This window comes from Microbacterium sp. p3-SID336, from assembly GCF_025143365.1.
Taxonomy (GTDB): Bacteria; Actinomycetota; Actinomycetes; order Actinomycetales; family Microbacteriaceae; genus Microbacterium.
Window position 1 is genome coordinate 1 of the sequence record NZ_JALXPE010000004.1, and the last position, 54,011, is coordinate 54,011.

At 72.3% G+C, this 54,011-nt stretch carries 59 protein-coding genes (1 of these 59 running past the window's edge); 34 read left to right on the forward strand and 25 right to left on the reverse strand.

Annotated elements, in window-relative coordinates; translation table 11 throughout:
* Positions 1-30: 30 nt before the first annotated feature.
* Genes M3C17_RS01750 through M3C17_RS01770 form a run of 5 tightly spaced genes read left to right on the forward strand, consistent with a single transcriptional unit; the run spans position 31 to position 5,097 of the window.
* Positions 31-888 (forward strand): branched-chain amino acid ABC transporter permease, encoded by an 858-nt coding sequence (locus M3C17_RS01750; RefSeq protein WP_259975927.1) that lies wholly within the window; start codon positions 31-33, stop codon positions 886-888.
* A 2-nt stretch (positions 889-890) separates the two neighbouring features.
* Positions 891-2,708 carry a branched-chain amino acid ABC transporter ATP-binding protein/permease gene (locus M3C17_RS01755; protein ID WP_259975928.1) on the forward strand — a complete coding sequence of 606 codons (1,818 nt, stop codon included), beginning with the start codon at positions 891-893 and terminating at the stop codon, positions 2,706-2,708.
* On the forward strand, positions 2,701-3,420 hold the full coding sequence (locus M3C17_RS01760) for an ABC transporter ATP-binding protein (protein WP_259975929.1): 720 nt from the start codon (positions 2,701-2,703) through the stop codon (positions 3,418-3,420). The genes M3C17_RS01755 and M3C17_RS01760 overlap by 8 nt, the downstream gene beginning before the upstream one ends.
* A gap of 23 nt (positions 3,421-3,443) precedes the next feature.
* Positions 3,444-3,920 carry an ASCH domain-containing protein gene (locus M3C17_RS01765; protein WP_259975930.1) on the forward strand — a complete coding sequence of 159 codons (477 nt, stop codon included), beginning with the start codon at positions 3,444-3,446 and terminating at the stop codon, positions 3,918-3,920.
* A 1-nt stretch (position 3,921) separates the two neighbouring features.
* Complete coding sequence (locus M3C17_RS01770) at positions 3,922-5,097, forward strand: MFS transporter (RefSeq protein WP_259975931.1); 1,176 nt, start codon at positions 3,922-3,924, stop codon at positions 5,095-5,097.
* A 72-nt stretch (positions 5,098-5,169) separates the two neighbouring features.
* On the opposite strand, the gene M3C17_RS01775 is transcribed toward M3C17_RS01770, so the two are convergent.
* The 3 genes from M3C17_RS01775 to M3C17_RS01785 are packed head-to-tail and all read right to left on the reverse strand — an operon-like array spanning position 5,170 to position 7,012.
* On the reverse strand, positions 5,170-5,652 hold the full coding sequence (locus M3C17_RS01775) for a nuclear transport factor 2 family protein (RefSeq protein ID WP_259975932.1): 483 nt from the start codon (positions 5,650-5,652) through the stop codon (positions 5,170-5,172).
* Entirely contained in the window at positions 5,649-6,185 is a 537-nt protein-coding gene (locus M3C17_RS01780) for a nuclear transport factor 2 family protein (protein WP_259975933.1), read from the reverse strand. The genes M3C17_RS01775 and M3C17_RS01780 overlap by 4 nt, the downstream gene beginning before the upstream one ends.
* A complete protein-coding gene (locus M3C17_RS01785) occupies positions 6,182-7,012 on the reverse strand; it encodes an SDR family NAD(P)-dependent oxidoreductase (RefSeq protein WP_259975934.1) in 831 nt (276 codons plus the stop codon). The genes M3C17_RS01780 and M3C17_RS01785 overlap by 4 nt, the downstream gene beginning before the upstream one ends.
* Positions 7,013-7,084: 72 nt before the next feature.
* On the opposite strand from M3C17_RS01785, the gene M3C17_RS01790 reads away from it, so the two are divergent.
* A complete protein-coding gene (locus M3C17_RS01790) occupies positions 7,085-7,903 on the forward strand; it encodes an SDR family oxidoreductase (RefSeq protein ID WP_259975935.1) in 819 nt (272 codons plus the stop codon).
* Positions 7,900-9,120: an acetyl-CoA C-acetyltransferase gene (locus M3C17_RS01795; protein ID WP_259975936.1), complete on the forward strand. Its 1,221-nt coding sequence runs from the start codon at positions 7,900-7,902 to the stop codon at positions 9,118-9,120. The genes M3C17_RS01790 and M3C17_RS01795 overlap by 4 nt, the downstream gene beginning before the upstream one ends.
* A gap of 15 nt (positions 9,121-9,135) precedes the next feature.
* Here the strand turns inward: M3C17_RS01795 and M3C17_RS01800 are convergent, their stop codons facing one another.
* The 3 genes from M3C17_RS01800 to M3C17_RS01810 form a co-directional block, all read right to left on the reverse strand.
* A complete protein-coding gene (locus M3C17_RS01800) occupies positions 9,136-9,627 on the reverse strand; it encodes a hypothetical protein (RefSeq protein ID WP_259975937.1) in 492 nt (163 codons plus the stop codon).
* Between the two features lie 105 nt (positions 9,628-9,732).
* Complete coding sequence (locus M3C17_RS01805; protein WP_259975938.1) at positions 9,733-10,650, reverse strand: CPBP family intramembrane glutamic endopeptidase; 918 nt, start codon at positions 10,648-10,650, stop codon at positions 9,733-9,735.
* A gap of 125 nt (positions 10,651-10,775) precedes the next feature.
* Positions 10,776-12,377 (reverse strand): AMP-binding protein, encoded by a 1,602-nt coding sequence (locus M3C17_RS01810; protein WP_259975939.1) that lies wholly within the window; start codon positions 12,375-12,377, stop codon positions 10,776-10,778.
* 110 nt (positions 12,378-12,487) lie between these two features.
* On the opposite strand from M3C17_RS01810, the gene M3C17_RS01815 reads away from it, so the two are divergent.
* Positions 12,488-13,099, forward strand: a complete 612-nt coding sequence (locus M3C17_RS01815) for a TetR/AcrR family transcriptional regulator (RefSeq protein ID WP_259975940.1) — start codon at positions 12,488-12,490, stop codon at positions 13,097-13,099.
* Positions 13,100-13,111: 12 nt separating this feature from the next.
* On the opposite strand, the gene M3C17_RS01820 is transcribed toward M3C17_RS01815, so the two are convergent.
* Both M3C17_RS01820 and M3C17_RS01825 read right to left on the reverse strand, forming a co-directional pair.
* On the reverse strand, positions 13,112-13,885 hold the full coding sequence (locus M3C17_RS01820; RefSeq protein ID WP_259975941.1) for a CoA-transferase subunit beta: 774 nt from the start codon (positions 13,883-13,885) through the stop codon (positions 13,112-13,114).
* Entirely contained in the window at positions 13,882-14,748 is an 867-nt protein-coding gene (locus M3C17_RS01825) for a CoA transferase subunit A (protein ID WP_259975942.1), read from the reverse strand. Before M3C17_RS01825 ends, M3C17_RS01820 begins: the two co-directional genes overlap by 4 nt.
* 92 nt (positions 14,749-14,840) lie before the next feature.
* Between M3C17_RS01825 and M3C17_RS01830 the strand changes: the two genes are divergently transcribed.
* On the forward strand, positions 14,841-15,572 hold the full coding sequence (locus M3C17_RS01830; RefSeq protein WP_259975943.1) for an SDR family NAD(P)-dependent oxidoreductase: 732 nt from the start codon (positions 14,841-14,843) through the stop codon (positions 15,570-15,572).
* A complete protein-coding gene (locus M3C17_RS01835; RefSeq protein WP_259975944.1) occupies positions 15,569-16,444 on the forward strand; it encodes an aldo/keto reductase in 876 nt (291 codons plus the stop codon). Before M3C17_RS01830 ends, M3C17_RS01835 begins: the two co-directional genes overlap by 4 nt.
* Here the strand turns inward: M3C17_RS01835 and M3C17_RS01840 are convergent.
* A complete protein-coding gene (locus tag M3C17_RS01840; RefSeq protein ID WP_259975945.1) occupies positions 16,429-16,875 on the reverse strand; it encodes a VOC family protein in 447 nt (148 codons plus the stop codon). The genes M3C17_RS01835 and M3C17_RS01840 overlap by 16 nt on opposite strands.
* Before the next feature lie 56 nt (positions 16,876-16,931).
* On the opposite strand from M3C17_RS01840, the gene M3C17_RS01845 reads away from it, so the two are divergent.
* Genes M3C17_RS01845 through M3C17_RS01855 form a run of 3 tightly spaced genes read left to right on the forward strand, consistent with a single transcriptional unit; the run spans position 16,932 to position 18,729 of the window.
* Complete coding sequence (locus M3C17_RS01845) at positions 16,932-17,672, forward strand: SDR family NAD(P)-dependent oxidoreductase (RefSeq protein ID WP_259975946.1); 741 nt, start codon at positions 16,932-16,934, stop codon at positions 17,670-17,672.
* Positions 17,672-18,289, forward strand: coding sequence for a gamma carbonic anhydrase family protein (locus tag M3C17_RS01850; RefSeq protein ID WP_259975947.1), 618 nt, complete (start codon positions 17,672-17,674; stop codon positions 18,287-18,289). Before M3C17_RS01845 ends, M3C17_RS01850 begins: the two co-directional genes overlap by 1 nt.
* Entirely contained in the window at positions 18,286-18,729 is a 444-nt protein-coding gene (locus tag M3C17_RS01855; RefSeq protein WP_259975948.1) for a nuclear transport factor 2 family protein, read from the forward strand. Before M3C17_RS01850 ends, M3C17_RS01855 begins: the two co-directional genes overlap by 4 nt.
* A 66-nt stretch (positions 18,730-18,795) precedes the next feature.
* Here M3C17_RS01855 and M3C17_RS01860 read toward each other — a convergent pair whose 3' ends face one another.
* Genes M3C17_RS01860 through M3C17_RS01875 form a run of 4 tightly spaced genes read right to left on the reverse strand, consistent with a single transcriptional unit; the run spans position 18,796 to position 22,902 of the window.
* Entirely contained in the window at positions 18,796-19,908 is a 1,113-nt protein-coding gene (locus tag M3C17_RS01860) for an acyl-CoA dehydrogenase family protein (protein ID WP_259975949.1), read from the reverse strand.
* Positions 19,908-20,873 (reverse strand): acyl-CoA dehydrogenase family protein, encoded by a 966-nt coding sequence (locus M3C17_RS01865; RefSeq protein WP_259975950.1) that lies wholly within the window; start codon positions 20,871-20,873, stop codon positions 19,908-19,910. The genes M3C17_RS01860 and M3C17_RS01865 overlap by 1 nt, the downstream gene beginning before the upstream one ends.
* A complete protein-coding gene (locus M3C17_RS01870; RefSeq protein ID WP_259975951.1) occupies positions 20,873-22,042 on the reverse strand; it encodes an acyl-CoA dehydrogenase family protein in 1,170 nt (389 codons plus the stop codon). The genes M3C17_RS01865 and M3C17_RS01870 overlap by 1 nt, the downstream gene beginning before the upstream one ends.
* Positions 22,039-22,902 (reverse strand): enoyl-CoA hydratase, encoded by an 864-nt coding sequence (locus M3C17_RS01875; protein WP_259975952.1) that lies wholly within the window; start codon positions 22,900-22,902, stop codon positions 22,039-22,041. Before M3C17_RS01875 ends, M3C17_RS01870 begins: the two co-directional genes overlap by 4 nt.
* Positions 22,903-23,011: 109 nt before the next feature.
* Between M3C17_RS01875 and M3C17_RS01880 the strand changes: the two genes are divergently transcribed.
* The 4 genes from M3C17_RS01880 to M3C17_RS01895 all read left to right on the forward strand — a co-directional run bounded on the left by M3C17_RS01880 (position 23,012) and on the right by M3C17_RS01895 (position 26,940).
* The gene (locus M3C17_RS01880) at positions 23,012-24,178 is read left to right on the forward strand and encodes an acyl-CoA dehydrogenase family protein (RefSeq protein ID WP_259975953.1); all 1,167 of its coding nucleotides are present in this window, start codon (positions 23,012-23,014) and stop codon (positions 24,176-24,178) included.
* Positions 24,175-24,963 (forward strand): SDR family oxidoreductase, encoded by a 789-nt coding sequence (locus M3C17_RS01885; protein WP_259975954.1) that lies wholly within the window; start codon positions 24,175-24,177, stop codon positions 24,961-24,963. Before M3C17_RS01880 ends, M3C17_RS01885 begins: the two co-directional genes overlap by 4 nt.
* 20 nt (positions 24,964-24,983) lie before the next feature.
* Positions 24,984-26,135 (forward strand): acetyl-CoA C-acetyltransferase, encoded by a 1,152-nt coding sequence (locus M3C17_RS01890; RefSeq protein ID WP_259975955.1) that lies wholly within the window; start codon positions 24,984-24,986, stop codon positions 26,133-26,135.
* 70 nt (positions 26,136-26,205) lie between these two features.
* Entirely contained in the window at positions 26,206-26,940 is a 735-nt protein-coding gene (locus M3C17_RS01895) for an NYN domain-containing protein (protein ID WP_259975956.1), read from the forward strand.
* Between the two features lie 91 nt (positions 26,941-27,031).
* On the opposite strand, the gene M3C17_RS01900 is transcribed toward M3C17_RS01895, so the two are convergent.
* Genes M3C17_RS01900 through M3C17_RS01915 form a run of 4 tightly spaced genes read right to left on the reverse strand, consistent with a single transcriptional unit; the run spans position 27,032 to position 30,436 of the window.
* Positions 27,032-28,105 (reverse strand): nitronate monooxygenase family protein, encoded by a 1,074-nt coding sequence (locus M3C17_RS01900; protein WP_259975957.1) that lies wholly within the window; start codon positions 28,103-28,105, stop codon positions 27,032-27,034.
* The gene (locus M3C17_RS01905) at positions 28,102-28,851 is read right to left on the reverse strand and encodes a CoA-transferase (protein ID WP_259975958.1); all 750 of its coding nucleotides are present in this window, start codon (positions 28,849-28,851) and stop codon (positions 28,102-28,104) included. The genes M3C17_RS01900 and M3C17_RS01905 overlap by 4 nt, the downstream gene beginning before the upstream one ends.
* Positions 28,848-29,681, reverse strand: coding sequence for a CoA transferase subunit A (locus tag M3C17_RS01910; RefSeq protein ID WP_259975959.1), 834 nt, complete (start codon positions 29,679-29,681; stop codon positions 28,848-28,850). Before M3C17_RS01910 ends, M3C17_RS01905 begins: the two co-directional genes overlap by 4 nt.
* Complete coding sequence (locus M3C17_RS01915) at positions 29,678-30,436, reverse strand: enoyl-CoA hydratase family protein (RefSeq protein ID WP_259975960.1); 759 nt, start codon at positions 30,434-30,436, stop codon at positions 29,678-29,680. Before M3C17_RS01915 ends, M3C17_RS01910 begins: the two co-directional genes overlap by 4 nt.
* A gap of 156 nt (positions 30,437-30,592) precedes the next feature.
* Between M3C17_RS01915 and M3C17_RS01920 the strand changes: the two genes are divergently transcribed.
* From M3C17_RS01920 to M3C17_RS01930, 3 genes are read left to right on the forward strand one after another with little or no spacing between them, the layout of a single operon-like run.
* Positions 30,593-31,495 carry an SDR family oxidoreductase gene (locus M3C17_RS01920; RefSeq protein ID WP_259975961.1) on the forward strand — a complete coding sequence of 301 codons (903 nt, stop codon included), beginning with the start codon at positions 30,593-30,595 and terminating at the stop codon, positions 31,493-31,495.
* Positions 31,492-32,274: a MaoC/PaaZ C-terminal domain-containing protein gene (locus M3C17_RS01925; RefSeq protein WP_259975962.1), complete on the forward strand. Its 783-nt coding sequence runs from the start codon at positions 31,492-31,494 to the stop codon at positions 32,272-32,274. Before M3C17_RS01920 ends, M3C17_RS01925 begins: the two co-directional genes overlap by 4 nt.
* Positions 32,271-33,188 carry an NAD(P)-dependent oxidoreductase gene (locus M3C17_RS01930; RefSeq protein WP_259975963.1) on the forward strand — a complete coding sequence of 306 codons (918 nt, stop codon included), beginning with the start codon at positions 32,271-32,273 and terminating at the stop codon, positions 33,186-33,188. The genes M3C17_RS01925 and M3C17_RS01930 overlap by 4 nt, the downstream gene beginning before the upstream one ends.
* Here the strand turns inward: M3C17_RS01930 and coaE are convergent.
* Complete coding sequence (gene coaE / locus M3C17_RS01935) at positions 33,163-33,795, reverse strand: dephospho-CoA kinase (RefSeq protein ID WP_259975964.1); 633 nt, start codon at positions 33,793-33,795, stop codon at positions 33,163-33,165. The genes M3C17_RS01930 and coaE overlap by 26 nt on opposite strands.
* A 31-nt stretch (positions 33,796-33,826) precedes the next feature.
* On the reverse strand, positions 33,827-34,336 hold the full coding sequence (locus M3C17_RS01940) for a GNAT family N-acetyltransferase (protein WP_259975965.1): 510 nt from the start codon (positions 34,334-34,336) through the stop codon (positions 33,827-33,829).
* Between the two features lie 131 nt (positions 34,337-34,467).
* Between M3C17_RS01940 and M3C17_RS01945 the strand changes: the two genes are divergently transcribed.
* Entirely contained in the window at positions 34,468-35,028 is a 561-nt protein-coding gene (locus tag M3C17_RS01945) for an acyl-CoA thioesterase (RefSeq protein ID WP_259975966.1), read from the forward strand.
* Between the two features lie 56 nt (positions 35,029-35,084).
* On the forward strand, positions 35,085-36,485 hold the full coding sequence (locus M3C17_RS01950) for a hypothetical protein (protein WP_259975967.1): 1,401 nt from the start codon (positions 35,085-35,087) through the stop codon (positions 36,483-36,485).
* Here the strand turns inward: M3C17_RS01950 and M3C17_RS01955 are convergent.
* From M3C17_RS01955 to M3C17_RS01965, 3 genes are read right to left on the reverse strand one after another with little or no spacing between them, the layout of a single operon-like run.
* Positions 36,440-37,045 carry a hypothetical protein gene (locus tag M3C17_RS01955; protein ID WP_259975968.1) on the reverse strand — a complete coding sequence of 202 codons (606 nt, stop codon included), beginning with the start codon at positions 37,043-37,045 and terminating at the stop codon, positions 36,440-36,442. The two genes, M3C17_RS01950 and M3C17_RS01955, sit on opposite strands and share 46 nt — an antisense overlap.
* Positions 37,042-37,602 (reverse strand): DUF4352 domain-containing protein, encoded by a 561-nt coding sequence (locus M3C17_RS01960; RefSeq protein ID WP_259975969.1) that lies wholly within the window; start codon positions 37,600-37,602, stop codon positions 37,042-37,044. The genes M3C17_RS01955 and M3C17_RS01960 overlap by 4 nt, the downstream gene beginning before the upstream one ends.
* Positions 37,599-38,294 (reverse strand): hypothetical protein, encoded by a 696-nt coding sequence (locus M3C17_RS01965; RefSeq protein WP_259975970.1) that lies wholly within the window; start codon positions 38,292-38,294, stop codon positions 37,599-37,601. Before M3C17_RS01965 ends, M3C17_RS01960 begins: the two co-directional genes overlap by 4 nt.
* A 178-nt stretch (positions 38,295-38,472) precedes the next feature.
* On the opposite strand from M3C17_RS01965, the gene M3C17_RS01970 reads away from it, so the two are divergent.
* The 8 genes from M3C17_RS01970 to rocD all read left to right on the forward strand — a co-directional run bounded on the left by M3C17_RS01970 (position 38,473) and on the right by rocD (position 49,185).
* Positions 38,473-40,014: a Re/Si-specific NAD(P)(+) transhydrogenase subunit alpha gene (locus M3C17_RS01970; protein ID WP_259975971.1), complete on the forward strand. Its 1,542-nt coding sequence runs from the start codon at positions 38,473-38,475 to the stop codon at positions 40,012-40,014.
* Positions 40,011-41,408, forward strand: coding sequence for a Re/Si-specific NAD(P)(+) transhydrogenase subunit beta (gene pntB, locus M3C17_RS01975; RefSeq protein ID WP_259975972.1), 1,398 nt, complete (start codon positions 40,011-40,013; stop codon positions 41,406-41,408). Before M3C17_RS01970 ends, pntB begins: the two co-directional genes overlap by 4 nt.
* Positions 41,409-41,509: 101 nt before the next feature.
* The gene (locus M3C17_RS01980) at positions 41,510-45,139 is read left to right on the forward strand and encodes a proline dehydrogenase family protein (protein ID WP_259975973.1); all 3,630 of its coding nucleotides are present in this window, start codon (positions 41,510-41,512) and stop codon (positions 45,137-45,139) included.
* A gap of 90 nt (positions 45,140-45,229) precedes the next feature.
* Complete coding sequence (locus tag M3C17_RS01985) at positions 45,230-45,697, forward strand: hypothetical protein (protein ID WP_259975974.1); 468 nt, start codon at positions 45,230-45,232, stop codon at positions 45,695-45,697.
* A complete protein-coding gene (locus M3C17_RS01990; RefSeq protein ID WP_259975975.1) occupies positions 45,697-45,927 on the forward strand; it encodes a helix-turn-helix transcriptional regulator in 231 nt (76 codons plus the stop codon). Before M3C17_RS01985 ends, M3C17_RS01990 begins: the two co-directional genes overlap by 1 nt.
* Entirely contained in the window at positions 45,924-46,916 is a 993-nt protein-coding gene (locus tag M3C17_RS01995) for an NAD(P)-dependent alcohol dehydrogenase (protein ID WP_259975976.1), read from the forward strand. Before M3C17_RS01990 ends, M3C17_RS01995 begins: the two co-directional genes overlap by 4 nt.
* Positions 46,917-47,086: 170 nt before the next feature.
* Entirely contained in the window at positions 47,087-47,965 is an 879-nt protein-coding gene (gene ddaH, locus M3C17_RS02000; protein WP_259975977.1) for a dimethylargininase, read from the forward strand.
* Positions 47,962-49,185: an ornithine--oxo-acid transaminase gene (gene rocD, locus M3C17_RS02005; protein WP_311198417.1), complete on the forward strand. Its 1,224-nt coding sequence runs from the start codon at positions 47,962-47,964 to the stop codon at positions 49,183-49,185. The genes ddaH and rocD overlap by 4 nt, the downstream gene beginning before the upstream one ends.
* A 90-nt stretch (positions 49,186-49,275) precedes the next feature.
* On the opposite strand, the gene M3C17_RS02010 is transcribed toward rocD, so the two are convergent.
* The 3 genes from M3C17_RS02010 to M3C17_RS02020 are packed head-to-tail and all read right to left on the reverse strand — an operon-like array spanning position 49,276 to position 51,401.
* A complete protein-coding gene (locus M3C17_RS02010) occupies positions 49,276-49,560 on the reverse strand; it encodes a hypothetical protein (protein WP_259975978.1) in 285 nt (94 codons plus the stop codon).
* 60 nt (positions 49,561-49,620) lie between these two features.
* A complete protein-coding gene (locus M3C17_RS02015) occupies positions 49,621-50,955 on the reverse strand; it encodes an MFS transporter (protein WP_259976020.1) in 1,335 nt (444 codons plus the stop codon).
* 5 nt (positions 50,956-50,960) lie between these two features.
* Positions 50,961-51,401, reverse strand: coding sequence for a MarR family winged helix-turn-helix transcriptional regulator (locus tag M3C17_RS02020; RefSeq protein WP_259975979.1), 441 nt, complete (start codon positions 51,399-51,401; stop codon positions 50,961-50,963).
* Between the two features lie 71 nt (positions 51,402-51,472).
* Between M3C17_RS02020 and M3C17_RS02025 the strand changes: the two genes are divergently transcribed.
* From M3C17_RS02025 to M3C17_RS02040, 4 genes are all read left to right on the forward strand, one after another.
* Positions 51,473-52,219, forward strand: a complete 747-nt coding sequence (locus tag M3C17_RS02025; RefSeq protein WP_259975980.1) for a copper homeostasis protein CutC — start codon at positions 51,473-51,475, stop codon at positions 52,217-52,219.
* A 9-nt stretch (positions 52,220-52,228) separates the two neighbouring features.
* Positions 52,229-53,089: an alpha/beta fold hydrolase gene (locus M3C17_RS02030; RefSeq protein ID WP_259975981.1), complete on the forward strand. Its 861-nt coding sequence runs from the start codon at positions 52,229-52,231 to the stop codon at positions 53,087-53,089.
* 142 nt (positions 53,090-53,231) lie between these two features.
* Complete coding sequence (locus tag M3C17_RS02035) at positions 53,232-53,969, forward strand: DUF1684 domain-containing protein (RefSeq protein WP_259975982.1); 738 nt, start codon at positions 53,232-53,234, stop codon at positions 53,967-53,969.
* Between the two features lie 33 nt (positions 53,970-54,002).
* Positions 54,003-54,011, forward strand: the beginning of a protein-coding gene (locus tag M3C17_RS02040) for a biotin/lipoate A/B protein ligase family protein (protein ID WP_259975983.1). It continues 1,041 nt past the right edge of the window; only the first 9 of its 1,050 coding nucleotides appear in the window; the start codon lies at positions 54,003-54,005; its stop codon lies off the right edge, out of view.

Here is a 54,011-nt window from a genome sequence, read left to right on the forward strand (position 1 = left end):
GCCCCCAATGATGGAAGGAACCCGACCGCGATGACCATCATCTGGTCCGGCCTGGCGCTCGGTGCGATCTACGCACTGGTGGCGATCGGCTACAACATCGTCTTCCTCTCGCAGAAGACCTTCAACTTCGCCCAGGCGGCGCTCATGATGCTCGGCGCGTTCCTCGCGTACGTCGGCATCGTCGTCTGGGGACTGCCCTGGTGGCTCGTCGCGATCGGCGCCGCCGTGATCGTCGGGGCCATCGCCGCGCTCGAGGAGCGCGTCGCCATCCGCCCCGTGAAGGACCCGCACAACCTGCTCGTCACGACCCTCGGCGCCTCGATCATCATGGAAGGCGTCGCCCAGGTCATCTGGGGCGGAGAGCCCAAGCGCGTCCCGTTCTTTATGGGCGACCAGGTCCTCGAGTTCCTCGGCGGCCGGGTGTACCCCGTCGAGATCGCCCTGATCGTGCTCGTCATCGTGCTCGTGATCGTGCTCACCCAGTACGCCAAGCGGAGCATGACCGGCATCGCCCTGCTCGGCATGAGCGAGAACCGCGAGGCCGCGCAACTGCGCGGGGTGAACGTGCGGCGCTTCGCCCTCATGGCCTTCATCTTCACCGGCGTGCTGGCCGGGTTCCTCGGCGTGTTCGTCGGTCCCAAGACCTACGCGGTCGCGACCCTCGGCGCCTCCCTCGCGCTCAAGGGCTTCGTCGTCCTCGCCATCGGCGGATTCGGCTCGCTCGGCGGCGTGCTCGTGGGCGGCCTCATCGTCGGTCTCGCGGAAGCCCTCGCCACGCGCTACATCGGCGCGGACTACGCGGGGCTGACGGTGTTCTTCATCCTCATCGTGATCCTGATGGTCAAACCGACGGGCCTGTTCACCCGTCGCGTGGAACGGACGGTGTGACCATGGCTGCTCTCTGGTTGAAGCTCAGGGCCGTCCCCGGGTGGGTCTGGCCCCTCGCGATCGGCGCCGTGCTGCTCGTGCTGCCCTTCATCGGGCTGAACTACGGCGCCACGCGGCAGATCGAGCTCACGCTCATCCTCGCCCTCATCGTGCTCGGCCTGAACCTGTCGCTCGGCTACGCCGGCGAACTCGCGATGGGTCAGGTCGCCATGTACGCGGCCGGCGCCTACGCGGCGGGTCTCGCCAATAAGGCCGGCGTCACCGACATCTGGCTGCAGCTGCTGATCGGTGGAGGCGCCGCCCTCGTCGTCGGCCTCATCTCCGGCATCCCCGGGCTGCGGCTCGGCAGCTGGTCGCTCGCGATGACGTCGTTCTTCCTGATCCTGATCGTCCCCGACGTGCTGTCGATCTTCAAGGAGGAGACCGGAGGCCGCAACGGCCTCGCGGGCATCATGCCGGCCACTGCGTTCGGGCAGATGATCGACAGCCGCACCTACTACGTGCTCATCGTCGCGATCGCGATCGTCGTGTTCGCGCTGATCCGCAACCTCGTGGTGTCGGACCACGGCACCGCGCTGCGGGTGCTCAAGCAGAGCCCCGTGCTCGCGTCGTCCATGGGCATCTCGGTGTTCCGCGCCAAGCTCACGGCGTACGCGATCGGCGCCGTCCCCGCAGGCATCGCCGGTGTGCTGTTCGCCAACCTCGACCTGTTCATCTCGCCGGAGGCGTTCGCGTTCTCCTTCGCCATGACCGTTCTCGCCGCGTCCATCTTCGGCGGGTCCGCCAGCATCTACGGCGCGCTCATCGGTGCCGCCGTGCTGCAGTTCGGCATGAACCAGTCGACCAACTTCAGCAAGTTCGGGCTCATCATCTCGGGCGCCTTCCTGCTGATCGGCGGCGTCGCGTTCACGGGCGGGCTCTCCGGACTGGTGCGGAGCCTCGTGCGCAAGGCCGACCTCGCGGCGAAGCGGAAGGTGGGCATCGAGCCCGTCGAGGCCGCGCCCGCCGAGGTCGAGAAGCTCGACGGCGCGCTGCTGCGCACGGACGGCGTGTCCAAGGCGTTCGGCGGCAACCAGGCGCTGTCGCAGGTGTCGATCGAAGCGGCACCCGGCGCGGTCACCGCGATCATCGGGCCCAACGGCTCCGGCAAGACCACCCTGCTGAACATGATCTCCGGCTTCTACAAGACCGACGCCGGCACGATCGAGCTCGACGGGGAGGCCATCCAGGGGCTGTCCTCCTACCGGGTCGCCCGTGCCGGTGTGTCCCGCACGTTCCAGACGCCGAACATCCCCGAGAAGCTCACCGTGTTCGAGGCCGTGGAGGCGGGACGCTACGCCACCGAACGCGCCAGCGTGTTCGCCTCGGTGCTGCGCCTGCCCTCGTTCTGGCGGGCGCGCAGGGAGAACCACGCGGCCGCCGAGCGCGCCCTGGCCCTGGTCGGCCTCAGCGCACAGCGCGACGAGCCGGCCGACTCGCTGCCGCTGGGCAACCGGCGACTGCTGGAGGTCGCCCGGAGCCTGGCGGCCTCGCCCAAGGTCGTGCTGCTCGACGAGGTCGCTTCCGGCCTCGACGAGGACGAGCTGGAGGTGCTGGAGAGCCTCGTGATGCGGCTGCGCGACGCGGGCATGACCGTGATCCTCGTGGAGCACAACTTCCAGCTGGTGCTGCGCCTCGCGGACGACATCTACGTGCTGGCGCAGGGGGCCGTCATGGCGCACGGCACGCCCGAGCAGATCGAGAGCAACCCGCGCGTGATGGAGGAGTACCTCGGCGTCACGGCGGAGACCAACGCGGCGGGAGGCGGCGACCATGAGTGACGTGCTGCTGGAGGTGTCTGCGCTGCAGACCGGCTACGGCGACCTGACCGTGGTGCGCGACGTGTCGCTCACGGTGCGCTCGGGGGAGATCACGGTGCTGCTCGGGCGCAACGGCGCGGGCAAGACCACCACGCTGCGCGCCATCACGGGACTCAACCGCGTCACCGGCGGCACGGTCTCCTACCTGGGTGAGACGCTCACCGACGCCCCGCACAAACGGGTCGCGCGCGGCATCTCCTATGTGCAGGAGGGCAAGAAGGTCTTCCGCGAGCTCACGATCGAGCAGAACCTGATCCTCGGCGGGTTCTCCCGCGGCCTCGGCAAGCGCGCACTGACGTCGTCGGTCGACGAGATCTACCAGCTGTTCCCGATCCTCGGCAGCAAGCGGGCGCTTCCCGCCGCGAGCATGTCGGGCGGTCAGCAGCAGATGCTCGCGATCGGCCAGGCGCTGATGGCGAAGCCGAAGCTGCTGATCCTCGACGAGCCCAGCCAGGGCCTCGCCCCCGTGATCGTCAAGGAGGTCATGGAGCGGGTGCACGAGCTGAAGGCCACCGGCATCGGCATCCTCCTGGTGGAGCAGGCGGTGCAGGAGTCCGTGGCGATCGCCGACGAGGTGACCGTGATCGAGATGGGTCGCACGACCCTCGCCGGCGCGGCCTCTGACGTGTCGCTGGAGGATCTGCAGAAGGCCTACTTCGGCGCGGTCGCCTGACTCCGGCGCACTAGTCTGAGCGGGTGGACGACAGCACCCGACCCGATCCCGCCCGCATCGAGCAGTTCTGGCGCGACGCGCGGACGACGCTGCCCGAGCTGCCGGAGACCCCGCCGGAAGCCTGGCCGTTCGGCGCCACCCCGGAGCACGCCGACGAGCTGCTCGACCTCGTGCTCGCGGGCGTGAAGGTGGGGACGGCCTCGTCGATGTGGGACTACGAGGAGACCGGGGACCCGCTGCCGGTCGTGGGCGAGCTCAGCATCATCCTCGACGGAGCCGGCGCGCCGCGAGCGGTCATCCAGACCACGGCGCTCGAGATCGTGCCGTTCGACCGGGTCGATGCGGATCACGCGTTCGCCGAGGGGGAGGGCGACCGCACCCTCGCGCACTGGCGGGAGGTGCACGAGCGCTACTGGCGCACGCACTCCGAGAGCCCGCGCGGCTTCGCGCCGGACATGCCCGTGCTCTGCGAGCGCTTCCGCCTCCTCCTCCCCGCCTGACGTGGACGGGCGCACGGCAGTGGTGCGCGGGGTCGCGCCGCTGTACCTGGCCGGATTCGTCACGGCGTTCGGCGCACATGGTGTTGCGAGCGTGCTCGGGGCCGAGAGCGACGACATCGGGCTCTCGCTGCTCGGGCTCGGCGCGGCGCTGGCGCTGTACGACGTCGCCGAGGTGATCCTCAAGCCGCTGTTCGGCGCGCTCAGCGACCGCATCGGCGCGAAGCCCGTGATCGTCGGCGGCCTGATCGCCTTCGCCGTCGCCTCGGCGCTGGCACTGCTCTCGCCGACACCGCTCGTGCTCGCTCTCGCACGGCTCGGGCAGGGCGCGGCGGCCTCCGCGTTCTCGCCGGCGTCGTCGGCCGCCGTGGCGCGGATCGCCGGGCGCGAGCGACTCGGGCGGTACTTCGGCCGCTACGGCGCCTGGAAGAGCCTGGGCTACGTGGCGGGACCCCTCCTCGGTGTCGCGCTCGTGAGCCTGTGGGGCATCCAGGCCCTGTACATCGCGCTGGGGCTGCTGGCCGCCGGCGCCGCGGTGTGGGTGGCCGTCGCGCTCCCCAGGCTCCCGGTGGTGCCGCGGCCCCGCTACACGCTCGCGGACCTGGTGCGCCAGACCACGGAGCGCGGCTTCCTGGTGCCGACGCTCCTGCTCGCGACGACGACCGCCGCGCTCGGCGTCGCCGTCGGCTTCCTTCCTCTGCTGGCCACTCGACTGGGACTGCCGCCGATCGTGGGCGCCGCGGCCGTCGCGGTGCTCGCGCTCGTCTCGATGGCCATGCAGCCGGTTGTCGGGCGCCTTCGCGACCGCGAGCGGATCACGACCCGTGTCGGCGGGTTCGTCGGTCTCACGGTCGCCGCGGCAGCCCTCGGTGTGCTCGCACTCGGCCCGCATGCGGTGACGCTGTTCGCCGCCGCGCTCGCGATCGGGTTCATGACGGGCACCGTGACTCCGCTGGCGTTCGCACACCTGGCCGCGGTGACACCGGAGGAGCGGATGGGGCGGACCATGGGCAACGCGGAGCTCGGGCGCGAGCTCGGTGATGCGGGCGGGCCGCTGCTCGTGGGCGGCGTCGCCACCGCAGCCACGCTGCCGATCGCGCTCGGGCTGCTCGCCGTGCTGAGCCTGGTCGCAGGCGCCACCGGGTGGCGGGTGCTGCGGCCGACGGACGAGCGGCTGTAGTCCCCGCGCCTTTGTGCAACGGGTCGTTGCACAAACGCGCCGGACGCGCCCCGGGCGGGCCGGCGCTGCGGTTCAGCCGGGGAGCTCCGCGGGGCCGGGGTAGCCGAGCACCGTGGACTGCTCGCGCCCGAAGGCCGAGGTGATGCGGTGCGCGATGAGCCAGCGGCCGTCCACGCGGCGGTAGGCCACGTCGTAGAACCCGCGCATCGCGACCCGCGGGGCTCCGGGATCCCCCGGGTGGTCGCCGTGGAACTCGAGGTGCACGCGGGCGGTCGCCCGGTCTCCGTCGAAGCGCAGCTGCGGCAGGTGCAGGAAGTGGATGCCGTGGAACGGGGCGTCGCGGCAGAAGGCCGCCAGCGCCGCACGCCCCTGCACGAACGTGACCGGCGGTGCGTCGCCCACGGGCCGCGATTGGTACACGCCGTCGTCCGTGAACAGACCGCTCCACGTCTCGCCGTCGTGCTCGTCGAAGGCGCGCGCATACGTCGCCTCCAGGTCGATCAGCTCCAGGCGGTCCTCCAGCTGCCGCACCCGCTGCTCGATGTCGGTGGTCATGTCGTCCTCCTGTCGTCGGCTGCGGCGTACTGCACGCGCTCTCGGAACGCTGCCGCGGGGTCTCCGGGCCCGCGGTGGCCGCGGGGTCCGTCTCCTTCGGGTTCGCGCAGCCGCCCGGCATCCGTCCTGGTCCATTCCCGCACCGCCAGACGTTCCACGATGCGCCAGCCCTCGGGGTCGCGGCGGACGTGGTCGAGGTAGCGGAAGCCGCTGGTGAAGTTGCGGGACTCGTCGTCGCCTGGCGTCCCCCAGTGCACAGCGGTGCCGGAGGTCTCCGCGTAGGCGTGGTCGCCGTACAGCTCGGCGCGATGCGTGCCGGCGAGGTGCAGGGTGCCGTCGAACACGGCGGTCCGCTCCTGCAGCCACGCCACGTAGGCGTCGGCGTCGCCCGAGAAGCCGGTGTGGTGGTCGACGCCGTCGTGCGCGTACACCGCGCGGACAGCCGTCCAGTCGGCGCGATCCACGGCCAGGCAGTACCGCAGCACCAGGTCGTGGATCTCGTGGCGGTCGCTCAGCTCCGCGAGCGTGATCATGCCCGGTCCGGCATGTTCGTCCAGCCGCGGCCCTCGGCGCGCCCGTACCAGCCGGAGGCCGCGAGCGTGCCGCCGTCGACCGGGACGGTGTGACCGGTGACGAAGGCGGCGTCGTCCGAGGCGAGGAAGGCCACGACCCCGGCGAAGTCCTCCGGCCGACCGAAGCGTCCGGCGGGCAGCCAGGAGCGCAGCAGGGCGGGGTCGCGTCCGGCGAGCATCAGTGCGGCGGGCGTCTGCGGGGTGTCGGCGAGGTCGGGCGCGATCGCGTTCACCCGGATGCCGGACGGGCCGAGTTCGACGGCGAGGCTCTTGGTGAACGCGGAGACCCCGGCGTTGTAGGCGGAGTAGACCGCGTTGCCGGGGATGCCGCGGAAGGCCTCGACGGTGGAGACGTTCACGATGCTGCCGCGGCCGGCGTCGATCATGCCTGGGAGCAGCGCGTGGGTCACGGCGAACACGTGCCACAGGTTCAGCTCGTGCAGACGCTGCCACTGGGCGGGCGGACTCTTGGCGAAGAACGATTTGGCCGGGCGGAAGTCGCCCACGTTGTTCACGAGCACGTCCGCGTGACCGTGGTGCTCCTGCACGTGCGCGGCGAGGCGCGCGACCGTGTCGTCGTGCGTGATGTCGCCGACCAGCACCGTGCAGCTGCCGCCCGCGGCCGTGATCTCGGCGGCGGTGGCGTGTGCCGCGTCGGCGTCGATGTCGAGGAGCACCACCTGGTCGCCGTCGGCGGCGAAGCGTCGGCTGATGCCCCCGCCGATGCCGAGGGCGCCGCCGGTGACGACGACGGTGCGAGGAGCGGGAGGTACGTCTTCGTGACCCATGGAACAAACCTAGCATTTGGTTGGTAGCATGGACACGCCGCCGCATCGGAGCGCGGCACGGAGGAGTGCGCAGTGAGTCTGGTCATCGATTTCGCGGGGAAGGTCGTCGCGGTCACCGGCGGCGGTCGCGGGGTCGGCCGCGGCGTGGTCGAGGCGTTCCTCGACGCCGGCGCCACGGTCGAGTTCTGTGGACGCAGCGAGCCGGAGGATCTCCCCGAGCGCGACGGTCGCGCCGCTGCGTTCCGACCGGTCGACGTGCGCGACGCCGCACAGAACGAAGCGTGGATCGACGGCATCGTCGCGCGGCACGGGCGGCTCGACGTGCTCGTGAACAACGTCGGCGGCTCGCCGTTCGGCCGATTCGAAGCCGGTTCCCCGCGCTACTTCCAGGCCATCACCGAGATCAACTTCCTCTCCGCCGCCGTCGCCACCAGGGCGGCGTTCGAACCGCTCAGGGCCGCACGCGGCAGCGTCGTCAACATCACCTCGATCAGCGCCCGCCGCCCGAGCCCCGGCACCGCCGTGTACGGCGCCGCCAAAGCCGCGCTGGAGAGCCTGACCCGCAGCCTCGCGGTGGAGTGGGCGCCCGAGATCCGCGTGAACGCGGTCAGCAGCGGGCTCGTGCACACCGAGAGCGCCGCCGACCACTACGGCACGCCCGAGCAGTACGCCGACATCGCGCGCACCATCCCGCGCGGGCGGCTGGCCGCACCCGCCGAGCTCGGCGCCGTGTGCGTCATGCTCGCCTCGCCCCTGGCCGCCCACGTCACGGGCGCCGTGCTGCCCGTGGACGGCGGCGGCGAATGGCCCGCCTTCCTGAGCCACACCCCGAACGCCGACATCGTGCAGCAGGCCGATCGCCTCGACAACACTGGAGGAACCCCATCATGACCGAAGCCGTCATCGTCTCCGCGGTGCGCTCGCCCATCGGCCGCGCGTTCAAGGGCAGCCTGAAGGACATGCGCGGCGACGATCTCGCCACGCAGATGGTGCGTGCCGCCGTCGACGCGGTGCCGGGCCTGCACCACGACGAGATCGCCGACCTCATGATGGGCTGCGCGCAGCCCGCCGGGCAGCAGGGGTACAACATCGGCCGGATGGTGGCGCTGCAGCTGGGCTGGGACTCCGTGCCAGGCACCACGGTCAACCGCTACTGCGCGTCCTCGCTGCAGACCACCCGGATGGCGTTCCATGCGATCAAGGCCGGCGAGGGCGACGTGTTCGTCTCCGCCGGGGTCGAGGCCGTGTCGCAGTTCGGCTCCGGCAAGGCCGACGGCATGCCGGACACCAGGAACCCGCGCTGGGCGGACGCCGCCGCCCGCACGGCGCGCGACGCCCAGGACCCGGACTTCGTGTGGTCGGACCCGCGGGAGCGCGGCGAGCTGGCCGACATCTACATCGCCATGGGGGAGACCGCGGAGAACGTGGCCTCCTTCCGCGGGGTGTCCCGGCGCGAGCAGGACGAGTGGGCCGTGCTCAGCCAGAACAGGGCGGAGGCGGCGGCCGCCCGCGGATTCTGGGAGAAGGACATCACGCCCGTGCGCCTCACCGACGGCACCCTCGTGTCGACGGACGACGGTCCCCGCGCCGGCGTGACCCTGGAGGGCATCAGCGGCATGCAGCCGGTGTTCCGCCCCCACGGCACCGTGACGGCCGCGAACTGCTGCGCCCTGAACGACGGCGCCGCCGCGCTCGTCGTGATGAGCGACACCAGAGCCGCGGAGCTCGGCCTCAACCCGCTCGCCCGCATCGTCTCGACCGGGGTGTCGGCGCTGTCGGCCGAGATCATGGGCCTCGGTCCCGTGCAGGCGGTCGAGCGCGCGCTCGCCCACGCCCGGATGAGCATCGGGGACATCGACCTGCTGGAGATCAACGAGGCCTTCGCCGCGCAGGTGGTGCCCTCGATCGCGGACATCGGCATCGACCCCGAACGCGTCAACGTGAACGGCGGGGCGATCGCGCTGGGCCACCCCTACGGCATGACCGGCGCCCGCATCACCACCACGGCGATCAACGCACTGCGTGAGCGCGACGAGCAGTTCGCGGTCGAGACCATGTGCACGGCCGGCGGCCAGGGCATGGCCATGGTGCTCGAGCGCCTCAGCTGACGCAGCCCGGCACCGTTACTCCGCGGTGCACGTCCCGTCGGTGTTGATGACGCTGCCGTTGTAGGTCGCGGTCGTGCTGTCGTACCCGGCCGGCAGTGTCGTGGCGCCCGTCAGCTGGTAGTCGGTCGCCGGGGAAAGGTCGGCGCGCATGGACAGCGAGGCGCCGGCGGCAAGCGGTGCCGTGAGGGTGATCACGCGCGTCGTCGGGGCGGATTCGTCGACGGAGACGGCGCCGCCCGCGATGCTGAGGCTGCCGAGGTTCGCCATGCCCGTTCCGGTGATGGTGATGACCGTCCCGGCGGGGAGGTCGACGGGCCCGGCGACGAGGGTGAAGCCGGGGCCACCGGGTGGGATGTCGCACGCGGCGACGAGGTTGAACGCCCCGACATCGGTGACCGTGGAGGCCGCCGCGAGCGGCGTGGCGACCGCCAGTGCGATGAGCGGAACGGACCAGGCCGCTCCCTGGATGGCGTGTCGACGAGTGATGCCTTCTGCGTGCTCGGTCATGGGGGGATCTCCGGTCGCGGTCGATGACGAGGGGCACTGCGAGTCCGCCCACCGTAACAACCGCGCCGCCCCGCGTCGAGGGTGGGGTCCCCGAAGCTGCCGTGTTCAGGCCGACGCGTCGGCCGGTGCCAGGCGGATCGAGACCGCGGAGCGACGCCAGCCGACGAAGGCCACGACGGTCGCGAGGAGGAGGGCGATCGCGGCCGGTAGACCGCCCTCCGTGCCGAAGTCGCCGCCGGTGAGCAGGTCGCTCGATCCGTCGCTCGGCGCGAGGAACAGCAGGGAGGTGCTGTGCGGGTCGAGTCCGCTGACGGGGATGCCGTAGACGTTGCCCATGCCGAAGTTCCATCCGGCGTGGATGCCGCAGATCAGCCAGAGTGAGCGCTGCCACAGCACGACGAAGGTGGCGAACACGGCGTACAGGAAGATCGTCGCGAAGGCCACCGGGTGGGTGCCGACGCCGTGCACGAGAGCGAACAGCAGCGCGGGGAGCAGCACTGCGAGCCAGGTCGGGAACCGCTGTCCGACGCTCTGCAGCAGGAAGCCGCGCGTGAGGATCTCCTCATTGCTTCCCTGCACGATGACGGTGACGGCCAGCGCGAGGACGAGCGGCAGGGCGGGAAGGCCGCTGCTCGCCTCGGCCGGTCCGCCGACGCTCTCGTACTGCCCGGTCATCCAGAGGAAGAGGATCGGCAGGGAGATCAGGGCGAGCCCGACCACGACGCCGAGAAGCAGGGTGAGAACGCCGCGCCCCGGGTTGCGGAAACCGAGCGTGCGCAGGTGGCGGCGCTCGTAGAGGCCCACCCAGGCGAGCACCAGTGCGATGACGATGACGTTCGCGACGGCTTCCTGCCACTGAGCGGCCGGAGAGCCGGCAGGCACGGGCAGCGCGATCGTGAGCGCGGCCATCAGCGCGATCTGGATGATCCAGACCGCGAAGAAGACGATGAGGCCGAGCCACCACGGTGTCACCCGCTTCCCCGACCGTGCGTCCGCGATGAAGGGGTTGCTGCGAAGGGACATGGGCGCTCCTCGGCGTCGGTTCCCGTGCAGAATATCGGTCACGCGTCGCCGCCCCGGTCCTCGCCCCGCACGCTGCGCCCGAGCGCCGATCTCCCGAGCGGGTCGCGAGCGGGAGCCCGGGCGGGTCAGACGCGGTCGCGCAGCTCGGACTTCAGGATCTTGCCGGTGGCGTTGCGGGGGAAGTCCTCCACGAACACGAACTCCCGCGGCACCTTGAAGTTCGCCAGGTGCGTGCGGCAGAACGCCTCCAGCTCGGCCGCGTCGGGTCTCGGCTGCGCGTTGTGCAGCAGCAGCACGTAGGCGCGGCCGACCGTGCCGAGGCGGTCGTCGTCGACGCCGATCACGGCGGACTCGTTCACCGCGGGATGCTTGCGGAGCGCGTTCTCCACCTCGGCCGGGTACACGTTGAAGCCGCCGACGATGAACATGTCCTTCAGGCGGTCGGTGATCTTGAGGCAGCCGTGCTCGTCGAGGCGCCCGACGTCGCCCGTGTGGAACCAGCCGTCCGCGTCGAGCACCGCGTCGGTCGCCGCCTGGTCCTCGAAGTAGCCGAGCATCACGTTGGGGCCGCGCAGCAGGATCTCGCCGTCGACGTCGACCCCCGCGTCGTTCCCGTGCTCGTCCACCACGCGGATCTCCACGCCCTCGACGGCGGGCCCTGTCGTCTGCGCGGTGTGCTCGAGGGATTCCCCCGGCCGCGACAGTGTGGCGACCACGCACTCGGTGAGCCCGTACGCCTGGGCGACGGTCTCGAACCCGAGCACGTTCACCATGTCGTGGAACAGGGTCGCCGGGGCCGCGGTGGCTCCGGCGATCGCGAACCGCAGCGACGACAGGTCGTAGTCGCCGAGGCGCGGGTGGTCGAGCAGCGAGGTGAAGATGGTGGGAACGCCGGGCAGCACGCTGATGCGGGCGGACTGCACGAGCTCCAGCAGCCGGTCGGCGTCGAACACGGCGAGCGGGTAGATCGTGGTCCCGGCCATGAGCGAGGTGATCATGCCCGCCTTGTACCCGAAGCCGTGGAAGAACGGGTTGACGACGGCGTAGCGGTCCTCCGGGGCCAGCCGGGCGCCGAGGCCCCAGGCCCTCGCCACGGACAGGGTCTGCCGGTGCGCGCTGAGCACCCCCTTCGGCACGCCCGTGGTGCCGGAGGTGAACAGCACGTCCATGATGTCGTCCGGGCCGACGGCCGCTGCGGCCTCGTCGACCCGCGCCGGGTCGACCGTGTCGCCGGCGGCGAGGAACGCGTCCCACGAGAGCAGCCCGCCGGTGCCGTCGCCGTCGAGGCACACGGCCGTCCGCAGGTGCGGCAGCCCGGGGAACACGGGGCCGTCGGATCCGCGCTCGGCCGCAGCGGCCCGGAGCATGGCGCTGTAGGACTTGCCGAGGAACCCGTCGGCGAGCACGAGCGCGGTCGCGCGCGACCTGGCGAGGATCTCGGCGGCCTCATGCCCGGTGAACCGCGTGTTCAGCGGCACGACAGCGATCCCGACGAGCTGCGCGCCCAGCATGGCGAGGATGAACTCGTGCCGGTTGGGCGCCCAGAGCCCGATACGGTCGCCGGGCAGCACGCCCTGCGCGAGGTAGGCGCGGGCGACGGCGTGCACGCGGTCCTGCAGCTCGGCGTAGCCGATCACGACGTCGCCGTCGACGATGGCGGGGTGATCGCCGAGGGCCGCCATCTCCGCGAGGAGGGCCGGGACCGTGGTGGCTTCCGAGACTGTCATGGACGTCCTTTCCAAGATCATGCGTACACTCCGAGTGGATGTTTCGGGAAACCGCTCGCATGCGGCACACTTGAGCAAGCGCTTGTGAGATTTTCTGTGAAGGAGCAGCAATGGCAACGACCAAAAGCGGAGGCCGCCAGGAGCAGAGCTCCGAGCGGCGCGATCAGATCCTCTCGATCGCCGCGCGCCTGATCGCCAAGCGCGGGTACTCCGCGACCACGGTCCGCGACATCGCCGACGAGGCCGGCATCCTGTCCGGCAGCCTCTACCACCACTTCTCCTCCAAGGAGGCGATCCTCCAGGAGATCCTGGGCAGCTTCATGACCGGACTGCTCGGCCGCTTCGAGGAGATCGTGGCCGAGGGCGGCAGCCCCCGCGACATCCTCGACAAGCTCATCGCCCACGCCTTCACCACGATCGAGAGCCAGCCCGATGCGGTCGGCCTCTACCAGAACGAGCTGTCGTTCCTCGGCCGTCAGCCCGGCTTCGAGTTCCTGCGCGAGAACAGCGAGCGCATCGAGGAGCTCTGGCTCTCGCAGATCCGCGAAGGGCAGAAGGTCGGCGTGTTCCGCGACTCGATCGACGCGCCGATCGCCTACCGGTTCATCCGCGACGCCGTGTGGTCCACGGTGGCCTGGTACCGGCCGGGCCGCGGGCACACGGCCGCGAGCCTGACCGACAACTTCCTGGATCTGCTGCACAAGGGCCTCCTCGCCGACTGAGCGCGATCCGCGTCAGTCCGCGACCTCCCTGGTGCGGGTGCCGCGCGGGTCGAGGACCTCGCGGATCAGGCGCAGCTCCTCCGCGTCCGGCGTGCGCGTGAGCGGCGCGGACGTGGCGTCGAGTGGGAACCCGGTGCTGTCGGCCACGGTTTGCGGGTCCACGCCGGGGTGGATCGAGAGCACGGTGATCACACCCTCCGGGTCGAAGCCGAGCACGGCCAGGTTCGTGACGATCAGCCCGAGCCGGTGATGCTCGAGCCCGGCCTCGGCCGCGCGGTCGTTGCCGACGCCGGACACCATGTCGACCGACTCCACGAACACGCGGGGGCTGTGCCGCGCGACCCAGTAGTCCACGCGGTGGTTGGCGGTGTTGCCGGGCGCGCCCCGCACGCCGATGAGCTGCTTGGACGGACGGTCCCAGTCGCCGATCAGCGAGATGTTCTGATTGCCGTGGCGGTCGAGCTGGCTCGCGCCCATCATGCTCTGCCGGCGCCCGGTGGAGAGGATGTCGAAGATGCGGTGGAACGGCGCCCAGCCTTCGATCGTGGGGGCCGGGGCGTCCGGATCGCCGGGCTGCGGCGGGCCGCTGAGGAAGAACGCCTCGCCGTCGCTGAGGACGAGGTCGGGCGCGGTGGTGAGTTTCGCCAGCCGCGCACCGAGAGCGGGGATGATGCCGACCGCGTGGGCGAGGATCTCGCCGGAGTCGCGGTACGTGTCGGCGCAGGCCGCGATGCAGACCTCGGCGGTCGTGGCGACGGTCGCGGGGGTGGGGGCGACGGTGGTCATGAGTCTCCTCGCTCGGCGTGGAATCGGGCGACGGCCGCGTGGTATCCGGCCTCGTCGGTGTGCAGGAAGGTGCGCTCGAACGCGGCCCACGCCTCCGGGTCCTTGGCGGAGGTGGCGTAGTGCTTCTGGAAGGCCTCGTCGCGCTCGTAGTCGGGCGCGCACGTGGTGAAGTGCGCGCCCTGCGGGGCCTCGACCACCGCGGAGGCGTACATCCGGCTGAACAGCAGCGTGTGGAACGAGCCCTCGTCGAGCAGCGCGGACGTCGGCACGACCTTCTCGGCCGAGACGATCGTGCGGGTGGCGGCCATGGCGAAGAGGTCGTCGAAGTACGGGTCCGGGCCGAGGTACTGCGCGTTGCCCTGCGGGTCGGCGCGGTTCACGTGCACGAGGGCCACGTCGAGCGGGAGTGCCGGCATCGCCACGTACTCCGCGTCGGAGTAAGGGGAGCGCACGGTCCGCAGGCGCGGGTTGGCCGGGAGCACGTCCGAGCCGAGGCCGGCGCGCGTCGGCAGGAAGTCGAGCCGCGCCCCGGCGGCGCGGAGGCCGGCGACGAACATGCCCTCGTCGTACTCCTCGACCGCGATCGCGCCGAGCTCGCGGGCCTGCGTGAACAGCGGGTCGAGGGGGATGCTGTCCAGCGACACGAAGCCGTACACGAGGCGGCGGATGCGCCCCGCTGCGGCGAGCAGTCCCACGTCCGGCCCGCCGAAGGCGACCACCGTGAGGTCGGTGAGGTCGCGTCGCAGGATCTCCCGGACCAGGGCCATGGGCTTGCGCCGTGAGCCCCATCCGCCGATGCCGATCGTCATCCCGCTCTCGAGGGTGGCGACCGCCTCCTCGATGCTGACCTGCTTGTCCGTCATCCCCGCTCCTTCGCGCGACCGACGCTAAACCTAGCGCTTGTTTGGGAATCACAGTAGCATGCCCGGGAGGACGAACAGCGAGGGAGCTGGACATGCCAGAGCGGAAGGCCGAGCGGCCCGCGGACCACGTCGTCGTGACCGGAGGGGCGAGCGGGATCGGCGACGCGGTGGTGCGGCTGCTGCAGCAGCGCGGCATCGCCGTCACGGTCTTCGACCTCAGCCCCAGCGGCCGCGACGGCGTCGCGAGCGAGACCGTCGACCTGAGGGACGAGACCGCCGTCGAGGCCGCGATGGCCCGCGCGCAGGAGCGCGGGCCCGTCGGCGGAGTCGTCGTCTGCCACGGCATCCGCGGCGCGTACGTGCCCGCGCTGGAGATCGACCTCGACCGCCTGCGGCTGCTCTACGACGTGCACGTGGTCGGCGCGCTCGCCGTGTCCCGCGCGTTCGTCCGGCGGCTCGGCGGAGCCCCCGGGTCGATCGTGATGGTCTCCTCCACGACCGCCTACCGCGGATGGGCGAACCAGGCGGACTACGGGCCCGCGAAGGCCGCGGAACGACAGCTGATGGAGAACCTCGCCGTCGAGTGGGCGCCCCTGGGCGTGCGCGTCAACGCCGTGGCTCCCGGGCACACCCTCACCCCGATGGTGCAGGACATGGTGGCGGGCGGCTATGACCTCGCGGCCGTGGAGCGGCGCACCCCGCGCGGGCAGCTCGCCGCGCCGGACGAGATCGCCGCGGCCATCGTCTGGATGCTGTGCGACGCCACCCACGTGATCGGACAGTGCCTGCCCGTCGACGGCGGCTGGACGGTCGTGGGCCGATGATGCCGCAGCGCCCGGTCGGCGACCTCCGGGTGTCCAGCCTGGGCATGGGCGCGATGACGCTCACGCAGACCCCGGAGTCGGACGTCGCGCGGGGTGTCCGTGCCGTGCATACCGCCGTCGATGCGGGCATCACGCTCTTCGACACCGCGGACTCCTACGGCCCGACGAGCGAGATGGGCGTGAACGAGCGCGCGCTCGCCGCGGCCCTGCGCAGCCACCCCGATGCGTGGGAGCGGGTGATCGTCGCGACCAAGGGCGGGCACACGCGGGGCCCGGCCGCCACGTGGTGGGTGGACGGCTCACCCGCGCACCTCGCCGCAGCCGCCCGCGCCTCCGCGCAGCGGCTCGGACTCGACGCGCTCCCGCTGTACCAGCACCACCGGCCGGACGTGCGGGTGCCGTTCGCGGAGTCCCTGGGTGCGCTGCGGCAGCTCGTCGACGACGGCGTCGTGGTGCGCGTGGGCGTCTCGAACGTCGATGTCGCGCAGCTCGACGTGGCGGCGGCGATCCTCGGCGATGCGCTCGTGAGCGTGCAGAACGAGTACTCGCTCCTGGAGCGGTCGAGCACGCCCGTGCTGCGTCGCTGCGAGGAACTCGGGCTGGCGTTCCTCGCCTGGGGGCCGCTCGGCGGCATGCGCGCCGCTAAGGGTCTGGGCGGCGCGGCGGCTCCCGCGGCCGCGGTGGCGGAACGGTACGGAGTGAGCCCGCAGCGCGTCGTGCTGGCCTGGATGCTCGCCCGCTCTCCGGTGCTCATCCCGATCCCGGGCGCGAGCAGGCCGGAAAGCGTGCACGACTCCGTCGCCGCGGTCGAGCTCGTGCTGGACGAGGCCGATCTGCTGCTGCTCGACCGCGCCGGTCAGGCGGCGAGGTGAGGCTCCTGCAGCAGTTCCACCCGGACGTCGTCCGGTCCGAGCACGTAGACGTAGCGGTACCCCTCCAGGGGGCCGGCGGTCGCCGTCATGGGTGCGGAGAGCGGGCGGTGGCCGAGCTCGGCGAGCCGCGCCAGGCTGTGGTCGATGTCGGGCACGACGATCGCGGGGTGCGCGGCGCCGATGCGGCCGGTGTCGGGGTCGTTGCGCGGAGTGGGCACGCCGCGGTACTCCGCGAGCTCCAGGAACACGCCGTCGTCGAGGCGCACGAACGTCAGCAGGATCTCCGCCCCCGGATGGCCGACTGCGGCCTCCACTGCAGGGCCGCTCTTCGCCAGCGGACCGATCACCTCGCCGCCCGTGGCGGCCGCATAGAACGTGGTCGCCGTGTCGGTGTCGCTCACGGTGATCCCGATGTGGTGCAGGCGCGGCATCGAGTTCCCCTTAGCTCAAGCAAACGTTTGTTCAGTCACTATCGCGGAGGACACCCATGAGTGCAACACCCGTCATCGACCTGACCGGCCGCGTCGCGGTCATCACCGGAGCCGCGGGCGGCCAGGGCCGCTCACACGCGGAGCTGTTCCACCGGCTCGGCGCCGACCTCGTGCTGACCGACCTCGACGGCGCCGCGGTGGAGGAGGTCGCCGCCGCTTACGGCGACAGGGCCATCGGGCTCGCGCACGACGTCTCCTCCGCCGACGCCTGGTCCGCGGTCGCCGAGGCGGCGCGCGAGCGATTCGGGCGCGTGGACGTGCTCGTGAACAACGCCGGGTTCTGCCCCGAGGGACCGCTCGCGGAGACCGCGGAACGCGTGATCCGCCTCACCCTCGACGTCAACCTCATCGGCCCGATGCTCGGCGTGCAGGCGCTGCTGCCGCTCATGGGCGACGGCGGCTCGATCGTGAACATCGCGTCGACCGCCGGTGTCGCGGGCTACGCGAACAGGGTGCCGTACTCGGCCTCCAAGTGGGGGCTGCGCGGCGTCTCCCATGCGCTCGCCCGGGAGCTCGCCGGCAGCGGCATCCGCGTGAACACGGTCTGCCCCGGTGCGGTCGACACCCCCATGATCACCGAGGACACCAGGGCCGGGGTCGGCTTCATCTCACGGATCCCCATCCCTCGCGCCGGGCGGCCGGAGGAGATCTCGAACCTCGTGGCGTACCTGGCGAGCGACGCCAGCAGCTACTGCACCGGGCAGGACTTCATCATCGACGGCGGCCAGGTCGCCTGATGCCGGCGTACGCCTTCGACGGGGTCGTGCCGGTGGTCGATCCCACCGCGTTCGTGCACGAGACCGCGAGCCTCATCGGCGATGTCGTGATCGGTCCGGGCTGCTACATCGGCCCGTTCGCGAGCCTGCGCGGCGACTTCGGGCGCATCCTCGTGGGGGAGGGATCGAACGTGCAGGACTCCTGCGTCGTGCACGCCTTCCCCGGGGCCGACGCGGTGCTCGACCCCGGCAGTCACGTGGGTCACGGTGCCGTGCTGCACGGCTGCCGCATCGGCTCGTACGCCCTGATCGGCATCGGGGCGACCGTGCTCGACGGCGCCGTGATCGGGGAGGACGCCCTGCTCGGCGCCGGGGCGGTCGTCACCGCGGGCACCGTGATCCCGCCGGGCACGACGGCACTCGGCACCCCCGCGCGGGTCGTGGGACCGCTCGACGAGCAGGCGCGGGAGTGGAAGCGCAACGGCGTGCGCATCTACCAGGAACTCGCCCGGCGCAGCCGCGAGAGCCTCGTGCGCGCGGACCCGCTCCGGGCCGTGGAACGCGGCAGGCGACGCACGACCTGGGCCGCCGACGCCGCGACCCCGCTGCACCGGCGCCGTGCCGAAGGGCGATCATGAGCACGGACGGCTTCGCGGACTGGCACGCGATCACCCGGACCATCGCGCGCTATGCCCGGTACGCGGACGAGCGGCGGTTCGCCGACATGGCCGCCCTGTTCACGCCGGAGGGGCGGATGCTGCTGTTCCGTCCCCGTGCGACCTCGCCCGCCGAGGCGCCGCAGGGCACGACCGCTCTGGTGACCGCGTTCGAGGCACTCACCGCGTTCGAGGCGACGAGCCACGTGCTGGCCCCGAGCGAGGTCGAGGTGGACGGCGACGAGGCGCGGGCGCGCACCGCGTGCACGGCCCACCACATCCGCGACACCCCGGACGGGAGGGTGCGCTTCACTCTCGCCGACCGCTACGACGACACGCTCGTGCGGGTGGACGGCCGCTGGCTGTTCCGCGAACGCCGCAAGTACACGGCCTGGACCGAGACCGCGCCGCTCCGTCGCTGAGCCGCGTCCGAGGTCGGGCGGCCCGGTCGTGTGTCTTCCCCCGCACGGGGGCGCCTCGCTGCGGACTCAGGCGCGGGCGAGGGCCCAGGGCTCGGCGGCGGCCCGGAGTTCGCGCGGCGTGCCGAACAGCGTGCCGAGGGCGTGTGCGCGCTTGAACACCAGGTGGGCGTCGTGCTCCCACGTGATCGCGATGCCGCCGTGCAGCTGCACCATCTCGGCCGCGACGTGCGTGAGGGCCTCAGAGCACGCGGCCTTCGCGATCGCCGCGAGCTCGTGGCGGTCCGCGGAGCCGTCGGCCAGGGCGGCCGCTGCGGCGCGGGAGGCCGTGCGCGCGACCTCGACCTGCACGTGCATGTCCGCCATCCGGTGCTTGAGCGCCTGGAAGGAGCCGATGGGCCGCCCGAACTGCACCCGCTGCTGGGAATAGGCGACGGTGTCGTCGAGCGCGCGCGCCGCCGTGCCCGCTTGGACCGCGGCGACGGCGGCGAGGGCGAGCGCCCGCACCTCCTCCAGCACCGCGGGGGCGGCAGGGCCGAGCGGGCGGGCCGCCGCCGTGGCGAACCGCAGCCGCGCCAGGCGCAGCGTCTGGTCCATGGTCGGCTCCGGCTCGCGTACGACCGCCGCCGCGTCCGTCACCTCGAACAGTCGCGGGCCGTCGGCGGTGCGCGCGATCACGAGCAGCACGTCGGCGTCCGCGCCGTCCAGCACCCAGCCGGTCCTGCCGTCGAGGGTCCAGGCGTCGCCGGTCCCCTGCGCCCGCACGTCCACGCTCGCGGGGGCGAAGCGCCCGGACGGGTCCGCCCAGGCGAGGGCCGCAGCCGACGAGCCCTCGGCGATGCCGGGCAGCAGCCGGGCGGCCGCCTCCTCGTCGCCCGCGGCCAGGATCGTCTGCGCGGCGATCGCGACCGAGCCGAGATAGGGCGACGGGGCCAGGGCGCGGCCGAGCTCCTCCAGCACGAGCTGGGCCTCGCGGCGGGAGAATCCGGCGCCGCCGTATTCCTCGGGGATCGCCATGCCGGCGATGCCGAGCTCTTCGCACAGCAGCCGCCACAGGTCCTCATCGTAGCCCACCTCGCTGTCCAGGGCCCGGCGCGTGGCGGCGCTGTCCGCGCGCTGACTCAGGATGCCGCGCACGAGTGCGACGAGCTCCTGCTGATCCTCATCGGGTTCGAATGACATCACCGCTCCTTCGGCAGGATATCGCGGGCGATGCGCGCCCGATGGAACTCCGGGGTGCCCCAGGCCGCGGACAGTGCAGGGGCGAGCCCGAGCCAGATCCGCAGCGTGTGCTCGGCCGTGTAGCCGATCGCGCCGTGCACCTGCAGCGAGGTCCGTGCGGCGCGCAGTGCCGCGTCCCCCGCGGCGACCTTGGCGGCCGACACGGCCCTGTCCTCATCCGCCTCGTCCACCCGCAGCGCCGCGTTCCACACGAGGGGTCGCGCGAAGCTGAGGGCGATGCGCACGTCGGCCAGCTGATGCTTGAGCGCCTGGAACTCGCCGATCGGCCGCCCGAACTGCTCCCGCACCCGGGCGTAGGCCACGGCCTCGGCGAGCAGCCGCTCTCCCGCGCCGACGAGCATCGCGGCGGCGGCCAGGGCCGCTTCGTTCAGGGCCGCGTCGACGGCGCCGGGCGCGAGCGGGGTGGACGGGCCGTTCGGGGTGAGGCGCGCGAGGCGGCGGGTCGGCGCGACCGAGGTCAGCTCCTCGCCGGGGTCGCCCGCCTGCAGCGTGTCGTCGCGTACGAGGTAGCGGTGCGCGGCGATGGTCGCGTCGAGGGCGGCCGGCGCGATGCCGTCCACCGCGGCCGTCGCCATGGCCCCGGATGCGAGGGCGCTGCGGGTGTCGTCGTCAACGAGCACCGGCAGCAGCGCGACCGTCTCCAGGTAGGGGCCAGGCACCCCGTGGTAGCCGAGGCGCTCGAACACGACGACGAGGTCGCTGAGCGTGCCGCCGAAGCCTCCGGACTCCTCGCTGACGCGCAGCCCGAGCAGCCCGAGCTCGGCGAACTGCTCCCAGAGGGCGAGGCCGGCTGCGGTGTCGCCGTCGGCCCAGGCGCGCGCGACGTCCGCGCCGCCAGCGCCCTCCACGATCTCGTCGATGGCCTCGGCGAACGCCGTCTGTTCTTCTGTGGGCAGGAACCGCATCAGGCGCGCCTTCCGTCTCCGCCGCGGGGGAGTCCGAGGATCCGCTCCGCGATGATGTTCCGCTGCACCTCGTTGGTGCCGGCGTAGATGGGGCCGGCGAGGGCGAACTGGTAGTCGTGCACCCAGCGCCCGCCGTCGACCGCCGAGGGTCCGCGCAGCTCCCCCTCGGGGCCGAGGATGCGCAGCGCCGTCTCGTGGATGTGCACGTCGAGCTCCGACCAGAACACCTTGTTGATGCTGCCCTCGGCGCCCACCGAGCCGCCCTCGAGCAGCGTGCTCACGGTCTGCCAGGTGAACAGCCGGTAGGCCTCCGCGCCGATCCACGCGTCGACGACGGCGTCGTCCTCGGCGACGGAGCCGCGGGCGGACTGCAGTGCGATGAGGCGCTCGGTCGCGGCGAGGAACCGGCCGGGGGCCCGGAGGGAGAGGCCGCGTTCGTTGCCTGCGGTGCTCATGGCCACGCGCCAGCCGTCGCCGGGAGCACCCAGCACGTCCTCGTCCGGCACGAACACGTCGTCGAAGAAGATCTCCGCGAAGCCGGTGGTGCCGTCGAGCTGGGCGATCGCGCGGACCGTGATGCCCGGGGCGTCCATCGGGAACAGGAAGTAGGTGAGGCCGCGGTGCCGCTGCGCCTCCGGGTCGGAGCGGAACAGGCCGAAGCCGCGGTCGGCCCACACGGCCCGCGAGCTCCAGATCTTCTGACCGTTGAGCACCCAGCCGCCCCGCTCCTCGTCGCGGCGCGCCGTGCTGCGGATCGCGGCGAGGTCGCTGCCGGCGCCGGGCTCCGACCAGGCCTGCGCCCAGATCAGCGACCCGTCGGTCATCGGCTTCAGAAAACGCTCGTGCTGCTCCGGGGTGCCGTGCTCGAACAGGATCGGCGCGAGCAGGGAGATGCCGTTCTGCGCCACCCGGGTCGGCGCGCCCGCGCGGTAGTACTCCTCCTCGAACAGCACCCACTCGGTGATGCCGGCGTCGCGGCCGCCGTACTGCTCGGGCCAGGACACGACCGACCAGCGGCCCTCGGCCAGCTCGGCCTCCCAGGCGCGGTGCGCGGCGAAGCCCTCGGCGGTGTCCATCGAGGGCAGCGGGGTGGCCGGCACGTGCGCCGCCAGCCAGGCCCTCGCCTCCGCGGCGAACTCGTGCTGCGCGGGCGTGAGGTCGAGGTTCATGCGCGCGCTCCGTCCGCCGTATCGGCCTTGATGCTGCGCACGTCGACCCCGCCGAGGGAGTCGCCGCCGACCTCGGCGTTGTGCGCGTGTGCGGCGTGGTGCAGGCCGAACACCGAGTCCATGCCGGCGCGCATGCCCTGCAGGTCCTCCGCCTGGTTCACGGCCTTCTTGGCGAGCGCGAGCCCGAGCCGCGGCATCCGGCCGATGCGTTCGGCGAGTTCGAGGGTGCGCTGCTCCAGCTCGGCGAGCGGCACGACGTGGTTGACCATGCCGAGCTCGTGCGCGCGCGCCGCCGGCATGCGGTCGCCCGTGTAGAGCATCTCCTTGGCGGCGCGGGGGTTGGTGACCCACGGGTGGGCGAAGAACTCCACGCCGGGGATGCCCATGGCCACGACCGGGTCCTGGAAGAAGGCGTCGTCGGCGGCGACGATGAAGTCACACGACCACGCGAGCATCAGGCCCCCGGCGATGCACGCCCCCTGCACCATCGCGATCACGGGCTTGGGGATCTCGCGCCAGCGCCGGCACATGCCGAGGTAGACCTCGGACTCGCGGGCGAAGCGGGAGTCGACGCCCTGGGCGCCCACGTGGTCCCACCAGATGACGGCGCGGCGCTCGAAGCTCTGGTCGATGTCGCGCTCGGGGGTGCCGATGTCGTGACCGGCGCAGAAGTGCTTCCCGGCCCCGCCGAGCACGATGACCTTGACGGCGTCGTCGTCCACGGCGCGGATGAAGGCGGCGTCGAGGGCGTAGGTGACCTTCGAGTTCTGCGCGTTGCGATACTGGGGGCGGTTCAGCCGGATGATCGCGGTCGAGCCGCGCACCTCGTAGGTGACCACGGCGTCCGAGTCCTCGGTCATAGCGGGTTCCTCTCTGAACTCCCGGGAGTGAAACCAAACAATCGCTTGGTTTAGTTTGATACTATACGGGAACGGTCCGCCGAAGACCACGACTCGACGAGGAGCACAGATGGACGCGACGCAGCACGACGCGGATGAGCGGTTCCGCGCCGAGATCCGCGGCTGGCTGGAGGAGAACCTCGCCGGTCGCTTCGCCGCGCTGCGCGGTCGCGGCGGTTCCGGTCGCGAGCACGAGGACTTCGAGGCGCGCCTGGAGTGGAACCGTCACCTGGCCGCCGCCGGCTGGACGTGCGTCGGCTGGCCCGTCGAGCACGGCGGTCGCGGCCTCAGCATCGCCCAGCAGGTGATCTTCCACGAGGAGTACGCCAGAGCCGACGCCCCCGCCCGCGTGAACCACCTCGGCGAGGAGCTGCTCGGCCCCACGCTGATCGCGCTCGGCACGCCCGAGCAGCAGCAGCGCTTCCTCCCGGGGATCCTCGCCGTCGAGGAGCTGTGGTGCCAGGGGTACTCCGAGCCCGGAGCGGGGTCCGACCTCGCCGCCGTCGCCACCAAGGCGCAGCGGGTCGGGGACGAGTGGTCCATCACCGGGCAGAAGGTGTGGACCTCGCTCGCACAGCAGGCCGACTGGTGCTTCGTGATCGCCCGCACCGAGCCGGGGTCGAGCAGGCACCACGGACTGTCGTACCTGCTCGTCCCCATGGATCAGCCCGGGGTGGAAGTGCGCCCCATCCTCCAGCTCACCGGCACGAGCGAGTTCAACGAGGTGTTCTTCGACGACGCCCGCACCGACGCCGATCTCGTCGTGGGCGGCGAGGGGAACGGCTTCCGCGTCGCGATGGCGACCCTCGGCTTCGAGCGCGGCGTCTCCACCCTCGCCCAGCAGATCGCGTTCCGGCGCGAGCTCGACGCCGTGATCGACACCGCCACGCGCACCGGGGCCATCGACGACGCCGTGCTCCGCGACCGCCTGGTCCGTGCGCGCATGGACCTCGAGGTCATCCGCCAGCACGCCCTGCGCACGCTCGGCGGTGAGCAGGGCGACGGCGCATCCGTGGCGAAGCTGCTGTGGTCGAACTGGCACCGCACCCTGGGCGAGCTCGCCATGGAGGCCGCGGGTCCCGAGGCCCTGCTCGTCGGTCCGGACTATGCCCTCGACGAGCTGCAGTCCCTGTACCTCTTCAGTCGCGCCGACACGATCTACGGCGGCTCCGACGAGATCCAGCGCACCGTCATCGCCGAGCGCGTGCTCGGCCTTCCCCGAGAGGCCCGCCCATGAGCTCCACCGCCCCCGCCTACGTCCCCGGTCACGGCCTGCTCGACGGGAAGCGCGTCGTCATCACGGCCGCCGCGGGAGCGGGCATCGGCCAGGCCGCCGCCGTCCGCTGCCTGGAGGAGGGTGCGGCGCAGGTCGTGCTCGGTGACACGCACGCGGGTCGACTGGCCGAGACGCAGCGCGAGCTCGGGGAGCGCTTCGGCGCCGAGCGCGTGCGCACGGCCGTGTGCGACGTCACGGTCGAGGAGCAGATCGCGACGCTCCTGGACCTCGCGGAGGACGGCGGCCCGATCGACGTCATGATCAACAACGCGGGGCTCGGCGGCTCCGTGTCGATCCTCGACATGACCGACGAGCAGTGGGACAAGGTGATCGACGTCACCCTCACCGGCACGTTCCGCAGCCTCCGCGCCGTCGGCCGCCGCATGGTCACGGCCGGCACCGCCGGCGTCATCGTCAACAACGCCTCGGTGATCGGCTGGCGCGCCCAGGTCGAGCAGGCGCACTACGCCGCCGCCAAGGCCGGGGTGATGGCGCTCACCCGGAGCGCCGCGATGGACCTCGCCGCGCACGGCATCCGCGTGAACGCGGTGTCGCCGAGCCTCGCGATGCACCCGTTCCTGGAGAAGGTCACCTCGCCCGAGCTGCTGGAGCAGCTCAAGGCGCGCGAGGCGTTCGGCCGCGCCGCGGAACCCTGGGAGGTCGCCAACGTGATGGTCTTCCTCGCGAGCGCATACTCCTCTTACATGACCGGCGAGGTCGTCGCCGTCAGCAGCCAGCACGCGTGAACCCGGAGAGAAGGAAGAACATGGCAGAGGCATACATCGTCGACGCGGTCCGCTCGCCCGTCGGCAAGCGAGGCGGCTCCCTCTCGGGCGTCCACCCGGCCGACCTGGGCGCGCACAGCCTGCGGGCGCTCGTCGAGCGGACCGGCATCGACCCCGGGGCCCTCGACGACGTCATCATCGGCGCCACCGACACCATCGGGGGCCAGGCGGGCAATGTGGGCCGCTCCGCCGTGCTGGTCGCCGGCTTCCCCGAGCACGTGCCGGGCGTGACGATCGACCGGCAGTGCGGGTCGAGCCAGCAGGCCGTGCACTTCGCCGCACAGGCCGTGATGAGCGGCACCAGTGACCTGATCATCGCGGGCGGGCTGCAGAACATGTCGCAGCTGCCGATCTCGTCCGCCATGGTCGCGGGAGAGGCGTACGGCTTCACGACCCCGTTCGCGGAGTCGCCCGGATGGCAGGCCAGGTACCCCGACCAGGAGATCTCGCAGTTCGTCGGCGCGGAGATGATCGCCGAGAAGTGGGACATCAGCCGCGAGGAGATGGAGCAGTTCGCGCTGGAGAGCCACCGTCGTGCGGCGCTGGCCCAGGACGAGGGCCGATTCGACCGGGAGATCGCGCCGCTGAACGGCCTCGACCATGACGAGGGCGTGCGCCGCGACACCTCCCTGGAGCGCATGGCCGGACTCCAGACGCTCACCCCGGGCGGACGGCTCACGGCGGCGGTGGCCTCGCAGATCAGCGACGCGTCCAGCGCCGTGCTCGTCGCGAGCGCGCAGGCGGTGAAGGACCACGGGCTCACCCCGCGCGCCCGCATCCACCACCTGTCCGTGCGCGGCGACAGCCCCGTGTTCATGCTCACCGCCCCGATCCCCGCGACCCGCTACGCCCTGGAGCGCTCCGGCATGAGCCTGGACGACATCGACCTGTTCGAGGTGAACGAGGCCTTCGCGTCGGTCGTGCTCGCCTGGATGCGCGAGACCGGGGTGCCGCACGAGAAGGTGAACGTGAACGGCGGCGGCATCGCCCTCGGCCACCCGATCGGCGCGACCGGCACCCGTCTGATGACGACGATGCTGAACGAGCTGGAGCGCACCGGCGGCCGCTACGGCCTGCAGACCATGTGCGAGGGCGGCGGTCTCGCCAACGTCACCATCATCGAACGCCTCTGATTCCGCCTGCGAGGAACCCGGCCTGTGGAAAGGGATCGTCGCCCGAGTCCGCGTGCCCTACCGTGTGGTCATGAGGGTCGGCGTGTACATCGACGGGTTCAACCTCTACTACGGATTGCGGGGGATCTGCGGGCGTGGAGCGGCCGGATGGAGGTGGCTCGACCTGCGTGCCCTCTCCCAGATCCTTCTCGACGGTCCTGGACGGGGGTGGCCAGGTGCTCACCCCGCGCGCATCGTCTACTGCACGGCACGCGTGAGCGGCGCCGCGAATGAATCCGGCCAGCGGGACCAGGACACGTACCTGCGGGCACTCGCCTCCCACGGTGCCTACGACCACCTCGCGCTGGGCACGTATGTGTCGCGACTCGCAACGGCACCGCTGGCGACGGCCGACCGTCGGAACAGGCCGGTCCTCACGCATCCTGGCTGGCCGCTCATGGTGAGAGACTCCGAAGGTGCAGACAGCCCCCGCGCGACTTTCATGGCGTCGGTCGCCCGGCGGGAGGAGAAGGGCTCCGATGTCAACGTCGCGTCTCACCTGCTCCTCGACGTGTTGCGCGGACACGTCGATGCCGCGATCGTGATCAGCAATGACAGCGACCTCGCATTCCCCGTGCGAGAGGCGCGGAAGCTCATCCCCGTGGGGACCGTCAATCCGACCCGGTCTTACCGGGCCGGTGCCTTGGCAGGGAGTCCGGCGGATGGGGTGGGCGGCCACTGGTGGCATCAGGTGACGGCGGATCAGGCCGCGGCAGCGCAATTGCCTGCCGCCGTCGGGCGCCTGGTGCGTCCGCACGGGTGGTGAGGCAGAGCTCCGTGCGGGGAGCCCGGTGCGTGCTACCCTGGAGCCATACCACTCGGTCCCTCTGGGGCCGAGTTTTCTCGTTGTGCGGGGGTCAGTCGAGGAGGCAGGCGGCGGCGGCGCGCAGGTGGATCACGGCGTCGCGGACGACACGGTCCACGAGCTCCTCGCAGCTGGGCAGGTCGTCGATGAGGCCGACCACCTGACCGGCCGCGAGCATCCCGGCGGAGGTGTCTCCGTCGACGAGCCCGGCCTTGAGCAGCATGGGGGTGTTCGCGGCGAGGGTCATCTGCCCCCAGGAGCGCCCTGTGGCCTTCTTCATCGACAGCGCGTCCTTCACGAGCTGCGGCCAGCTCAGGCCCGAGAGCTTCTTGAACTCCCACGACCGGCGCAGAGTGGGCAGCACGCGGGAGAGGCCGTTGCCGCCCTCCAGTCCCTCGACGAACTCGGTGCGCAGCAGCCGGTGCGGCATGCCGTCGGCCTTCGTGGTCACGACAGTGCCGTCCAGCCCGAAGTCCAGGTACCGTCGCTTCACCGCCTCGGGCACGGAGCTGTCGCTCGTGAGCAGGAACCGGGTGCCCATGCCGACGCCCGCCGCCCCGGAGGCGAGGGCGGCGGCGAGCCCACGGCCGTCGTGGAAGCCGCCCGCCGCGATCACCGGGATGTCGACCGCGGACACGACCGAGGGCAGCAGGATCGAGGTCGGGACGGCGCCGGTGTGACCGCCGCCCTCGCCGCCCTGCACCATCACGGCGTCCGCGCCCCACGCGGCGACCTTCTCGGCGTGGCGCACGGCGCCGATCGACGGGATCACCACGACGCCGTTGTCCTTGAGTCGCTCGATCAGCTCGCGCCGCGGCGCGAGGGCGAAGCTCGCCACCTTCACCCCGTGCCGGATGAGCAGCTCGACGCGCGCGGCGGCGTCCCCGGCGTCGGCGCGCAGGTTCACGCCGAACGGGCGGTCGGTGCGCTCCTTCACCTCGATGATCTGCCGCTCCAGCTCGTCGTGCGTCATGGTGGCCGAGGCGAGGATGCCGAGGGCGCCGGCCTGTGCGGTGGCGGTGACCAGGCGGGCGCCGGCGACCCAGCCCATCCCGGTCTGCACGATCGGGTGGTCGACGCCGGTCAGACGCGTCAGCGGGGTGGAGAGCTGCGGGGGCGTGGTCATGATGCGATCACCTCTCGGTCGCGGAGTCCGCGGGGGTCGAGGCGCTCGCGCAGGAGGCGCAGCTCCTCGGCGGTGGGCTGCCGGGTCTCGGGGACCTCGGCGGGGACGTGCAGCGGGAAGCCGGTGGCGGCGACGACCTGCGCGACCGTCACGCCGGGGTGCACACTGTGAAGGGCGACCGTGCCGCCGGGGCCGGTGAGGTCGAGCACGGCGAGGTCGGTGACGATGCGCCGCACGTCGTGGAACCGGTCGGCGCCCTCCGCACGAGCGCGCGCGGGGCCGACGCCGGTGACGACGTCGACCCGTTCGACGAACACCCGCGGGCTGTGCCTGGCCACCCAGTAGCTCGTGGCGTGGTTGGCGGTGTTGGTCGCCGCGGCCCTCGCCCCGAGCAGCTGCCGGGTGGGGCGGTCGCGGTCGCCGATCGCGGAGAGGTTCTGGTCGCCGTGCCGGTCGAGCTGCGCGGCGCCCATGACCACGTGGCGCCGGCCGCGGGCGATCAGCTCGAACAGCTGTGCGTAAGGGAGCGGGGCCTCCGGCTCGCGGAACGGCTCGTCCACGGCCGGGGTGTCGGCGTAGAGGGTGGCCTCGCCGTCGCTGAGCAGCAGGGCGTGGGCATGTGTCAGCCGGGCGAGCCGGGCGCCGAGCGTGGGCACGACGCCGACGGTGCTCGCGAGGACGGCGCCCGCGCCGCGGAACAGGTCGCTGCAGGCGGCGGCGGCGACCTCGGCCCGTGTGGCGTTCACGACGCACGCTCCTTATCGTCCGCGTCGAGGAAGCGCGCCAGGAACGCGGCGAGGGCCTCGGGGGAGGAGGCGGCGTCGCTGTAGGCGCGCTGCTCGTCCTCGTCGCGGTCCCGGTGCGGAGGGTGAGCGGTGAAGCCCGCGCCCGCGGGGGCGTGCACGACGCGGTCGACCAGGGTGCGGTCGAGGAAGCGGGCGGTGGGCCCCGCGCCGTCCCAGAGACCGGCGGTGTCCACGATCTCCTCCACGCTCACGACGGTGTGGGCGGCGGCTCCGGCGAACAGGTCGTCGAAGAACAGATCCGGTCCCAGGCACACGGCGGTGCCGGACGCGTCGGCGCGGTCCAGGTGCAGCAGGGCGAGGTCGAGCGGCACGGCTGGCATCGCCACGAGCACCTCGGCGTCGGCGTACGGGGAGGTGATCGTGCGGACGGCGGGATTGCGGGTCACCGCATCCGAGCCCGCGCCCGAACGGGTGACCTCGAAGGGCAGCCGTCGCGATGCCGCCCGGAGCCCCGCGACCAGCATGCCCTCGTCGTACTCGACGCTGCGCACGGCGCCGGACTGCCGGGCGGCGGCGAAGTGCGGGTCGATCGCGATGCTGTCCAGCGACACGAACCCATGCACGATCTCGCTCGCCTGGCCGGTGGCGCAGAGGATGCCGACGTCCGGGCCGCCGAAGCTCACGATCCGCAGGTCCCTGGCGCGGGAGCGGACGACCTCACGCACGAGCGCCCAGGGCTTCCGCCGCGACCCCCAGCCGCCGATGCCGATGGTCATGCCGTCGTGGATCAGCGGCGCGACCTCGGCGACGGACGGGGCCAGGACGCTCATGTCGAGAGGTTCTCGCCGGTGGCGACGAACGCGTCGCGGTGCTCGTCTGCGACGCCGGCGAGGTTCAGCTCGAACGTGAAGCCCTGCTCGAAGCGGTAGCTGCGGTTCACGTCGATCGGGTCGATGCCGTTCAGGGCCTCCTTGGCGGCGCGGATCACGCGCGGGTCCTTCGCCGCGATGTCCTCCGCGAGGGCGAGGGCCGTGGCGTCCAGCTCGTCGCGGGGCACGACGGCCGAGACGGAGCCGAACTCCTCCAGCCGCTGCGCGGTGACGGTGCGGCTCGTGTAGTACATGGAGCGCAGCATGTGCTGTGGCACGAGCCGGGAGAGGTGGGTGGCCGCGCCGAGAGCGCCGCGGTCGACCTCGGGCACCCCGAAGGTCGCGTCGTCGGACGCCACGATCACGTCGCTGTTGCCGACGAGTCCGACCCCGCCGCCGAGGCAGAAGCCGTTGACGGCGGCGATCACGGGCACGGCGCATTCGTAGATCGCCTTGAACGCCTCGTAGCAGCCGCGGTTGGCGCCGAGGATGCCCGAGAAGCCCTCGATGCGCTGCATCTCCTTGATGTCGACCCCGGCGTTGAAGCCGCGGCCCTCGGCGCGCAGGATGACGACGCGGGTCTCGGCATCGGCCGACGCCTCCCGCATCGCGGCGGCGACGTCGAACCAGCCTGCGACGGGCAGCGCGTTGACCGGCGGGTAGTCCATGGTGACGGTGCGGACGCCGCGAGGATGGAGAGTGGATGTGATCGTCATCGATACCTGACCTAACGTTTGCTCAAGGCACCCTAACAGGTGCTTGGTTCGCTCCGGAAGACCTGCGGAGCATTTGCCCTAGCAATTGCTTGGTTGGTATGCTCGCGGCATCCGACACCCGCGTCCGCCGACGCCGCTCAAAGGAGAGAGTCGACCATGGCAGGAATCCTCGAAGGCCGCGTCGCCATCGTCACCGGGGCCGGTCGCGGCCTCGGCAGGGAGCACGCCCGCGAGCTCGCCCGGCAGGGCGCGAAGGTCGTGGTCAACGACCTCGGCACCACCCTCGACGGCAACGGCGTCTCCGTCGGCCCCGCCCAGGAGGTCGTCGACCTCATCGCGGCCGAGGGTGGCGAGGCCGTCGCGAACGGCGCCGACATCGCCGACTTCGCCCAGGCCGGCGCTCTGGTCGCACAGGCCGTGTCGACCTTCGGCCGCCTCGACATCCTCGTCAACAACGCCGGCTTCGTGCGCGACCGCATGCTCGTGAACGCCGACGAGGACGAGTGGGACGCCGTGATCCGCGTGCACCTCAAGGGTCACTTCGCGCCGCTGCGTCACGCCGCGGCGCACTGGCGGGCGGAGGCCAAGGCCGGGCGGCAGCCGGACGCGCGCGTCATCAACACCTCCTCCGGCGCCGGCCTCCAGGGGAGCATCGGGCAGGCCGCGTACTCGGCGGCGAAGGGCGGCATCGCGTCGCTCACCCTGGTCGCCGCGGCCGAACTGCAGCGGTACGGCGTCGGCGTCAACGCGATCGCCCCCTCCGCCCGCACCCGCATGACCGAGGGGCCGTTCGCGGAGGCGATGGCCGCGCCGGAGGACGGCTTCGACCGGATGGATCCCGCCAACGTGTCGCCCGTGGTGGCCTGGCTCGCCAGTGCCGACTGCGACGTGACCGGACGGGTCATCGAGGTCGAGGGCGGCCGCATCTGCCTGGAGGAGGGGTGGCGGCACGGCCCCGTCCGCGAGCTCGACCGGCGCTGGACCGCTGCGGAGGTCGGCGACGCCGTGCGCGCCCTGGCCGCCGAGGGCACCGCCCCCGAGCCGGTGTACGGCGCATGAGCGCGGGGGACTGGGCCGGGCGCGATCTGGGCGAACGCACCGTCGGCTACGACGAGCGCGACGCGATCCTCTACGCGCTGGCGGTCGGCGCGCAGGCCACCGACCTCGACCTCGTGTTCGAGGAGCGGCTGCGCGTGCTGCCGTCGTTCGGCCTCACGCTCGCGCAGTGGGCTCCCGACGTGCTGGCCGAGGCCGGGGCGTTCGACGCGCGGGCCGTGCACGGCTCGCAGACGCTCGAGGTGCATCGCCCGCTGCCCCGCTCGGGGGAGCTGCGGCTCGCCGCCCGGGTGGGCGACGTGTGGGACAAGGGCTCCGCTGCCGTGTTCGACGTGATCGTGGAGTGCGCGGAGTTCACCGCCACGTGGTCGCTGTTCGCCCCGGGCGTCGGCGGTTTCGGCGGGGAGCGGGGGCCGTCGCGTCCGGTCGCGGCCGAGCGCCCTGGCGGCGCCACCGCGTCCGTCCGCACCTTCCCCACACAGGCCGCCCTGTACCGGCTTACGGGCGACCGGCATCACATCCACATCGACCCCGCCGCCTCCGCGCGCATCGGACAGCCCGTGCCGATCCTGCAGGGGCTGTGCACCCTCGCCGCGACGACCCTCGTGCTCGCCGCGGCGCAGGGCGCACATCCGGCCGAGCTGAGCTCGCTGCAGGGGCGTTTCAGCGGGCCCGTCGTCCCCGGCGACGTGCTCGAGGTCGAGCACTGGGAGGGTGGCGCGTTCGAGCTGCGTCGCGACGGCACGCCGGTCATCTCCGATGGCAGGGCGGTGTTCGCATGAGCCGCGTGCTCGTGGTCGGCGCGACCGGGATGATCGGCAGTCATGTGGCTGCCGACCTCGCTGCACGGGGGGACGCGGTGACCGTGATGGCCCGGCGGGAACCCTCCGACCGCGACCCGGCCGCCATCGCCGGCATGCCCCGGGTGCAGGCGGACTACACCGACCAGGACGCTTCGCCTGCGTTGCTCGACGGCTTCGACGCAGTCGTCTTCGCCGCGGGCAACGACATCAGGCACGTGCCCGCCGAGCAGGAGGATGCGGCGTTCTGGGAGCGCACGCAGAGCGTCGGGGTGCCGCGCTTCGCCGCGCTCGCGAAGGCCGCAGGGGTCGGACGGTTCGTGCAGATCGGCAGCTACTACCACCAGCTGCACCCCGAGTGGACGCAGCGCATCCCGTACGTGGCGGCGCGACGGGACGCCGACGAGCGGACCCGCGCGCTCAGCGACGAGGGTTTCGCGGCGATCACGCTCAATCCACCGTCCATCGTCGGCGCCGACGAGCGGGGTGTCCGGCGCTTCGCCCGCATGGTCGCGTGGACCCGCGGTGAGCTCGACGAGCCCGCCCTGTTCGCACCCCCGGGCGGCACTAACTACCTCTCCGTGCGTTCGCTCTCGCAGGCCGTGCGGGGCGCGCTCGACGCCGGCGAGGGCGGGCGGGCCTACCTGGTGGGCGACGCGAACCTCACCTACCGCGCCTACTTCCAGCTGCTCGCGGATGCCGCGGGGAGTCCGCACACGATCGAGGAGCGCGACCGGGAGCACCCGTTCCAGCCGGACCGCTTCATCGTGCAGGGCCGCGGCGCCGTGATCGCCTATGAGCCGGACCCCGCGGAGACGGCGCTGCTCGGCTACGACCGGGACGATGTGCCGCGTGCGCTGGTCGAGATCGTCAGCGCCGTGGACGCGCTGCGCTGAGCTGCTCCCACAGGGCGGCGGCGGCCGCCAGGGTGTCGTCGAGGGTGCCGTCCGTGCGCAGCACCACATCGGCGACGGCCACGCGGTCGGCCTCCTCGCCCTGGGCCCGCAGCCGCTGCTCGGCCTCGGCGTGGTCGTGGCCGCGGTCCTCCCGCAGCCGCCGCAGCCGCACGTCCTCCGCGGCCTCGACCGTCACCACCAGGTCGTAGGTCCAGGGCAGCGGCGCGGTCCTCCTGCTCAGCAGCGGGATCTCGTGCACCACGACGCCCGGGCTCGCCACGGCCTCCGCGATGCGGGCCGCGACCTCGTCCAGGATCGCCGGGCGGAGCAGGGCGTCGTAGCGTCGTCGCAGCTCCGCGTCGGCGAAGACGCGTGCGCCCACGGCCGCCCGGTCCAGTCCGCCGTCCGGTGCCAGCACCCCGCCCCCGAGCAGTGCGTCGATGCCGGCGAGCAGCGCGGCACCGTCGGCGGTCGTGGGGTCCACCACCGCACGGGCGGCGGCGTCGCCGTCCACGATGCGCGCGCCGTGCCCGGCGAGAGCCCGTGCGACCGTGCTCTTGCCAGCGGCGATCCCGCCCGTGAGACCCACCAGGGTCGCGACGGTCATCCGTGGTGCTCGGCTCTCGGCCGCGGCCGGGTCAGGGCCGGACGAAGCGGACCTCGGTCAGGGTCTCGCCGAGGAAGGGCTCGGTGTGCGTGGCGCCGTCGAGACGGAAGCCGTTGCGCGTGTAGAAGCGGTGCGCACGCGGGTTGTCCTCGGCCACCCAGAGGTAGAGCGGCTCGTCCTTCTCGACCGCGGCGTCGAACAGCTTCTGGCCGATGCCGGTGGAGTGGTACGCGTCGAGCAGGTAGATGAAGTACAGCTCACGGAAGGCCGGGGCGTCCTTGTCGCGCGCGGGGCCGGAGCCGACGAAGCCCACGATCTCCCCGTCGACCAGAGCGGCGTTCATCTTGAAGTCGGGGCCCTGCGAGGCCCAGTGCGTCCACAGCTCGGCCATGCGGCGCGGGGACACCTTCTCCAGCGCGGCCTTGCTGATCAGGTGATCGTAGGTCTCGTGCCAGCACTGTGCGTGCACGCGACCGAGGGCTTCCGTGTCCACATCACGGACCGGGCGGACGATGACATCGGGCTGGGCTTCGGCGCTCATGCGGTGACTCTACGCGCGGCTCCGTGAAAATCGGAAATCCACCGGAGGGCCCTCGCGGAGCCCCGGCGTGGGCTAGAGGATCCGCACAACGATATTCACGGTTCGTGCGCCGATGGCTACGATCGATCCTCGTGAATGTGATCTGGCGGACCCTCCTCGTGATCCTCGGTGCGCGGCGTCGCGTGCGGCAAGGGAAGACCCTCGATCCGACGGCCGTGGGCAGCGTCACCGTCACCACGCTCCCCACGGACCTCGACATCCTGCGGCACATGAACAACGGACGCTATCTCTCCCTGTTCGACCTCGGGCGGTGGGACCACCTGATCCGCACCGGACTGTTCGACGTGATGAAGCAGCGCAGCTGGTATGCGGTCGTGTCCAGTGAGACGATCACGTTCCGCAAGTCGCTGCAGCTGTGGCAGCGCTTCGAGGTGCAGTCCCGGTTCATCGGGCACGACGACAGGGCACTGTTCCTGGAGCACCGCGCCGTGGTCGACGGCGAGGTGTACGCGCGGGCCATCGTGCGCGCCCGCGTACTGCGTCGCTCCGGCGGCACGGTCAGCAACGAGGAGCTGTTCGCCGCGGTCGGCCGCCCGGACGGCGTGCCGGAGATCGACGCGTGGGTGCACGTCTGGGCGGCCGCCTCCGCGCTCCCGCCCGTGCGCACTCCGGCCCCCAGCATCTGGAACTGACGCGCGGCGGGTATCGACGAACTCCCCGCACGTCCTCTTGCCGATATGTTGGTCGCGTGCTGGCCATCCTGACGACTGCCGGGCGCGTGCTGTTGCGGCACTGGCCCGCGCTGATGGCGTGGTATCTGGCCGGCGTCCTCGTGCACTACGTCGTCACCGAGCTCGCCGGCTTCGTCGGGGCGTCCTCGGCCACGCTGGGCTTCCTGGTGCTGCCGATCGCCATCCTCGCGCGACTCATCAGCCTCGTCGCGATGTTCCTCGTGCTGCGCGACGGCCTCCGCAACCTGCAGGAGGTCGCACCGCTTCCCGAGGCTCCCGCCGAGCGGCGACGGACGTTCCTCGCGGCCCTGCTCGCGGGCATCCTCCCGTTCTTCGCCGTCTACTGGGCGCAGGGACTGCTCGGTGAGGACGTGCGCGCCTACTCCGCCAGGGCTCTGGAGGTGCGCAACGGCATCGTCTGGACGGCGAGCGTGAACGGCGAAGGGCCGGTGAGCGCAGACGACACCATCCTGAACCTGCCGCTCAACGGGTGGACCGTCGCGATCATCGTGCTGGCCTTCGCCGGGCGGTGGGCGTGGTCGAAGTGGTCGGCGAAGCTCGCGGCCTGGCTGTCGCCGGTGGCGGTGTACTTCGAGGTCGTCTGGGTCTTCTTCTCGGTCATGCTGCTGGGTGACGTCTTCGAGGCCGTGCGCGCCTGGGTCGACAGCCGCGCGGCGGTCGCCTTCCTGGAGGACGTGCGCGAGCGGATGCTGGACGCCGTGGCGCCGCTGCGCTGGCTCTGGGAGGGCATCGGCTGGGTGCTCACGGAGGCCGGGCCCGTGCTGCTCGCCCCGCTCGCCTGGCTCACGATCGCCGGGGTCGTCTTCGGCCAGGCCATCGTCGCGGAGAAGCTGCGCGTCGAGAACCAGTTCCTGTCCCGCTTCCGTCAGCACGCGGAGGCGATCCCCAACCCGCTCGTGCGGCGGCTGCGCGACCTCGGCGACGAGCTGGGCGCGCGATTCCGGCCCATCGGCCGCGCCCTCCTGCTGATGTGGCGGGCCGGTCCCCTGCTCGTGGGGTCGTACGCCCTGCTGTACGTCATCGTGAAGGCTCTCGAGTCCTTCCTCGCGTTCGGCGTGACAAGGCTGATCGGTCCGCACGACTACGTCTTCTGGGCGATCGCGACGCCCCTCGTCTCCCTCGTGCCGCTGCTGCTCGTGGAGCCGGTGCGCATCGCCGTGATCAGCGGCGCGTACGACGCCACGCTCGGGCGCCTGCGTCGCAAGCAGCAGGAGCGGGGCGACAGCACGACCGCATCGGCGGCGGAGACCGAGATGCGCGCGGTGGCCGATGCCGCCGGGCTGCTGCCCTCTTCCGTGGACGCGGTCGCGGCCGCCATGGTCACCGCGCCGCCCCGTGACGGCGTCGGCGGTCAGAGCTCGAACGCGAACCTGAGGAACGAGCCGCCGGCGTCGTAGGGGCGGACGTCCACCCAGAAGGGCCCCTCCGCATCCTCCGGCACCACGAACGGCACGATGAGCTCGTACGGGCTGAGCTGATCCGCGAGGCATGTCTCCGGCTCGTCCGCACTCCAGGGCAGCCCGATCTCGAGTCGCACCGGTCGCCACTCCCGACTGGTGGACTGCTCCACGAGGCGCGGCGTCTCGCACGAGACGCCTTCGGCGCTGGCATCCACCGGCACGGCGACGGCGATCAGGCGGGTGTCTTCGGGCACGTCGAGGCCCGAGACGTCGTCGACCTCTCCGCCCCGCACCGGCCCCCAGACGGCGCCGACCAGCTCCGCATCGTCGCCGTCCCCGACCTCCACCGGCGTGACCGCGCGGGCGCCGAATCCGAAGTACTGGTACCACTCCTGCCAGCCGACCGCAACGGCCGTGGCAGGGGCGAGCAGCACCAGGGCGACCAGCGCGAGGCGATTGCGGCGCCACCACCCCTGGCGTGCGACGGGCGCGTCTACCGGCTCGGGTGGGGGCGTCGTCGGGGTCGAGGGTCTGAGCGGGGGAGGGATCGTCATCATCGTGCCCAGCCGTTCTCGTCGAGCAGCACCTCGGCGTCGACCGGGAGCTCCGTCAGGTCGATCGGCAGCTCGATCACGCCGTCGAGCAGGACCTCGCTGCCGCCGGCCCCTGGCACCCCCAGTCGCAGGGTCGCGCGCTCGTCCGTCACATCGTCCGGAAGCTCGAAGGCGAGGGTCCCGGCACGTGGCACCCCGGTCACGAGCGCCTGCTGGAAGAAGGTCGCGCCGCGCTCAGTCGCGCTGAAGGTGCGGTCGCCCACCGCGAGCTCGGCCAGGCGCAGCGTGCTCAGGTCCTGCGTCACCCGGGTCGCCGCCTCCACGTCCACCACGAGCCAGGTACCGTCGGCCGACCACCCCTTCGTGTCGGTGATGCGCTCGGCGAGCCGCACGTCGGTCACCGTGGCGGTGAGGTTGCGGACGGCGGCGGGCTCGCCGACCGTGGCGACCTGCGGGAACGGGGCGGTGCCGGCGTCGTCGGGCAGCGTGAGCTTCGACACGCCCCAGGCTGCAGCGAGCAGCGCCGCGGTGAGCAGCCAGATCAGCACGGTCTTCTTCACGGAGCCGCCACCTCCTCGACCGTGGCGGTGAGCGTCGCGCCGACGCGGACGTCGTCCCAGTAGTCGCCGCGGATGACGCTCTGGCCGACGTAGTGGGTCGAGTCGGGCAGCGTGAGCGCGAGCTCCTCGCCGTCGCGCACGTCATCGGGGCCGACGAGCCAGGCGAGCAGCAGGCGGGCCGGCACATCCGGCTGCAGCATCGGCGCGGCCAGTCCGTCGTCGGCGCGGGAGACCGTCGGCTTCTCGTCGAACCCCTCGATCCGGATGCCGTCGACGACAGCGGAGGTGGGGGAGATCGACGTGGAGCCGCGCGGCTTCGGGAACGTGTTCACGACGTCCACGGTCACCACGAGCAGGCGCTCACCCTTCTCCTCGTCGGGGAACAGGGCCGCCATGCCGCGGTCGTCGCGCAGCTCCACACCCACCACGGACAGCTCCAGGTCGGAGCCCGTGTAGGTGTCGCCGACCTCCAGTGCCGGGATCGGATCGACGGCCGCGGCTTCGAGTCCGCCGAAGACGGCCGTGCCCGCGAGCAGCAGCGCACCGGCGCCGGTGATCAGCCACGACGTCGGGATGAGGTCGATGCTGCGTCGCGCCCAGCCGAGCACCTTCGCGCGGGCATCCGGGGGCGACGAGCTCGCGCGGGGGCCGGTGTGCGGCGGCGCCGTCCCCTCCGGCGGTGTCGTGGTCACGGCAACAGCATAGGGGCGGTCGCGGTCTGACGGTTTCCGCAAGAACGCCGGTTCTTTCCCCGTCACAGAGCCGGAAGCGGGGCGGATGCGCCGCGGCCCGTCAGTACTGTGAGCGAAAAGCGAGGGGTGAGGACGCCCCCGGGAACCCCGTCGATGCGGACGGGTGGAGGAGGATGCAGTGGCAGTCATCGGCATCGTGCGGGAGCCTGCGGGCGAAGCACGGGTCTCGGCCACCCCGGCGACGGTCGCGTCGCTGCGGAAGCTGGGACACACGGTCAGGGTCGAGCGGGGAGCGGGCGCCGACGCGTCCTACCCCGACACCGAGTACGAGACGGCGGGGGCCGCGCTCACGGATCGCGCAGGGGCGTGGGGGAGCGAGATCGTGCTCGCCATCACCGCACCCGGCGCGGACGAGATCGCGCTGCTCGCGCCGGGGTCCACGCTGATCGCCCTGCTCTCGCCCGCGCTGCGGCCCGAGCTGCTGCAGGACCTGGCCGCTCGCGGAGTGACCGCGCTCGCGCTCGACGCCGTGCCGCGCATCTCGCGGGCGCAGTCGATGGACGTGCTCAGCTCGATGGCCAACATCGCCGGATACCGCGCCGTCGTCGAGGCCGCGCACGAGTTCGGCCGCTTCTTCACGGGTCAGGTGACCGCGGCGGGCAAGGTCCCACCGGCGACCGTGCTGGTGGCGGGTGCCGGGGTCGCGGGGCTCGCGGCCATCGGCGCCGCGTCGAGCCTCGGCGCGATCGTGCGCGCGACCGACCCGCGCCCCGAGGTCGCCGACCAGGTCACGTCCATCGGCGGCACCTACCTTCCGGTTGACGTGGAGGTCGCGGCCTCCGCCGACGGCTACGCCAAGGCCACGAGCGCCGACTACGACCGCCGTGCGGCGGAGATCTACACCGAGCAGGCGGCCCAGGTCGACATCATCATCACCACCGCGCTCATCCCCGGCAGGGCAGCCCCGCGACTCATCACGGCGTCCGACGTCGCCCTCATGAAGCCGGGCAGCGTGATCGTCGACATGGCGGCGGGGCAGGGCGGCAACGTGGAGGGATCCGTCGCGGGCGAGCGCGTCGTCACGTCGAACGGCGTCGTCATCCTCGGCTACACCGACCTGGCGTCGCGACTGGCCACGCAGGCCTCCCAGCTGTACGGCACGAACCTCGCGAACCTCGTGGCCCTGCTCACCCCGGGCAAGGACGGGGTGCTCGCGATCGACGAGGCCGACGTGGTGCAGCGCGCGGTCACCGTCGTCCGCGACGGCGAGGTGACGTGGCCGCCGCCCGCCGTGGCGGTGGCAGCCGCCCCGGCCTCCGGCCCTGCTGCTCCCGCAGCCGAGGCGCCGGCCCCGCCGAAGCACGTGTCCGCGGCGCGACGGGTGCTGCTGATCGTGGTCGGCATCGCCGCCCTCTTCGCGGTCAATGCGGTCGCGCCGCCGCCGCTGCCGCAGCACTTCACGGTGCTCGTGCTCTCCGTCGTGATCGGGTTCTCCGTGATCGGCCGGGTGCATCACGCGCTGCACACCCCGCTCATGTCGGTGACCAACGCGATCTCGGGCGTCATCGTGGTGGGGGCGATGCTGCAGATCACCTCGCCCGTGCCCCTCGTGCAGGTGCTCGCCGCGATCGCGGTGCTGCTGGCGTCCATCAACATCTTCGGCGGCTTCGCGGTCACGCGTCGCATGCTCGCCATGTTCACGAAGGGCGGCCAGAAGTGACCGTCGACGCGCTCGCCGGCGCGGCCTACATCGTCGCCGCGCTGCTGTTCATCCTCAGTCTCACCGGTCTCAGCCGGCACGAGTCCGCCCGCGCCGGTGTGATCTACGGCATCTCCGGCATGACCCTGGCGCTGCTCGCCACCGCGGGCCTGACGATCGCGGGCGCCTGGAGCACCGGCGCCTTCCTGGGCCTCGGGCTGCTCGTCGTCGCCGTGCTCCTCGGCGCCGCGATCGGGCTGTGGCGGGCCAGGGTCGTGGAGATGACGGGCATGCCGGAGCTGATCGCCCTGCTGCACAGCTTCGTGGGTCTGGCCGCCGTGCTCGTCGGGTGGAACGGCTATCTCGCTCACCCCGCGCTCGCCCCGGAGCTGGTCGGCATCCACAATGCCGAGATCTTCATCGGCATCTTCATCGGCGGCGTCACGTTCACCGGCTCCATCGTCGCGTTCCTGAAGCTCTCGGCGCGCATCTCCTCGAGGCCGCTCATGCTGCCGGGGAAGAACGCCCTGAACGTCGGCGCGGTCCTCGCGTTCGTGGCCCTCACCGTGTGGTTCGTCGCCGACCAGCAGCTGTGGCTGCTCATCGCGGTCACCGTGTTGTCCTTCGCGCTCGGCTGGCACCTCGTCGCCTCGATCGGCGGCGGCGACATGCCGGTGGTCGTCTCGATGCTGAACAGCTACTCGGGATGGGCGGCCGCCGCGGCCGGCTTCCTGCTGAACAACGACCTGCTGATCGTCACCGGGGCGCTGGTCGGCTCGTCGGGCGCGTACCTCTCCTATGTCATGTGCAAGGCCATGAACCGGTCGTTCCTGTCGGTCATCGCCGGCGGCTTCGGCATCGCGGCCCCGAGCGCCGACGACGCCGACCACGGCGAGCACCGCGAGGTCACCGCCGAGGGCGCCGCCGAGCTGCTCTCCGCCGCGCGCAGCGTGGTGATCACCCCGGGCTACGGCATGGCGGTCGCGCAGGCGCAGTACCCGGTCGCCGACCTCGTGCGCCGGCTGCGCGAGCGCGGGGTGGACGTGCGCTTCGGCATCCACCCCGTCGCCGGCCGACTGCCGGGGCACATGAACGTGCTGCTCGCCGAGGCCAAGGTGCCGTACGACATCGTGCTGAGCATGGAGGAGATCAACGACGACCTCGCGGCGACCTCCGTCGTGCTCGTGATCGGCGCGAACGACACCGTGAACCCGGCCGCCGCCGAGGACCCGGGGAGCCCCATCGCGGGCATGCCCGTGCTGCGCGTGTGGGAGGCGGAGAACGTGATCGTGTTCAAGCGCTCCATGGCCGCCGGGTACGCGGGCGTGCAGAACCCGCTGTTCTTCCGGGAGAACGCGTCGATGCTGTTCGGCGACGCGAAGCAGCGCGTGGAGGACATCATCGCGGCGCTGTGACGGCTCCACCCCCCTCCACCCCGGTCCGTCCGCGCAGGTTTCTGCGGCAGGACCGGGGTGGGCCCGTGCCAGGAGAGGACTCCGGATCTAGGGTGAGCATCATGGCAGCCCCCTCTCTCGCCGACAGCGCCGTCGAACTCGCGCGCCGGTGGGCGGTCGAAGCCGCCGCGGCCGAGGTCGATCCGTCCGCCGCGCGGCTCGCCGGCGTGCTCCGCGACGCGAACGGGCTTCCCTTCACGCTCGGCTTCGTGGACGGCGTCATGCGCCCGGAGAGCCTGACCGCGGCCGCCGCCCAGCTGCACCGGATCGCGCCGATCGTGCCCGACTTCCTGCCGTGGTACCTGCGCTCCGCCGTGCGCCTCGGCGGCGGGATGGCACCCGTCCTGCCCGCCCCCGTCGTGCCGATCGCGCGGCGGGCGCTGCGCGAGATGGTGGGGCATCTCGTGGTGGACGCGCGGCCGGCCAAGCTCGGTCCCGCGATCGCACGGCTGCGCGAATCCGGCGCTCGGCTCAACCTCAACCTGCTGGGCGAGGCGGTGCTCGGCGAGGCGGAGGCGGCGCGCCGCCTCGACGGCATCCATGAGCTGATCCGCCGTCCTGACGTGGACTACGTGTCGGTGAAGGTGTCGGCCATCGTGAGCCGCATCTCGATGTGGGGTTTCGACGAGGTCGTGGATCGCGTGGTCGAGCGCCTCCTGCCCCTGTACGTGACGGCGGCGGGCGACCGCACCTTCATCAACCTCGACATGGAGGAGTACCGCGACCTCGACCTCACGATCGCGGTGTTCACGCGGCTGCTGGAAGACCCTCGGCTCACCGGGCTGGAGGCCGGCATCGTGCTGCAGGCGTACCTCCCGGACGCGCTCCCGGCACTGCAGGAGCTCACCGCGTGGGCGCAGGACCGCGTCGCACACGGCGGCGCCCGCATCAAGGTGCGGCTCGTGAAGGGCGCGAACCTCGCGATGGAGCACGTCGAGGCGCGGCTGCACGGCTGGACCCCGGCGACCTACGACACCAAGCTCGACACGGACGCCAACTATCTGCGCTGCCTGGACTGGGCGCTCACCCCCGAGCGCACCGGCGCCGTGAAACTGGGCGTCGCCGGACACAACCTCTTCGGCATCGCCTACGCGTGGCTGCTGGCGGGCGAGCGCGGGGTGCGCGACCACGTCGAGTTCGAGATGCTGCTGGGCATGGCGCAGGGCCAGGTGCGGGCGGTCTCCCGCGAGGTCGGCCCCGTGCTGCTGTACGTGCCCGTCGTGGCCCCCGCGGAGTTCGACGTGGCGATCAGCTACCTCGTGCGGCGCCTGGAGGAGAACGCCTCCCCGGACAACTTCCTCTCCGCCGCGTTCCAGCTCCATGACGACGAGACGCTGTTCGCGCGCGAACGCGACCGCTTCCTCGACGCGCTCGACCGCTCGACCGACGCCACGCTGCGCCGCGGGCCACGGCGGACGCAGGACCGCACGGCGCCCGTGCACGAGTCGGTGCGGCCCACCCCGGTGGCCCCGGTGGACGAGACCGAGCTCACGAAGGCCGTGCTGGGCATCGCCCGCGGCTCCGACGGGGCCGACACCGGGGCCTTCCTGGAGACGGCCGTGTATGCGGCGCGCGAGCGGGGCGAGGACACCGGGGGTGCCCCGGGCTTCGCGAACACCCCCGACACGGACCCCGCGCTGCCCGCGAACCGCGACTGGGCCCGCGAGGTGCGCGCACGCCTGACGGCCGCGACCGTGGGCGAGGCCGCGCTCGCGGCCGCCCGCATCGACGAGTCCGCGGCGCTCGACCGCGTGGTGGAGGGCGTGCAGGAGGCGGCGACCGCGTGGGGCGCCCGGCCGGCGGCGGAGCGCTCCGAGGTGCTGCTGCGAGCCGCGGCGGCGCTGGAGTCGCGCCGCGCCGAGCTGATCGAGGTCGCGGCCGCGGAGACCGGCAAGGTGTTCGCGGAGGCGGACGTCGAGGTGAGCGAGGCCGTGGACTTCGCCCGGTACTACGCCGCCACCTGCCGCGAGCTCGATGCGATCTCCGGGGCGGTGTTCGTCCCGGCCAGGGTGACGGTGGTCGCGCCGCCGTGGAACTTCCCCCTCGCGATCCCCGCGGGCGGGGTGCTGGCCGCGCTCGCCGCGGGTTCCGGCGTGGTGCTCAAGCCCGCGCCGCAGGCCCGGCGCTGCGCCGCCGCAGTGGCCGAGGCGCTGTGGGAGGGCGGTGTGCCCCGCGATGTGCTGGCGCTGATCGACATCGAGGAGGACGAGCTCGGTCGCGCCCTGATCACGAATCCGGCGGTGGACCGGGTGATCCTCACCGGCTCGTGGGAGACCGCGGCGCTGTTCCGCTCCTGGCGCCCCGATCTGCCGCTGCTGGCCGAGACGAGCGGCAAGAACGCGATGATCGTCACGCCGTCGGCCGACCTGGACCTCGCCGTGGGCGACCTCGTGAAGAGCGCGTTCGGTCATGCGGGGCAGAAGTGCTCGGCGGCCTCCCTCGCGATCCTGGTGGGACCGGTCGGCCGGTCGCAGCGGTTCGCACGGCAGCTCGCCGATGCCGTCCGGTCGCTGCGCGTGGGCTGGCCCACGGATCCGCAGGCCGAGGTCGGTCCGGTGATCGAACCGCCCCGCGGCAAGCTGGCGTGGGCGCTGGGCGAGCTGGAGGGCGACGAGCGGTGGCTGATCGAGCCCGCACTCGTGGAGGGCGATGCCACCGGACGGCTGTGGCGGCCGGGGGTGCGCGTCGGCGTGCAGCCGGGGTCGCGGTTCCACACCGAGGAGTTCTTCGGCCCCGTGCTCGGCGTGATGCACGCGCCGACGCTGGCCCGGGCCGTGGAGCTTCAGAACGCGGTCGCCTACGGTCTCACGGCGGGGCTCCACACGCAGGACCCCGACGATCTCGCGCTGTGGCTCGACAGGGTCCAGGCGGGCAACCTCTACGTCAACCGCGGCACCACCGGCGCGATCGTGCAGCGGCAGCCCTTCGGCGGGTGGAAGCGGTCGTCGGTGGGTCCCGGCGCGAAGCCGGGCGGGCCGAACCATCTGATCGGCCTGGGCACCTGGCGCTCACGGCACAGCGGCGCCGCCTCCAGCACGCTGCACCTGCGCGGCCTCGACTCCCGCATCACCGCGCTGATCGAGTCGGCGCAGCCCTCGCTGGCGTACGAGGAGTTCGAGTGGCTGCGCCGCTCCGCGCTGTCGGACGCGCTGGCGTGGGACCGGGAGTTCGGACGGGTGCGCGACGTGTCGCAGCTGGAGGTGGAGCGCAACCTGTTCCGCTATCGCCCTGTACCTGTGGAGATCAGGGCGACGGAGGATGCGGCGCTGCAGGACGTGCTGCGGGTGGTGCTCGCCGGGGTGCGCGCGGGGGCGGACTTCGTGCTGTCGACCCCGGTGGGGCTGCCCGCGGAGGTGCGGCGGGCCCTGGGCGACCTGGGGGCCGTGGTGTTCCTGGAGTCGGACGACGAGTGGATGCAGCGGATGCTGCGGGCGCAGGAGGCTGCGGCGGACGGTGCGGCAGCGGGCTCGCGTCACGACCGGGTGCGGCTGGTGGGCGGCCGGGCGGCCGTGGCGCGTACGCACGCGGAGCTGGCCGCGGCTTCGGGCGGCGACCCGGACCTCGCGGTGTACGACGCGGAGGCGACGGCGGCCGCCCGCATCGAGCTGCTGCCGTTCGTGCACGAGCAGTCGATCTCGATCACCGCGCACCGCTACGGCAACCCGGACCCGTGGAGTGCCGGGGTCATCTGACCGCATGCATGCCTCGCGGCGCACCGCGGATCTCGTCCGGGTGAAGGTGTAAAAGATTCTTGACATCGCACGGTGGATCGACTTACTGTCGTGTCAAGAATCTTTTACATCACGGAGGACGTCATGGTCTACGAGGAACGCAATGTCTGGGCGGGGCTCATCGTCAGCCCGATCGTCCTGGTCGTGTACATCGTGCTCGTGCTGCAGCAGGCCGACGGCGGGCCCCTGACCGCGGTCGACTGGTTCCCGCTCATGCTCTGGTCCATCGGCGGCGGCATCGTCGCCACGATCCTCCTGAGCATCGGGTGGGGCATCGTCGCGGGCATGCGGGAGCCGGACGGCGTCGGCCGCTCCGACATCCGCGACCGCGACATCGGGCGCATGGGCGCCAGGGTCGAGCAGGCCTTCGTGGCGATCGCCGGGCTCGGCGTGATCGTGCTGTGCGGCGTCGGCGCCGACGTGTTCTGGATCGCGAACACCATGTACCTCGGGTTCGCGGTGGCGGCCCTCGTCGGCGGCATCGCCCGCGCCATCGCCTACCGCCGAGGACTGGTCTGATGGTCAAGCCCACCCTCGTCGCCAACACCATCCGCGTCCACAGGGAGCGCGCGGGGCTGACCCAGGCGGAGCTCGCCCGCACGATCGGCGTGACCAGGCAGACCCTCATCGCGATCGAGCAGCAGAGGTACTCGCCGACACTCGAGCTCGCGTTCCAGATCGCCCGCGCCTTCGGGGTCGGGCTCGACGACCTGTTCACGTATCCCACCGACACCGGAGGTGCCTCATGACCGCGACCATGGCCGCCTGGCGCCGCGAGACCTACGGCCCTGCCGAGGGCGTGACGCGCGAGCGGCTGCCGTTGCCCGAGCCGCACCACGGCGAGGTCCTGCTGCGCGTGCAGGCCACGGGGCTCAACGCGGGGGACGTGCGACTGCTGCTCGGGGACCCGCTGCTGGTGCGTCCGGCCTTCGGGCTCACCCGGCCGAAGCACCCCGTGCGGGGGATGGAGGTCGCGGGCACCGTGGTCGGCATCGGGCCGGACGTGGTCGGGGTCGAGCTCGACGAGCACGTGGTGGGCGAGCTCGTGGGCGGCGGCGGGCTCGCCGAGTACGTGCGGGTGCCCGCCGCCCGCCTGGTGCCGATCCCGCCCGGGGTCTTCGCCGAGGCCGCCGCCGTGCTGCCCGTGGCCGGCGGCACCGCGTGGCAGGCGCTCGATCGCGCCGGCGTCGGCCTGCACGGCGGCGCCCCGCGGGTCCTGGTGATCGGGGCCTCCGGCGGCGTCGGCACCTTCGCGGTGCAGCTCGCCGCCCTCCGCGGGGCCGAGGTGTGGGCGTCGTGCCGGGCGCGGAACGCCGCCCTGGTCGAGCGCCTGGGGGCCGTGCGCACGCTCGACCACCGCGAGGAGCCGCTGCGCGCGCTGCCCGCCGGCACCTTCGACGCGATCGTCGACGTCGCGGGCGGCATCCCGCTGCGGGAGTTGCAGCGCCTCGTCGTGCCGCACGGCCGGGTCGTACTGGTCACCGGTGACGGCGGGCACGTGCTGGGGCCGATCCCGCGGATGCTGCGTGCGGTCGTGCTGTCGCTCGGGTCGCGCCGGATCCTGCCGCTCGCGGCGACGCCCCGCCCGGAGATCCTGGCGAAGCTGCTCGAACTCGTCGACGACGGCCGCCTGGTCCCCGTCATCGAGCGCTCCTACGCGTTCGACGAGGCCGGAGCGGCGCTGGCGCACCTGGAGGAGGGCCACACGGTCGGCAAGCTCGTCGTCCGCGGCACCTGAGGCCGTCCGCCGCGCGAGTCGCGGATCTGGCGGCGTCCAGGCGCGGATGACACAATGGACTCCGGCGTGCCCGAGTCGCATCTTCCCCTCCGCCTCTTCCGAGCAGGGGGTCGAAGGACCGCCGGGCCCCTGGACAGCGTCCGCCGCGCCCGTTCACACGAGGAGCATCCATGTCGACGCCGGAGACCGCCGTCACCGCCGCCCCCGCGCGCACCGCGCACCGCCGCCACTACCTGATGTGCCGCCCCGAGCACTTCACGGTGAACTACTCCATCAATCCGTGGATGGAGCCGTCGCGGCCGACCGACACCGCCAACGCCGTCGCGCAGTGGCAGAAGCTGTACGACCTGTACGTCGAGCTCGGCCACGAGGTCGAGCTCATCGACCCGCTGCCCGGCTACCCCGACATGGTCTACACGGCCAACGGCGGCTTCCTGATCGACGGCCGCGCCTACGTGCCCGAGTTCCGTTTCGTGGAGCGTCAGGGCGAGGCACCGGCGTTCGCCGACTGGTTCCGCGCCGCGGGCTACGACACGGTGATGCCGAAGGAGGTCAACGAGGGCGAAGGCGACTTCCTGCTCGTCGGCGACGTGATCCTCGCCGGCACCGGCTTCCGCTCCACCGGCGACAGCCACCGGGAGGTCGGCGAGGTGTTCGGACGCGAGGTCGTCTCGCTCAACCTCACCGACCCCCGCTTCTACCACCTCGACACCGCGATCGCCGTGCTCGACCCCGTGCAGGGCGTGGAGAACGGCGGCCCGGAGCGCGCGAACATCGCGTACCTCCCCGGCGCCTTCGACGACGCCAGCCGTGCCGAGCTGGAGAAGCGGTTCCCCGACGCGATCCTGGTCTCCGACGAGGACGGCGCGGTGTTCGGCCTGAACTCCTCCAGCGACGGCTACAACGTGATCATCTCCCCGCGCGCGAAGGGCTTCGAGCAGCAGCTCCGCGAGCGCGGCTACAACCCGATCACGGTCGACCTGTCCGAGCTGCTGCTCGGCGGCGGCGGCATCAAGTGCTGCACGCTCGAACTGCGCGGTGCGCAGTGACCGCGGTCGAGTCCGGCGCCGTGCCCGGCGGGGCCGTGACCGCGTACGCGGAGCCGCACGTCGCGCACAACTACCACCCGCTGCCGATCATGATCGCGCGGGGTGAGGGCGCCTGGGTCACCGACGTCGAGGGCAAGCGCTACCTCGACCTGCTCGCGGCCTACTCCGCCGTGAACTTCGGTCACCGGCACCCCGCACTTGTGGCCGCGCTCACCGAGCAGCTCGGCCGCGTGACCCTGGTCAGCCGCGCATTCCAGAGCGACCGGCTGGAGCCGTTCGCCGCCGCACTCGCGGAGCTCTGCGGCAAGGAGCTCGTGCTGCCGATGAACACCGGCGCGGAGGCGGTCGAGACCGGCATCAAGGTCGCCCGCGCCTGGGGCTACCGCGTGAAGGGCATCCCCGAAGGCAAGGCCCGCATCGTCGTGGCCCAGGGCAACTTCCACGGCCGCACGACCACGATCGTCAGCTTCAGCGACGACGAGACCGCGCGCGACGACTTCGGGCCGTACACGCCCGGATTCGACCGCGTGCCGTTCGGTGACGCGGAGGCCATCGCCGCCGCGATCACGGAGGACACGGCGGCCGTGCTCGTCGAGCCCATCCAGGGCGAGGCCGGCGTGGTCATCCCGCCGGAGGGCTACCTGCGCCGCATCCGCGAGATCTGCGACGAGAAGAACGTGCTGTTCATCGCGGACGAGATCCAGGCGGGCCTCGGTCGGGTCGGCGAGACCTTCGCGTGCGACCGCGAGGGCGTCGTGCCGGACCTGTACCTGCTCGGCAAGGCGCTCGGCGGCGGCATCCTCCCGGTCTCGGCCGTGGTGGGGAACACCGACGTGCTGGGTGTCATCCGCCCCGGCGAGCACGGCTCCACGTTCGGCGGCAACCCGCTCGCCGCGGCCGTGGGCCTGCGCGTGGTGGAGATGCTGCAGACGGGCGAGTTCCAGGAGCGCGCCCGTGCTCTCGGCGCGCACCTGGAGGAGGCGCTGCGGCCCCTGATCGGGCACGGCGTCACGGCCGTGCGCATCGCGGGACTGTGGGCCGGCGTCGACATCGACCCCGCCATCGGCACCGGCCGCGCGATCGCCGAGAAGCTGCAGGAGCGCGGCGTGCTCGTGAAGGACACGCACGGCCAGACCATCCGCATCGCCCCGCCGCTCGTGATCCGCGCGACCGAGCTCGACTGGGCGGTCGAGCAGCTCAAGGTCGTGCTGGGGGCCTGAGCCCCCTCACACGCAGACGATCCGCAGACGCGGGCGACGGCATCACCCGTCGACCACGGCGTCCGCGGATCGTTCGCGTTCGGCGCCGGCTCAGGCGGGCGGGGAGTCCGGGTCGAGGGTCTTCAGAGTGTCCTCTTCAGCCGGGTTGTCGGCCGCCAGCTCGTCCTCGGTGGTGTCGTCGCCGCCCAGAGGCGCGTCGTGACCGGGGCCGGAGCTGCCCTGGATGGCGCCGCCGGTCGACTCACCGCGCGAGCTGTCGCCCTGGATCGCGCCGCCGGTGCCGTCGCCCTGGCCGGAGTTCTCATCCGGCACGTCGACGCCGGGAGCGCCTTCGGCCGGATCCTGCGGGTGCGGGGTGCTCATGTTCTCGTCCATGCCCCGACGGTACGTCCGGGGTCCCGCGGTGCGGAGGGCGTTGACAAACCGCCGCGGCCGTCACTCGCCGTCGTCGCGTCGGGGGAGGCGGATGGGCGTGGTCGCCGCGGTCTTCTCGGTGTAGTCGACCGGTTCGACCGGCTGCACGACGCGCAGCGGCCGGGTCTCGTCGAGCGTGAGCCGGAACCGGCTGCTCTCGTGGCGGTGCAGTCGACCGGAGGTGAACACCCAGATCGCGCCGATCGCGCACGCGAGGAAGCCCGCGGTGCCGCCGAGCATGATGGCCGCCCGCGGCCCATACGCGTCGGCGACCCAGCCGGCGATCGGCGCGCCCACCGGGGTCGAGCCCATGATGACCGCCATGTAGAGCGCCAGCACGCGGCCCCGGAGTGCCGGGTCGGTCGTGATCTGCACGTAGCCGTTCGCGGTGGTCAGCAGCGTGACGATCATGAAGCCGGTGAACGTCAGCGTGACCGCGTAGGAGAGGTAGGTGGGCATCGCGGCCGAGACGAACGCCGCGATCCCGAAGCCGCCCGCCGCGAGGATGACCACGCGCACCCTCGCCCTGTCGCGACGCGCGGCGAGCAGGGCGCCGATGAGCGAGCCGATCGCGAGGACCGAGCTGAGCACGCCGTAGCCGTCGGCGCCGGAGCCGAACTCGAGCGCCATGGTGGAGGCGAAGATCGGGAAGTTCATGCCGAACGCGCCGATCAGGAACACGGTCACGAACACGACCTTGAGGTCGCTGCGCGCCCAGACGTAGCGGAATCCCTCCGCGAGCCCGCCGCGGCTGCGGTTCTTCGGCCGAGGGGCGAGCAGGTGGGTCCGCATCAGCATCAGCGCCAGGATCATCGCGAGGAACGTCGCCGCGTTGGCGATGAACACCCATCCGGAGCCGATCGCGACGATGAGCAGGCCGCCCACGGCCGGCCCGACCATCCGTGCGAGGTTGAAGGAGGCGGAGTTGAGCGCGACCGCGTTGGAGGTGTCGGCGGCCGACACCATGTCGGACACGAACGCCTGCCGGGCGGGAGCGTCGAAGGCGTTGACGACGCCGAAGCCGAGGGCGAACGCGAACATCATCGGCAGCGTCATGAGGCCGGCGAGCAGCAGGGAACCGACGGCGATCGCGAGGGCGAGCAGCGCGCCCTGGGTGGCGAGCAGGATGCGGCGGCGGTCGAAGCGGTCGGCGACCCAGCCGGTCAGGCTCACGAGCACCAGCGGAGGGCCGAACTGCAGCGCCATGGTGACGCCCATGGCGGTGGCGTCGTTGTCGGTCAGCTCGGTCAGCACGACCCAGTCCTGCGCGGTCGCCTGCATCCAGCCGCCGACGTTGGAGACCAGGGCTCCGGCGAACCAGATGCGGTAGTTGAGGTTCGCGAAGGAGCGGAACATGGCGCTCATCGCTCGACCACCCTCCGCATCAGCTCGCTGGCCTCCCGCAGCGTCGCGAGCTCCTGTTCGGTGTAGTCGACCTCGCGGAGCATGTCGGCCAGCAGCACATCGCGGCGGCGGATGGTCTCCACCACGATCTCCGCGCCGGACGGGGTGATGTCGACCTGCACACGGCGGCGGTCGTCCTCGTCCTGCGTGCGGACGACGAAGCCCTGCTCCTCGAGGCCGTTCACGATGCTCGTCATGGACGGAGCGGTGACGCGCTCGCGCTCGGCCAGGGTCGAGATCGTGCGGCGGCCGTTCATGCGCAGGTCGGCGAGCACCGCCAGCTGCGTGTCGCTCATGGCGTCGGCGGCGCGGACGCAGCGGAGGCGGCGGGCGAGCCGGAAGGTGGCCAGGCGCAGGTCTGTGGCGGTGAGGTGGAGGGATTCATCGGACGCAGACATTACTTAGTTAGCCTATCTAATTTTTCGCCACGCGGGCAGGGGGTGCGGGCGGGACCGGGCAGAATGGAGGGGTGACCCGTCGCCTCGCTCTCGAAATCGCCGTCCAGGACCCTGCCGGAGTCCGCATCGCCGCAGAGGTGGGAGCCGCTCGCGTCGAGCTGGCGACCGCCCTCGCCCTCGGCGGCCTCACCCCGTCGCCCGCGACGCAGGAGCTCGCGCTCGCCGCCGCGGGCGCCGACGGGCCCGAGGTCCACGTGCTGATCCGGCCGCGCGCCGGCGGATTCCACTACGACGCCGACGAGCTCGCTGTCGCCGAGCGCGACGTCCGCCACGCGATCGCGGCCGGGGCGGCCGGCGTCGTCATCGGTGCTCTCGACGCGGAGGGGCGGCTCGACCGCGACGCCGTGGCGCGGCTGCGCGACGCGGCCGACGGCGCCTCGGTCACCCTGCACCGGGCGATCGACATGACCGCCGACCCTGTCGCCACCCTGCGCGCCGCCCGCGAGCTGGGGCTGCGCCGCGTGCTCACCTCGGGCGGAGCCTCCGCCGCGATCGACGGGATCGACACGCTGCGGGCGCTCGTCGCGGCCGCCGAGGGGCGGATCGAGGTCATGGCAGGCAGCGGCGTCGACGTCGCGAGCGCCCCACTGCTCGCCGCGACGGGAGTCGACGCCCTGCACTTCTCCGCCAAGCGCGCGGTGACCGAGGACGGCGGCGTGCGCATGGGCTCCGCGTCCGACGGCGTCGGCGGCTATGAGGTCACCGACCGCAGCACCGCCCTCGCGATCGCGGAGGCGCTCGCGCAGAGTGACCGCTAGGGTCTGACCGTGACGGAAACCCGCGAGTTCACGGATGCCCACGGCATCGCCATCGTCTACGACGTCCACCCCGCGGCAGGCACCCCGCGCGGAGTCGTGCAGCTGCTGCACGGGGTGGGCGAGCACGCCGGCCGCTACCCCGCGCTGATCGGCGCCCTCACCGCCGCCGGCTTCACCGTCTACGCCGACGACCACCGCGGTCACGGGCGCACCGGGATCCGGCAGCATGGCGGCCCCGAGCGGTTGGGCCGACTGGGCCCCGGTGGTCTGCGCGCCGCGAAGGACGCGCTGTGGCAGCTCACCCGGCTCATCCGCGAGGAGAACCCCGACCTCCCGCTCGTGCTGCTCGGGCACTCCTGGGGGTCCTTCCTCGCGCAGATGCTCGTGAACGAGCACGCCGACGCCTACGACGCCGTGATCCTGTCCGGCTCCGCGCTGCGCCTGCCCGGATCGCTCAACGCCGCCCCGCTCAACGCCCGCTGGGCCGCGACGGAGGGTGCGACGGGGTTCGAGTGGCTCAGCCGCGACCCGGCCGTGGGGGCGGCGTTCCACGAGGATCCACTCACCACGGACGTGCCGCTGCTGAAGCTCTTCGGTCCGGTCGAGGCCGCGCGGCTGTACGGGCGCCCGGCGAGGAACCTCGGCCGCGACCTGCCGCTGCTGCTGCTCGTGGGGCGGGACGACCCGGTGGGCGGACCCCGCAGCGTGCACAAGCTCGCCGACGAGTACCGCACGCGCTCCGGGCTCACGGATGTCACCACCCTCGTGTACCCGGACGCCCGCCACGAGATCTTCAACGAGCTGCAGCAGGACGAGGTGCGCGCCGACGTGCTCGCCTGGCTCGACGCGCGCATCCCCGCTCGCGACTGATCCCCGCCCCGCATTCCGGTCCCCCCGGGAGTGTGACGCGGGATGACGCGCGGTGAAGGCGTGTGACGAGCGGTGTCCGTGCGCCCTCCGGCCGCTCTAGATTCGGGCTCATCCGCAGGAGCGACGGGGAGGGCGCGCGGCGATGAGTTTCCGGAGCGACTGGCACGACTGGCATGCCGCGCGCGAGCGCTACGCCGGGGCGGAGTACGGGCCGTCCGCTCTCGAGTCCACGAACTGGCTCATCAGCGAGCCGGCCGCCGTCGACGGCATCCCCGGGCTGTGGGCCCTCGCCGGCGACGACGGCATCCGCGGCACCGAGCTCGGGCAGCACGGGTCGAGCGTGACGCTGCGCGGCACCCAGACGCTGCGGATCGGGCGGCGCGAGCTGCGGGTGTTCGACCGCAACGGCGCGATCGCGCTGCGCGTGTGGAACCCGGCGCGACCGCAGCGGGAGTGGTTCACCGCGATCGACGCCTACGCCCCGGATGAGCGGTGGCGGCTGCCGGCCCGGTTCGAGCCGACGCCGGGGGAGCGGATCGTGGTGACCTCGGTCGACGGCGCCTCGCGCGAGACCGAGGTCGCCGGTCGGCTGCACTTCACGCTCGCCGGAGCCGCGCACGTGCTCACCGTCACGCGGACCGCGCAGGGCGCGCTGACCGCGGTGTTCGGCGACGGCACGAACGGCCTGGAGACGTACCGCTTCCGCTTCCTCCCGGTGGACGATCCCGCAGCCGACGGCACCGCGATCCTCGACTTCAACCGCGCTTACCTGCCGCCGTGCGCGTTCTCGGACCAGTTCGTGTGCCCGCAGCCTCCGCCGGGCAACCGCTATTCGACGCCGATCAGGGCGGGCGAGCGCGTGGTCGTGCTCGGCGGCTGACCCCCGCGGCATCCCGCGCCTTAAGCTGGAACCGTGCACGGT

What these genes read in the sequence shown, in the direction of transcription:
- M3C17_RS01750 (WP_259975927.1), top strand. Translation starts at nt 31, where the DNA reads ATGACCATCATCTGGTCCGGCCTGGCGCTCGGTGCGATCTACGCACTG.
- M3C17_RS01755 (WP_259975928.1), top strand. Translation starts at nt 891, where the DNA reads ATGGCTGCTCTCTGGTTGAAGCTCAGGGCCGTCCCCGGGTGGGTCTGG.
- M3C17_RS01760 (WP_259975929.1), top strand. Translation starts at nt 2,701, where the DNA reads ATGAGTGACGTGCTGCTGGAGGTGTCTGCGCTGCAGACCGGCTACGGC.
- M3C17_RS01775 (WP_259975932.1), bottom strand. Translation starts at nt 5,652, where the DNA reads ATGACCACCGACATCGAGCAGCGGGTGCGGCAGCTGGAGGACCGCCTG.
- M3C17_RS01780 (WP_259975933.1), bottom strand. Translation starts at nt 6,185, where the DNA reads ATGATCACGCTCGCGGAGCTGAGCGACCGCCACGAGATCCACGACCTG.
- M3C17_RS01785 (WP_259975934.1), bottom strand. Translation starts at nt 7,012, where the DNA reads ATGGGTCACGAAGACGTACCTCCCGCTCCTCGCACCGTCGTCGTCACC.
- M3C17_RS01795 (WP_259975936.1), top strand. Translation starts at nt 7,900, where the DNA reads ATGACCGAAGCCGTCATCGTCTCCGCGGTGCGCTCGCCCATCGGCCGC.
- M3C17_RS01800 (WP_259975937.1), bottom strand. Translation starts at nt 9,627, where the DNA reads ATGACCGAGCACGCAGAAGGCATCACTCGTCGACACGCCATCCAGGGA.
- M3C17_RS01805 (WP_259975938.1), bottom strand. Translation starts at nt 10,650, where the DNA reads ATGTCCCTTCGCAGCAACCCCTTCATCGCGGACGCACGGTCGGGGAAG.
- M3C17_RS01810 (WP_259975939.1), bottom strand. Translation starts at nt 12,377, where the DNA reads ATGACAGTCTCGGAAGCCACCACGGTCCCGGCCCTCCTCGCGGAGATG.
- M3C17_RS01815 (WP_259975940.1), top strand. Translation starts at nt 12,488, where the DNA reads ATGGCAACGACCAAAAGCGGAGGCCGCCAGGAGCAGAGCTCCGAGCGG.
- M3C17_RS01820 (WP_259975941.1), bottom strand. Translation starts at nt 13,885, where the DNA reads ATGACCACCGTCGCCCCCACCCCCGCGACCGTCGCCACGACCGCCGAG.
- M3C17_RS01825 (WP_259975942.1), bottom strand. Translation starts at nt 14,748, where the DNA reads ATGACGGACAAGCAGGTCAGCATCGAGGAGGCGGTCGCCACCCTCGAG.
- M3C17_RS01830 (WP_259975943.1), top strand. Translation starts at nt 14,841, where the DNA reads ATGCCAGAGCGGAAGGCCGAGCGGCCCGCGGACCACGTCGTCGTGACC.
- M3C17_RS01835 (WP_259975944.1), top strand. Translation starts at nt 15,569, where the DNA reads ATGATGCCGCAGCGCCCGGTCGGCGACCTCCGGGTGTCCAGCCTGGGC.
- M3C17_RS01840 (WP_259975945.1), bottom strand. Translation starts at nt 16,875, where the DNA reads ATGCCGCGCCTGCACCACATCGGGATCACCGTGAGCGACACCGACACG.
- M3C17_RS01845 (WP_259975946.1), top strand. Translation starts at nt 16,932, where the DNA reads ATGAGTGCAACACCCGTCATCGACCTGACCGGCCGCGTCGCGGTCATC.
- M3C17_RS01850 (WP_259975947.1), top strand. Translation starts at nt 17,672, where the DNA reads ATGCCGGCGTACGCCTTCGACGGGGTCGTGCCGGTGGTCGATCCCACC.
- M3C17_RS01855 (WP_259975948.1), top strand. Translation starts at nt 18,286, where the DNA reads ATGAGCACGGACGGCTTCGCGGACTGGCACGCGATCACCCGGACCATC.
- M3C17_RS01860 (WP_259975949.1), bottom strand. Translation starts at nt 19,908, where the DNA reads ATGTCATTCGAACCCGATGAGGATCAGCAGGAGCTCGTCGCACTCGTG.
- M3C17_RS01865 (WP_259975950.1), bottom strand. Translation starts at nt 20,873, where the DNA reads ATGCGGTTCCTGCCCACAGAAGAACAGACGGCGTTCGCCGAGGCCATC.
- M3C17_RS01870 (WP_259975951.1), bottom strand. Translation starts at nt 22,042, where the DNA reads ATGAACCTCGACCTCACGCCCGCGCAGCACGAGTTCGCCGCGGAGGCG.
- M3C17_RS01875 (WP_259975952.1), bottom strand. Translation starts at nt 22,902, where the DNA reads ATGACCGAGGACTCGGACGCCGTGGTCACCTACGAGGTGCGCGGCTCG.
- M3C17_RS01880 (WP_259975953.1), top strand. Translation starts at nt 23,012, where the DNA reads ATGGACGCGACGCAGCACGACGCGGATGAGCGGTTCCGCGCCGAGATC.
- M3C17_RS01885 (WP_259975954.1), top strand. Translation starts at nt 24,175, where the DNA reads ATGAGCTCCACCGCCCCCGCCTACGTCCCCGGTCACGGCCTGCTCGAC.
- M3C17_RS01890 (WP_259975955.1), top strand. Translation starts at nt 24,984, where the DNA reads ATGGCAGAGGCATACATCGTCGACGCGGTCCGCTCGCCCGTCGGCAAG.
- M3C17_RS01895 (WP_259975956.1), top strand. Translation starts at nt 26,206, where the DNA reads ATGAGGGTCGGCGTGTACATCGACGGGTTCAACCTCTACTACGGATTG.
- M3C17_RS01900 (WP_259975957.1), bottom strand. Translation starts at nt 28,105, where the DNA reads ATGACCACGCCCCCGCAGCTCTCCACCCCGCTGACGCGTCTGACCGGC.
- M3C17_RS01910 (WP_259975959.1), bottom strand. Translation starts at nt 29,681, where the DNA reads ATGAGCGTCCTGGCCCCGTCCGTCGCCGAGGTCGCGCCGCTGATCCAC.
- M3C17_RS01915 (WP_259975960.1), bottom strand. Translation starts at nt 30,436, where the DNA reads ATGACGATCACATCCACTCTCCATCCTCGCGGCGTCCGCACCGTCACC.
- M3C17_RS01920 (WP_259975961.1), top strand. Translation starts at nt 30,593, where the DNA reads ATGGCAGGAATCCTCGAAGGCCGCGTCGCCATCGTCACCGGGGCCGGT.
- M3C17_RS01925 (WP_259975962.1), top strand. Translation starts at nt 31,492, where the DNA reads ATGAGCGCGGGGGACTGGGCCGGGCGCGATCTGGGCGAACGCACCGTC.
- M3C17_RS01930 (WP_259975963.1), top strand. Translation starts at nt 32,271, where the DNA reads ATGAGCCGCGTGCTCGTGGTCGGCGCGACCGGGATGATCGGCAGTCAT.
- coaE (WP_259975964.1), bottom strand. Translation starts at nt 33,795, where the DNA reads ATGACCGTCGCGACCCTGGTGGGTCTCACGGGCGGGATCGCCGCTGGC.
- M3C17_RS01940 (WP_259975965.1), bottom strand. Translation starts at nt 34,336, where the DNA reads ATGAGCGCCGAAGCCCAGCCCGATGTCATCGTCCGCCCGGTCCGTGAT.
- M3C17_RS01955 (WP_259975968.1), bottom strand. Translation starts at nt 37,045, where the DNA reads ATGATGACGATCCCTCCCCCGCTCAGACCCTCGACCCCGACGACGCCC.
- M3C17_RS01980 (WP_259975973.1), top strand. Translation starts at nt 41,510, where the DNA reads ATGGCAGCCCCCTCTCTCGCCGACAGCGCCGTCGAACTCGCGCGCCGG.
- M3C17_RS01990 (WP_259975975.1), top strand. Translation starts at nt 45,697, where the DNA reads ATGGTCAAGCCCACCCTCGTCGCCAACACCATCCGCGTCCACAGGGAG.
- M3C17_RS01995 (WP_259975976.1), top strand. Translation starts at nt 45,924, where the DNA reads ATGACCGCGACCATGGCCGCCTGGCGCCGCGAGACCTACGGCCCTGCC.
- ddaH (WP_259975977.1), top strand. Translation starts at nt 47,087, where the DNA reads ATGTCGACGCCGGAGACCGCCGTCACCGCCGCCCCCGCGCGCACCGCG.
- M3C17_RS02010 (WP_259975978.1), bottom strand. Translation starts at nt 49,560, where the DNA reads ATGGACGAGAACATGAGCACCCCGCACCCGCAGGATCCGGCCGAAGGC.
- M3C17_RS02015 (WP_259976020.1), bottom strand. Translation starts at nt 50,955, where the DNA reads ATGTTCCGCTCCTTCGCGAACCTCAACTACCGCATCTGGTTCGCCGGA.
- M3C17_RS02020 (WP_259975979.1), bottom strand. Translation starts at nt 51,401, where the DNA reads ATGTCTGCGTCCGATGAATCCCTCCACCTCACCGCCACAGACCTGCGC.
- M3C17_RS02035 (WP_259975982.1), top strand. Translation starts at nt 53,232, where the DNA reads ATGAGTTTCCGGAGCGACTGGCACGACTGGCATGCCGCGCGCGAGCGC.